The sequence below is a fragment of the Bartonella sp. B10 genome, from assembly GCF_053794435.1.
On the sequence record NZ_CP200030.1, the window covers coordinates 230,685 to 288,355 of the forward strand.

46 protein-coding genes, 1 tRNA gene and 4 pseudogenes (2 of these 51 cut by a window edge) are annotated in these 57,671 nt (G+C 37.1%); 15 read left to right on the forward strand and 36 right to left on the reverse strand.

Going from position 1 to position 57,671, the window contains the following annotated elements; all coding sequences use genetic code 11:
* From lepB to rpoZ, 6 genes are all read right to left on the reverse strand, one after another.
* On the reverse strand, positions 1–661 hold the 5' portion of the coding sequence (gene lepB / locus V3565_RS01015; RefSeq protein WP_455478487.1) for a signal peptidase I. 140 nt of this gene lie to the left of the window's left edge; the window shows 661 of its 801 coding nt (coding positions 1–661); it begins with the start codon at positions 659–661; its stop codon lies beyond the left edge, outside the window.
* Positions 662–744: 83 nt separating this feature from the next.
* The gene (gene acpS, locus V3565_RS01020; protein WP_455478488.1) at positions 745–1,146 is read right to left on the reverse strand and encodes a holo-ACP synthase; all 402 of its coding nucleotides are present in this window, start codon (positions 1,144–1,146) and stop codon (positions 745–747) included.
* A 6-nt stretch (positions 1,147–1,152) separates the two neighbouring features.
* Positions 1,153–1,746 carry a DUF2062 domain-containing protein gene (locus tag V3565_RS01025; RefSeq protein WP_455478489.1) on the reverse strand — a complete coding sequence of 198 codons (594 nt, stop codon included), beginning with the start codon at positions 1,744–1,746 and terminating at the stop codon, positions 1,153–1,155.
* 100 nt (positions 1,747–1,846) lie between these two features.
* The gene (gene pyrE, locus V3565_RS01030; protein ID WP_455478490.1) at positions 1,847–2,425 is read right to left on the reverse strand and encodes an orotate phosphoribosyltransferase; all 579 of its coding nucleotides are present in this window, start codon (positions 2,423–2,425) and stop codon (positions 1,847–1,849) included.
* Positions 2,426–2,441: 16 nt separating this feature from the next.
* Positions 2,442–4,670, reverse strand: coding sequence for a RelA/SpoT family protein (locus V3565_RS01035; RefSeq protein WP_455478491.1), 2,229 nt, complete (start codon positions 4,668–4,670; stop codon positions 2,442–2,444).
* 122 nt (positions 4,671–4,792) lie between these two features.
* Positions 4,793–5,191 (reverse strand): DNA-directed RNA polymerase subunit omega, encoded by a 399-nt coding sequence (gene rpoZ, locus V3565_RS01040; protein WP_455478492.1) that lies wholly within the window; start codon positions 5,189–5,191, stop codon positions 4,793–4,795.
* Positions 5,192–5,757: 566 nt separating this feature from the next.
* Between rpoZ and V3565_RS01045 the strand changes: the two genes are divergently transcribed.
* The gene (locus V3565_RS01045; protein WP_455478493.1) at positions 5,758–6,426 is read left to right on the forward strand and encodes a uracil-DNA glycosylase; all 669 of its coding nucleotides are present in this window, start codon (positions 5,758–5,760) and stop codon (positions 6,424–6,426) included.
* A gap of 46 nt (positions 6,427–6,472) precedes the next feature.
* Here V3565_RS01045 and smpB read toward each other — a convergent pair whose 3' ends face one another.
* Entirely contained in the window at positions 6,473–6,949 is a 477-nt protein-coding gene (gene smpB / locus V3565_RS01050; RefSeq protein ID WP_455478494.1) for an SsrA-binding protein SmpB, read from the reverse strand.
* Between the two features lie 9 nt (positions 6,950–6,958).
* Complete coding sequence (gene dapA, locus V3565_RS01055) at positions 6,959–7,843, reverse strand: 4-hydroxy-tetrahydrodipicolinate synthase (protein ID WP_455478495.1); 885 nt, start codon at positions 7,841–7,843, stop codon at positions 6,959–6,961.
* Between the two features lie 249 nt (positions 7,844–8,092).
* On the opposite strand from dapA, the gene V3565_RS01060 reads away from it, so the two are divergent.
* Positions 8,093–10,198 carry a lytic transglycosylase domain-containing protein gene (locus tag V3565_RS01060; RefSeq protein WP_455478496.1) on the forward strand — a complete coding sequence of 702 codons (2,106 nt, stop codon included), beginning with the start codon at positions 8,093–8,095 and terminating at the stop codon, positions 10,196–10,198.
* Between the two features lie 84 nt (positions 10,199–10,282).
* On the opposite strand, the gene V3565_RS01065 is transcribed toward V3565_RS01060, so the two are convergent.
* Positions 10,283–11,068, reverse strand: a complete 786-nt coding sequence (locus V3565_RS01065) for an energy transducer TonB family protein (protein WP_455478497.1) — start codon at positions 11,066–11,068, stop codon at positions 10,283–10,285.
* 254 nt (positions 11,069–11,322) lie between these two features.
* Between V3565_RS01065 and V3565_RS01070 the strand changes: the two are divergent.
* From V3565_RS01070 to V3565_RS01110, 9 genes and pseudogenes are all read left to right on the forward strand, one after another.
* A pseudogene (locus tag V3565_RS01070) lies at positions 11,323–13,508 on the forward strand (TonB-dependent hemoglobin/transferrin/lactoferrin family receptor).
* A 223-nt stretch (positions 13,509–13,731) separates the two neighbouring features.
* Entirely contained in the window at positions 13,732–14,775 is a 1,044-nt protein-coding gene (locus tag V3565_RS01075; RefSeq protein ID WP_455478498.1) for a hemin-degrading factor, read from the forward strand.
* A 17-nt stretch (positions 14,776–14,792) separates the two neighbouring features.
* Positions 14,793–15,695 (forward strand): heme/hemin ABC transporter substrate-binding protein, encoded by a 903-nt coding sequence (locus V3565_RS01080; protein WP_455478499.1) that lies wholly within the window; start codon positions 14,793–14,795, stop codon positions 15,693–15,695.
* Positions 15,696–15,718: 23 nt separating this feature from the next.
* Positions 15,719–16,810, forward strand: coding sequence for a FecCD family ABC transporter permease (locus V3565_RS01085; protein WP_455478500.1), 1,092 nt, complete (start codon positions 15,719–15,721; stop codon positions 16,808–16,810).
* Positions 16,807–17,607, forward strand: a complete 801-nt coding sequence (locus V3565_RS01090) for a heme ABC transporter ATP-binding protein (RefSeq protein WP_455478501.1) — start codon at positions 16,807–16,809, stop codon at positions 17,605–17,607. The genes V3565_RS01085 and V3565_RS01090 overlap by 4 nt, the downstream gene beginning before the upstream one ends.
* Positions 17,608–18,311: 704 nt before the next feature.
* Positions 18,312–19,064: a transporter substrate-binding domain-containing protein gene (locus V3565_RS01095; RefSeq protein WP_455478502.1), complete on the forward strand. Its 753-nt coding sequence runs from the start codon at positions 18,312–18,314 to the stop codon at positions 19,062–19,064.
* A 78-nt stretch (positions 19,065–19,142) separates the two neighbouring features.
* On the forward strand, positions 19,143–19,862 hold the full coding sequence (locus tag V3565_RS01100; RefSeq protein WP_455478503.1) for an ABC transporter permease: 720 nt from the start codon (positions 19,143–19,145) through the stop codon (positions 19,860–19,862).
* Positions 19,862–20,569, forward strand: a complete 708-nt coding sequence (locus V3565_RS01105; protein ID WP_455478894.1) for an ABC transporter permease — start codon at positions 19,862–19,864, stop codon at positions 20,567–20,569. Before V3565_RS01100 ends, V3565_RS01105 begins: the two co-directional genes overlap by 1 nt.
* Positions 20,570–20,648: 79 nt before the next feature.
* Entirely contained in the window at positions 20,649–21,422 is a 774-nt protein-coding gene (locus tag V3565_RS01110) for an amino acid ABC transporter ATP-binding protein (RefSeq protein ID WP_455478504.1), read from the forward strand.
* On the opposite strand, the gene lpxB is transcribed toward V3565_RS01110, so the two are convergent.
* From lpxB to V3565_RS01175, 13 genes and pseudogenes are all read right to left on the reverse strand, one after another.
* A complete protein-coding gene (lpxB, locus tag V3565_RS01115; protein ID WP_455478505.1) occupies positions 21,423–22,610 on the reverse strand; it encodes a lipid-A-disaccharide synthase in 1,188 nt (395 codons plus the stop codon).
* Entirely contained in the window at positions 22,603–23,475 is an 873-nt protein-coding gene (locus V3565_RS01120; protein WP_455478506.1) for an LpxI family protein, read from the reverse strand. Before V3565_RS01120 ends, lpxB begins: the two co-directional genes overlap by 8 nt.
* Before the next feature lie 2 nt (positions 23,476–23,477).
* Complete coding sequence (gene lpxA / locus V3565_RS01125; RefSeq protein ID WP_455478507.1) at positions 23,478–24,302, reverse strand: acyl-ACP--UDP-N-acetylglucosamine O-acyltransferase; 825 nt, start codon at positions 24,300–24,302, stop codon at positions 23,478–23,480.
* Between the two features lie 28 nt (positions 24,303–24,330).
* Positions 24,331–24,792 carry a 3-hydroxyacyl-ACP dehydratase FabZ gene (fabZ, locus tag V3565_RS01130; RefSeq protein ID WP_455478508.1) on the reverse strand — a complete coding sequence of 154 codons (462 nt, stop codon included), beginning with the start codon at positions 24,790–24,792 and terminating at the stop codon, positions 24,331–24,333.
* 1 nt (position 24,793) lies between these two features.
* Positions 24,794–25,840 carry a UDP-3-O-(3-hydroxymyristoyl)glucosamine N-acyltransferase gene (gene lpxD / locus V3565_RS01135; RefSeq protein ID WP_455478509.1) on the reverse strand — a complete coding sequence of 349 codons (1,047 nt, stop codon included), beginning with the start codon at positions 25,838–25,840 and terminating at the stop codon, positions 24,794–24,796.
* A 67-nt stretch (positions 25,841–25,907) separates the two neighbouring features.
* Positions 25,908–28,309 (reverse strand): annotated as a pseudogene (bamA, locus tag V3565_RS01140) (outer membrane protein assembly factor BamA).
* Positions 28,310–28,513: 204 nt separating this feature from the next.
* Positions 28,514–29,661, reverse strand: a pseudogene (rseP, locus tag V3565_RS01145) (RIP metalloprotease RseP).
* 15 nt (positions 29,662–29,676) lie between these two features.
* The gene (locus V3565_RS01150; protein ID WP_455478510.1) at positions 29,677–30,492 is read right to left on the reverse strand and encodes a phosphatidate cytidylyltransferase; all 816 of its coding nucleotides are present in this window, start codon (positions 30,490–30,492) and stop codon (positions 29,677–29,679) included.
* Between the two features lie 619 nt (positions 30,493–31,111).
* Positions 31,112–31,672 carry a ribosome recycling factor gene (frr, locus tag V3565_RS01155; protein ID WP_455478511.1) on the reverse strand — a complete coding sequence of 187 codons (561 nt, stop codon included), beginning with the start codon at positions 31,670–31,672 and terminating at the stop codon, positions 31,112–31,114.
* Between the two features lie 37 nt (positions 31,673–31,709).
* The gene (pyrH, locus tag V3565_RS01160) at positions 31,710–32,429 is read right to left on the reverse strand and encodes a UMP kinase (RefSeq protein WP_455478512.1); all 720 of its coding nucleotides are present in this window, start codon (positions 32,427–32,429) and stop codon (positions 31,710–31,712) included.
* 156 nt (positions 32,430–32,585) lie between these two features.
* Positions 32,586–33,509 (reverse strand): translation elongation factor Ts, encoded by a 924-nt coding sequence (gene tsf / locus V3565_RS01165; RefSeq protein WP_455478513.1) that lies wholly within the window; start codon positions 33,507–33,509, stop codon positions 32,586–32,588.
* Positions 33,510–33,633: 124 nt separating this feature from the next.
* Positions 33,634–34,407 carry a 30S ribosomal protein S2 gene (rpsB, locus tag V3565_RS01170; RefSeq protein ID WP_455478514.1) on the reverse strand — a complete coding sequence of 258 codons (774 nt, stop codon included), beginning with the start codon at positions 34,405–34,407 and terminating at the stop codon, positions 33,634–33,636.
* A gap of 154 nt (positions 34,408–34,561) precedes the next feature.
* Positions 34,562–35,389, reverse strand: coding sequence for a cell envelope integrity EipB family protein (locus V3565_RS01175; protein WP_455478515.1), 828 nt, complete (start codon positions 35,387–35,389; stop codon positions 34,562–34,564).
* Between the two features lie 154 nt (positions 35,390–35,543).
* Between V3565_RS01175 and V3565_RS01180 the strand changes: the two genes are divergently transcribed.
* Both V3565_RS01180 and V3565_RS01185 read left to right on the forward strand, forming a co-directional pair.
* Positions 35,544–36,005, forward strand: a complete 462-nt coding sequence (locus V3565_RS01180) for a RidA family protein (protein ID WP_455478516.1) — start codon at positions 35,544–35,546, stop codon at positions 36,003–36,005.
* A 140-nt stretch (positions 36,006–36,145) separates the two neighbouring features.
* A complete protein-coding gene (locus tag V3565_RS01185; RefSeq protein ID WP_455478517.1) occupies positions 36,146–36,568 on the forward strand; it encodes an HIT family protein in 423 nt (140 codons plus the stop codon).
* A gap of 13 nt (positions 36,569–36,581) precedes the next feature.
* Here the strand turns inward: V3565_RS01185 and clpA are convergent, their stop codons facing one another.
* Positions 36,582–38,933, reverse strand: coding sequence for an ATP-dependent Clp protease ATP-binding subunit ClpA (gene clpA, locus V3565_RS01190; protein WP_455478518.1), 2,352 nt, complete (start codon positions 38,931–38,933; stop codon positions 36,582–36,584).
* A 13-nt stretch (positions 38,934–38,946) separates the two neighbouring features.
* Positions 38,947–39,315 (reverse strand): annotated as a pseudogene (gene clpS, locus V3565_RS01195) (ATP-dependent Clp protease adapter ClpS).
* 245 nt (positions 39,316–39,560) lie between these two features.
* On the opposite strand from clpS, the gene V3565_RS01200 reads away from it, so the two are divergent.
* Both V3565_RS01200 and V3565_RS01205 read left to right on the forward strand, forming a co-directional pair.
* The gene (locus V3565_RS01200; protein ID WP_455478519.1) at positions 39,561–40,913 is read left to right on the forward strand and encodes a D-alanyl-D-alanine carboxypeptidase; all 1,353 of its coding nucleotides are present in this window, start codon (positions 39,561–39,563) and stop codon (positions 40,911–40,913) included.
* 32 nt (positions 40,914–40,945) lie between these two features.
* Positions 40,946–41,224, forward strand: a complete 279-nt coding sequence (locus tag V3565_RS01205; protein WP_455478520.1) for a hypothetical protein — start codon at positions 40,946–40,948, stop codon at positions 41,222–41,224.
* Between the two features lie 406 nt (positions 41,225–41,630).
* On the opposite strand, the gene V3565_RS01210 is transcribed toward V3565_RS01205, so the two are convergent.
* The 12 genes from V3565_RS01210 to tuf form a co-directional block, all read right to left on the reverse strand.
* Positions 41,631–43,025: an L-serine ammonia-lyase gene (locus V3565_RS01210; protein WP_455478521.1), complete on the reverse strand. Its 1,395-nt coding sequence runs from the start codon at positions 43,023–43,025 to the stop codon at positions 41,631–41,633.
* Between the two features lie 360 nt (positions 43,026–43,385).
* Positions 43,386–44,066: a nitroreductase gene (locus tag V3565_RS01215; RefSeq protein WP_455478522.1), complete on the reverse strand. Its 681-nt coding sequence runs from the start codon at positions 44,064–44,066 to the stop codon at positions 43,386–43,388.
* Between the two features lie 740 nt (positions 44,067–44,806).
* The gene (rpoC, locus tag V3565_RS01220; RefSeq protein ID WP_455478523.1) at positions 44,807–49,018 is read right to left on the reverse strand and encodes a DNA-directed RNA polymerase subunit beta'; all 4,212 of its coding nucleotides are present in this window, start codon (positions 49,016–49,018) and stop codon (positions 44,807–44,809) included.
* Between the two features lie 176 nt (positions 49,019–49,194).
* Positions 49,195–53,343 (reverse strand): DNA-directed RNA polymerase subunit beta, encoded by a 4,149-nt coding sequence (rpoB, locus tag V3565_RS01225; RefSeq protein ID WP_455478524.1) that lies wholly within the window; start codon positions 53,341–53,343, stop codon positions 49,195–49,197.
* Positions 53,344–53,627: 284 nt separating this feature from the next.
* Positions 53,628–53,999: a 50S ribosomal protein L7/L12 gene (gene rplL / locus V3565_RS01230; protein ID WP_455478525.1), complete on the reverse strand. Its 372-nt coding sequence runs from the start codon at positions 53,997–53,999 to the stop codon at positions 53,628–53,630.
* A 103-nt stretch (positions 54,000–54,102) separates the two neighbouring features.
* Positions 54,103–54,621 (reverse strand): 50S ribosomal protein L10, encoded by a 519-nt coding sequence (rplJ, locus tag V3565_RS01235; RefSeq protein WP_455478526.1) that lies wholly within the window; start codon positions 54,619–54,621, stop codon positions 54,103–54,105.
* 365 nt (positions 54,622–54,986) lie between these two features.
* Positions 54,987–55,685 (reverse strand): 50S ribosomal protein L1, encoded by a 699-nt coding sequence (rplA, locus tag V3565_RS01240; protein WP_455478527.1) that lies wholly within the window; start codon positions 55,683–55,685, stop codon positions 54,987–54,989.
* A gap of 4 nt (positions 55,686–55,689) precedes the next feature.
* Positions 55,690–56,118: a 50S ribosomal protein L11 gene (gene rplK / locus V3565_RS01245; protein ID WP_455478528.1), complete on the reverse strand. Its 429-nt coding sequence runs from the start codon at positions 56,116–56,118 to the stop codon at positions 55,690–55,692.
* Positions 56,119–56,271: 153 nt separating this feature from the next.
* Positions 56,272–56,802, reverse strand: a complete 531-nt coding sequence (gene nusG, locus V3565_RS01250) for a transcription termination/antitermination protein NusG (protein WP_455478895.1) — start codon at positions 56,800–56,802, stop codon at positions 56,272–56,274.
* Between the two features lie 20 nt (positions 56,803–56,822).
* Positions 56,823–57,035 (reverse strand): preprotein translocase subunit SecE, encoded by a 213-nt coding sequence (secE, locus tag V3565_RS01255; RefSeq protein WP_455478529.1) that lies wholly within the window; start codon positions 57,033–57,035, stop codon positions 56,823–56,825.
* A gap of 193 nt (positions 57,036–57,228) precedes the next feature.
* A tRNA-Trp gene (locus V3565_RS01260) sits at positions 57,229–57,304 on the reverse strand.
* A 44-nt stretch (positions 57,305–57,348) separates the two neighbouring features.
* A protein-coding gene (gene tuf, locus V3565_RS01265; protein WP_455478221.1) for an elongation factor Tu crosses the window boundary here: on the reverse strand, positions 57,349–57,671 show its final stretch. 853 nt of this gene lie beyond the right edge of the window; the window shows 323 of its 1,176 coding nt (coding positions 854–1,176); its start codon lies off the right edge, out of view — the gene reads right to left on this strand; the stop codon is at positions 57,349–57,351.

The window sequence follows — 57,671 nt, forward strand, 5'->3', positions numbered from 1 at the left end:
TAGAGAAAAAAATCAAACTTGCTCGACCAATAAGATTTTCTTCCGGAACATATCCAACATCCAAACGACTATCATCTGAATTATCACGGTTATCACCCATCACAAAATAGTGCCCTTGAGGAACTTCGAAAACCTGTGTTTCATCAACTTGTGGAAAAAAACCTATGTCGAGTGTGTCATAACTGACACCGTTAGGCATTGTCTCACGATAAACATCAACAGGATAATTAAACTCTGTGACATCAAAATCGTTAATCTGTCCCATAAAATGACGTGGAACAGCTTTATCATTGATATAAAGGACACTTTGACGAACTTGTATACGATCACCAGGAAGCCCAACGACACGTTTTATATAATCAATATCAGGATTACTTGGTAAACGAAAAACAATGACATCTCCACGCTGAGGTTGAGATTTCCAAATACGTCCCGAAAAGATAGGAGGAGAAAAGGGCATGGAATAATGAGAATACCCATACGCATACTTAGAAACAAAAAGATAATCTCCCACGAGCAAAGTAGGACGCATGGAACCAGAAGGAATGCTAAAAGGCTGGAACAAAAGTGTACGAATAAGTCCAGCCAAAAGCAGAGCTTGTATCAAAACAAAAATAAATTCAATAATTGCGTTTTTTTTCTTTTTCTCTTTCTGAATCATAACAAATCTACCTTCTCATCACAAATACAACTTATTTTTTTATTACAATGTTCAAATATCAAAAGCATAACCTCCAACAATACTTACCCACGCGGAAATACTTCAATAATAACAAATGCTTGAGCCCAAGGAAAATCATCCGTTATGCTAAGATGAATAACAGCGTTATGATCAGAGGGTAATAATTCTTGTAATCGCATTTGCGCCCGATTTGTTAATTCCATAATTGGTTTTCCAGATGGCAAATTGATAACCCCCATGTCTTTCCAACTGATACCGAAAGCGACTCCTGTCCCTAAAGCTTTAGCACATGCTTCCTTAGCAGCAAATCTTTTTGCATAAGAAGCACTTTTTTTGATCGTATTCTCGGATGTGTTCCGTTCAATATCTGTAAAAACACGTTGAACAAAACGATCACTATGACGAATCAATATTCTTTCAATGCGTCTTATATCAACAAGATCACTTCCAAGACCAACGATCATAAAACACTACCTAGAATCTTTTTGATACAAACGCTTTTTTTTCATAATCTCTTGATATCGCTTTCGTTGAAAACGGGCTATTGCCCTGTAAACGCCTATATAGGATAAGCCACCGAAAATAAAACCTAAAAATACACCACCTAAAATCATCGGCCTCATGATTGAATTCCATGTCCCCTTAAAAAGAAGGGAAATATTCGAAGGAGTTAAACCATCAAATAAAGTACGAATTTGAGAAAGAGACATCTCGTTCACATCGCTAAATAGCGATAAAAAGAAATAACCTATTTTATAATCAGCTATAATAATAAAAAAAAATGTAAGTGGATTAGAAATAACAGTTCCAATAATTGCTGCTGCAAAATTTCCACGCAAAATCCAAGACAGAAGTATTGCTAAAATAATATGTATTCCAAAAAGAGGTGAGCAAGCCAAGAAAATACCGATAGCAAAACCCAATGCTACCTTATGTGGGGTTGCTGATATACGCAAAATACGTTTACGCATATAGCAAAATGAGCGAGAAAATGAACGACGTGGCCATAACCAAAGTCGAATGCGCTTTACAAAATTCGTTGATTCTCGATGATAAAAAAGCATATCATTCTCAGTATATATCTCGTAAAATTAAAAATAATTCGTATAGTTTAAATTAATCGAAATAGTTTTTTCGCACAAAAATAAAAAAATATAAAGACAATTAAATATTTCGACTTCCTGGCTTAACTGCTGGAAGCATAGCAAGATCAGCTGGTAATGCATCACTGGCATAAGATGCTATCTCATATTCAGCAAGTGCAATCAGAGGAACTCCGACATCAACTTTACCACCAGAACGATCAAGAATACACGCACTCGCCACCACGTCTACCTCTTCCGCAGCCAAAGCCTCAACTGTTTCACGAATAGACAAACCTGTTGTCACAATATCTTCAACAATCACAATTCGAGAACCTTTCTTAATTTCAAAACGACGCAATTGAAATATACCGTTAACACGCTCTACCCAAAGAGAAGGAATACCAAGGTGACGTGAAGTTTCATATGATGGAATAAGGCCACCGATAGCGGGACCAACCACATAATCAATCCTTCCTTCAACATGCCTCTTGATTTTTTCAGCCAACCCACAACACAACTTTTCCGTCAAATCAGCATGCATGAATACTTTTGCCTTCTGCATATAAGTGGCACTATGACGACCTGATGTTAAAATGAAATGCCCTTCCAGAATAGCATCTGCTTGTTTAAAAATATTAATCACATCTTGTGTATTCATTATGAACTCTCTCGTTTTATCCATGAATTCGACGCACTGTACTAACCGAACTTGCTTCTTTTAATTGGGAAAAAATACGATTTAAATGTTTTAAATCCCAAACTTCCAAATCAATCATGAGTTCTACAAAATCTGTTGCAGTACGGATAAAAGATAAATTTTGAATATTAGCATCATTCGCAGAAATAATTTGAGTAATTTCAGCTAAAGAACCAGGACTATTAACAGCCAAAACATCAATCCGAGCAGGAAAACGCTCATTCATTTGAGCATCAATATCCCAGCGAACATCAATCCACCTTTCTGGCTGATCATCATACGCCATTAAAGCCGAAGATTGTATCGGATAAATAGTGATCCCTGCACCTGGTTGCATAATACCAACAATCCGATCTCCTGGTACAGCTCCTTCAGGAGAAAAGCGCACCGGAATATCTCCTTTCGTACCCCGAATAGGTAGTGCCCTGCATTGATGCTTCTTCTCTAAGGTGGTACCATTTTCATTTTCTGGGACTTTAAAAATCATACCCTGAGCATTTTCAATGTTAAACCAACCTTCTTCTCCAGGCTTAAAAGATGACTTTTGTATTACACGGTGATCTTGATAATCAGGATAAACTGCTTTAACTACATCAGAAGAAGGTAGCTCACCACGCCCAACAGCTGCCAACACGTCTTCCACATCTTTGTGCGCTAAACGTGGCAAAACTTGTTTAAGGATGTCTTTTGAAAATTGTTTTTCCATATATTCGAAAGAACGCTCGAGAATACGATATCCTAAACCTGAGTATTGCTTACGTACTGCTGCTCGAGTTGCTCGACGAATAGCTGAACGTGCTTTTCCAGTTACAACAAAAAATTCCCACGCTGCTGGTGGAATTTGAGCTTGTGAACGTATAATATCAACTTCATCACCATTTTTCAATTTGGTCATTAAAGGCATAATGCGACCGTTAATTTTTACTCCTACACAAGAATCTCCTATATCAGTATGAACTGCGTAAGCAAAATCAATGGGTGTGGCACCTTTTGGAAACGCAATCAATCGACCTTTTGGAGTAAAACAGAAAACCTGATCTTGAAAAAGCTCAAGCTTCGTATGTTCTAAAAATTCTTCAGGATTATCTCCATCTGATAAAGATTGTATCGTTTGGCGTAACCACGCGTAGGCATTAGTTTCACTTGATAACTTTGAAGCAGAATAATTGGAACCACGTTCTTTATAGATGGAATGTGCAGCAACACCATACTCAGCAATTTCATCCATAGCAGCAGTTCTAATTTGCAACTCAACGCGCTGCCTCGAAGGACCTACAATTGTTGTATGAATAGAACGGTAATCATTTTGCTTTGGTATAGAAATATAATCTTTAAAACGCCCAGGCACCATCGGCCAAGTAGTATGGATAACACCAAGAGCACGATAACAATCATTGACTGTTTCAACAATCACGCGAAATCCAAAAATATCTGACAGTTGTTCAAAAGACAACGCTTTGCTTTCCATTTTACGAAAAACCGAATAAGATTTTTTTTGACGACTTTTAACATCAGCTTTAATACCATTTTTGAGAAAAAGCTTTGTTAATTCATTTTCAATCGTAGATAATAAATCACGATTACGTTTTGATAATTCGGAAAGTTGATTAGTAATGGTATGATAACCATCCGGATTTAAATGAAAAAAAGAAAGATCTTCTAATTCTTCACGCATATCCTGCATACCCATACGCCCAGCAAGCGGCGCATAAATATCCATTGTCTCTTCAGCAATTCTCCGACGCTTATCATCACGCATAACACCAAGAGTGCGCATATTATGAAGACGATCCGCAAGTTTTACTAAAAGAACACGAACATCATCAGAAATAGCAATAAGAAGCTTCCGAAGATTCTCTGCCTGTACTGCTTTCTTTGATACAAGATCAAGCTTATTAAGTTTTGTAAGACCTTCTACTAACTTACCGATTTCAGATCCAAAAAGCTGATCAATCTCTGCACGCGTAGCGCTTGTATCCTCAATCGTATCATGCAAAAGAGCGACAGCGATTGTTGCTTCATCCAACCGCATATCCGTTAAAATAGCTGCTACTTCTAAAGGATGAGAAAAATACAGATCACCTGAGGCACGCTTCTGATGACCATGCTTTTGCATCGCATAATCATAAGCCTTATTCAACAGAACCTCATCTACGTCAGATTTATACCGTTGAACACGGCCAACAAGATCACACTGACGCATCATACAAATACGCGCCCCTTACACTTTCACAACATGACCATTATTATACAAAAACACTCCATCACTGCAAAGGACAAAAAAAGAACCGAAACTCATACAACACACATTAATTCTCATGCTGTGAATCAATAATCATCACTCTTTTCTGGAACAACCAAACCCTCAATACCTGCTAAAAGATCTTCTTCTGACATATCATCAAATGAACACCCCTCTTCTTCTGAAGATGCACTAAAAACACCATCAGCCTCACCTGAATGAGAAATAAACTCACTCGCCACTTCTGGTTCATCCACCTCCACGTGTTTTTGCAAAGAATGAATAAGGTCCTCTTTTAAATCAGCAGATGACAGCGTTTCTTCTGCTATCTCACGTAAAGCAACAACAGGATTCTTATCATTATCACGATCAATTGTGATCTGTGCACCCTGTGAAATCTGACGTGCCCTATGCCCAGCCAAAAGCACTAGCTCAAAGCGGTTGTCAACTTTATCAATACAATCTTCTACAGTTACGCGGGCCATTTGCGCCCCTTTCTTAAAGATTAAAAACTCAATAATGGACGTTCATTATATACAATAATTCGAATAAAACACAAGAAAAACAACATAATCTTTAATATTTTTTGCTAAAGAAATTTATTTGATAAAATTCTTAGAAGATTCACAAAAAGGCATATAACCTATTCAAAATTAATTATTAAAGACTACTTGACTATTAAAGCAGTTTAAAAACTTTAGTAACATTAGAGATACGCTCATTGACAACTACTGCTGTTTAGGGAAAATGGATCCTTTAAGGTTATACCAAGTACTCAAATTTATTAACATTTTCTGAAACAACATATTCATTAAAAATAAAAAAATTTATCTTATCGAACTCTGTATTAACTAACATATTATTTGTTAAAATAAGTCACCAAACAATTTCCTATCTTTATAAAAATAATCGATAATGATTTTATGTTAATATGTCATGAAAAACCCTTCTATATTGATTACAAGGTTGTTTATAAAAACATGATAGGCCATAAGTTTTGCATAAATGACTCAATGAGATTTTTCATAACGAATAATTAATAATTGCCAATATGAATAGCCAATTAAAATCGCTTTGCCCAGAACCTCCACAAAATTGCAATTTATGCCCTCGCTTACATAAATTTATAGCCGATTGGCGTGTAAAAGAACCAAGTTGGCATAATGCGCCAGTAAGTCCATTTTTTCCTTATAAAGGTGCTGCGACAACACGCCTTCTTATTGTCGGACTTGCTCCCGGATTACGTGGAGCAAACCGAACTGGACGACCATTTACTGGTGATTATGCAGGACAATTACTTTATTCTACTTTAAAAAAATTCGGCTTTGCACAAGGTACTTTCGAAGAAAAAGCAGATGACAATCTTAAACTTGTTGATGCAGCAATTGTTAACTCAGTTCGTTGTGTCCCACCAGAAAATAAACCCACTGGTGCTGAAATAAATACCTGCCGATATTTCTTTTCACCTCTTTTAACAAATCTTCCAAAACTTAAAGCCGTTATCACTCTTGGCACCATTGCTCACCACTCGACTTTACGTGCTTTAAATTCAAAAATTTCAGCGCACCCTTTTGGACACGGGAAAATAAGTAACATTGGAAAACTGCGCATCTTTTCAAGTTATCACTGCTCACGTTATAATACTAACACCGGACGTTTGACGAATGCTATGTTCCATCAAGTTTTTCAAGCAGCAAAAACACATTTAGATCAATGCTGAAATTATCAGAAATTATACAAAAAATATATATAAACCAATCATTTGGTCATCCATATTTTTTTAAAAGCCTCGCTTTCTCACGTCCCCAATCACGTTTTTTTTCTGTTTCACGTTTATCATAAAGTTTTTTTCCACGCGCTAGAGCAATCTCTAATTTAGCACATCCTCGTTCATTAAAATAAAGTTTAAGCGGAACAAGCGTCATTCCTTCACGAGAAGTTGCATTAAAAAAACGCACCATTTCACGTTTTGAAATCAATAGCTTACGCAAACGACGAGATTCATGATTAAAACGATTAGCCTGCGTATATTCAGGAATATAACTGTTAACTAACCACAACTCCCCATTCTCAAAGCTAGCATAACTTTCAGCAATATTAGCATGATTAGAACGTAAAGACTTCACTTCTGTTCCCTGAAGTACAAGACCGGCTTCCAGATTATCAAGAATTTCGAAATTGAAACGAGCTTTACGATTATCAGCAATTATTCTTCGTATAGGCGCGTTCTTTTTTTTATTCATGGCGACATATCATTCTTTAAGAAGACCAGCATATTTCAAAGCCGCATCAATACTCCTTTTCGTAGTATCCAACAACGGAACGATAGGTGAACGAACAGTATCGCCACACAACTTCAACTTTGCAGCTGCATATTTAATACCTGCGGGATTCGGCTCAATGAACACAGCACGATTGAGAGGCATCAAGCGGTCATTTAATTCCAGTGCTATTTTATAATCACCACGGTAACAAGCAGCATGAAGCTCTGCACAAAGTTTCGGAGCAACATTAGATGAGACTGAAATACATCCCACTCCCCCACATGCATTAAAACCTAATGCTGTACAATCATCACCAGAAAGTTGTAAAAAATCCTTACCACATTTTTCACGTTGTTCACTAACACGCTCAATCCTGCTTGTTGCATCCTTAACACCAATAATATTTTTAAAGTCTCGACAAAGATCTTTCATAGTTTCTATATCCATATCGATAACAGAACGCCCAGGGATATTATAAATTATAATAGGGATAGAAATAGATTTCGCAACAGAAGAAAAATGCGTGTATAAACCACGCTGGTTAGGTTTGTTATAATAAGGAGTCACAACTAAAACTGCATCTGCACCCGTTTTTTCTGCATGCTGTGCAAACTCTATAGCCTCACTTGTGCTATTTGACCCTGACCCAGCCACAACAGGAACACGTTTTGCAACCTGCTCAACACATAATTCTATAATTTTCTTATGTTCTTCATGGCTTAATGTTGCTGATTCACCAGTTGTTCCAACAGGGACTACACCATTAATACCTTGTGTGATCTGCCACTCGACAAAATTGCAAAACGCTTCTTCATCAACAACACCATTTTTATCAAACGGCGTGATAAGCGCAGTTAAAGCTCCCTTGAGCATGATAACCTCCCTGTAATGTTATCTTTATTAAAAATAATGGCCTTTACAAATTATCAACAAAAAGCATAATCTTGCTCCACCATCGAAGCAAGATGAATTTCACAAAATTATCCACAAGGCCAGTATACATCTTTTTTGATTCTAAATACCTCATCTAAACTATCAATCATACATTAACCCGTTTTTCATGCTTTTATTTTAAAATTCTAAGGTCTCAAGTTCAAAGTGAAGCCTTAAGGTTTTTCCTATATGCATGTATCTTACGTTCCCATTTCTGCACTAACTTTTACTTTATTTATCCAAGTAGCAACAATTTTATTTTCAAATGCATTTGCACAAACAATCTTGTTGCACGAAAAAATACCAATCCCTTTGTCTCGCCCTACAACATTTGCCACACAAGAAAAATTTAAAAAGCTGATAAAACAGATTTACCCAATAAATGATAATATTTCTACAACCAGCAATACTACCACGCTTCATCAACTTAAATCTGGCCTAGACACACTCTCAAACAATAACATTGCAAAAACAATAACTATCCGTAATTCAATGGAACAAAATAATCTTGATCGTCAGATTTTGACATGGGCGATTGGCATCTCAAATTGTACCAATGTACCAAGTTCTGAAATATTCAATGCGATCAACGACCTCAAAGGATGGCCAGGTATAACTACCATGAGACACAATGCTGAACGCGCTTTCGTCAATGAAGCAAATTCCGCACATGTGATCATTGAAAAATTTGCTCATCACTCTCCTCTTACGGCACAAGGTATGGCTGCACTAGCTAAAGCTTTTATCACAACTGGACAAACCACCCGTGCACGAAACATAATAGCTCCATGGTGGTATAAAGTGAAGCTTAATGTAAAAGAAGAAGAACTTATTCTAAAAAATGCAAGTGCTGCATTAAAGCCTATTGATCATCTGAAACGGATGCAATTTATGCTGTATGCACAGCAAATTGAATCAGCCAAACGAGTCGCAAAATTAGCCCATGCTCAATCTCTTTTTGATGTTTTTGTTGCTGTAGAAAAAAATGATCCTAGAGCTGCACAAAAATTACAAGTTATTGATCGCTCATGGAAACAAGATCCTCTTTTACAATTTGCTCAAATTCGCTATTTACGACGAACAGGGCAATACAGCGCAGCAACAGCGCTCATGATGAAAACACCGAGAGATACATCAAGTCTTCTCAATTCTGATGCATGGTGGATAGAACGACGTGCACTCTCTCGTGAAATGCTTGATTTAAACAAGCCTAAAATGGCTTATCAGCTCGTTGCAAGCCACACCGGTACATTATCTTCGTTAGCAGTCGATGCTGAATTTCATGCAGGATGGTACGCACTACGATTTCTTAATGACCCCAAATTGGCAATGTACCATTTTTCACGGATTCTGAAGTTATCTTCTAAACCTCTTTCAATATCCCGTGGATACTATTGGATGGGACGATCAGCAGAAATTTTAGGTGAACATAACAATGCCCAGAATTATTTTCATCGCGCTGCTTATTTTGGTGCTACTTATTATGGTCAATTAGCAGCTTCACGGCTTAACAAAAAACAACTTAAATTCTTCTTTCCAAAACCAACAAACGCAGAGCGACAACGTTTTAGCGCGCGAAAAGCCACTAAAGCAATACAACGGCTTGAAGCAGCTGGCTATAGTAATTTTGCTAAATTTTTTTATAAAGAGCTTAGTGAAACAATAGAAAGTCCAGGTGAATTAGCCCTTCTCGCTGTTATGGCAGAAAAAAATGGAGACTATTATACCAGCCTTAAAATTGGAAAAACTGCAGTTTTTCGAGGTAAAAATGTTGGTGCACTTTCCCATCCTATCGGTGCTATTCCAGCGTCCACAAACATTTCTACAATAGACAAAGCACTTGTCTATGCCATTGCACGCCAAGAAAGCGAATTTAATCCAACAGCTGTATCAACAGCAGGCGCGCGAGGCATCCTGCAATTGCTTCCTACAACAGCAAAAGAACTTGCAAACAAATATTCAATCACGTGGTCTCCTCAAAAATTTCATAATGATGCCGGTTACAATATTACATTAGGTGCTTATTTTTTAAGTGAACAGTTGGAACGTTTTAACGGATCTTATATATTAACTCTTATTAGTTACAATGCAGGTTCTCGCCGAGTTGAAGAATGGATAAAACGTTACGGTGATCCTCGGAGACAGTCTCTTGATAAAGTCATAGATTGGATTGAACGAATCCCTTATGCAGAAACACGTAATTACGTTATGCGGGTCATGGAAAATTACGAAGTTTACAAATCTAGACTTATCGGAACAACAGATATAAAAAATGACCTTATTTCTGGAAGATAGAAACAGTAAGATTTACCTTGCAGAAAAAGACTCTTTACTCTTCTTTTCCATTCGTAACACGACAGCGCCAAGAAAACTATAAAATTAGCTAAATATCAAAGATACTCTTATAATCTTGTCTACCTGTGATTGTGGTGGTGGTGGAAAAGTACCCACTCTTTGAAGTGCTGCCATAGCTAAGCGATCAAGTCCCTGATCCCCCGCAGAACGTGCAACACGGCTGGAAAAAATGTTCCCCTTTTTGTGTACTCTAAATTCTAATTGCACCGTTCCTTTTGTATGACTTGTACGCTGGCTTACAACATAATTTTTTTGCTTTTCTAATTGTGCTTGTACTTTTTCTAACCATTCTGCCAATAACGCACTTTCAAGTGTTGCTGCATTACCATTATGGCTAACGATAGACGAAGGTATCACTTCTGTATCAAGCTGCTTCACGATAATCTTTTGTTGTGGTACCTGTTTTTTTACAAATTCTTTATGCTCTATTCCAGATGGCAGGGATTTTTTCAAAGGCTTAGGTACAATAAAATCATCCTTTTCTACAGTATTCTGAAAATCTTCTGGTTGTACTTGATCAACTGATTCTGATGCCTTCGTTTTTTGTTCTAAAAAATCAGACTGCAATGCTTCTTGATCCGTGTTGATATATGATAAATCTGTATCAGAATTCAGCAACTCTGTACGCATATCCGGATCTACAACCTCTTGAGCAAAAGTAAGCATAATCACCGGCGCAAGCATACCGTTATTGCCCACACCAGTATTTCGAAAATAAAACTGCGCCCCTAATGCCGCATGCAAAAAGCAAGCACCAATAAATGCTCCAACCCAAAGAGTTGATAATCGCCTAGTATTTGCAAAATTCATAGTTTTTTCCGCCACTACCTTAAGCTAAGTATTTTGTATTCAAGTCTATTAAAACAAGCAATTTCAAAATTGCAACTTTTTTCTTGACTGATTTTATCATGTTTAATATTGTCCTTCCATAATTTTGTATTGATATCAAATCATTTTTACTTGGCTATAATTTGCTAAATTTGTGATCGGCGAAGTGGATGTTTTTGAACATACAATTTCAAGTTAAGAGGGGAGTATTCTGAAGAAAAAGGTTATGATGTGTTATGCGAATAAGACGAAAAAATATCTATAAAAGCTGTATAATTTTAAGTATGTTATCAGTTTGTATCCCCTCATTTGTTTTCGCAACAAGCAACAATAAAGGTGTTGTAACTGAGCTTAAGCCAATTGTTATTAAAGGAAAAAAGGCAACTGATTTAAATTCAGTAACCATTTTAACTGATCGAAAAACCGCTAAAGATATTTATGAAAAGCAAATAAGTGATGCTAACGATATTAATCGTCTTGATCCATCAGTAGCTTACAACCCTAAAAATAGCAGTTTTATGATTCGTGGTTTAGATGCAAATCGTGTTCTTACAACGATGGATGGTATTGTTGTTCCATGGTTTGATGATATAGTGCGTGGAAAAGGTGGAAATACAACGTTTGATTTTGGTTCTCTTTCCACACTAGATATTATTCAAGGATCAGATTCTAGTCTTTATGGGTCAGGGGCACTAGGAGGTATTGTCGCTTTACGCACTCTTGATCCTGAAAACATTATCACCGAAGGAAAGAGTTGGGGTAGTCTTCTAAAGGGTGGTTATAATTCTGTTGATAATAGTTGGCGAGTAGATCAAGCTGTTGCGGTACGTGCTCAACAAACGTTCTTTCTCTTTCAAGGATCCCTTATGAAAGGACATGAGCGTAAAAATATGGGCACAATAGATGGTTATAGTGAACGTACCCGTAAAAACCCTTCTACTTTTGATCAAAAGAATTTGCTTTTTAAAATTCATCAGTATGTTAATGACAACCATAGGCTTGGTTTTACAGCGGAACGCTTCAGTCATGAGAGAAATACTCATTCTTTGAATGCATCTTCAAGCTACACCCCAGGTTCCGTTTATGATCAAGAAAATAAGTACCGTAAACGTTTTTCTCTTTCTTACGATTATAGTGGTGATGGTCAGGCTATTTTAGATACGTTTCATGGACAGCTATATTGGCAAAAGCAGTTAAATAATCATATTCTGAATGCTCATCGTATCAGACCACCACAAGGTGATTATTTAAGAGACAATCTTTTATTTGACACAAATTATGGTTTTAATGCCAATGCTATCAAAAAAGTGGATATTGGCACCGTTAGTCATAAATTATCGTTTGCTACTAACATTCTGTCATCTAAGTTTCATCATTACATGTTAGGTAAGGACAATTGTCATTTAGCTGAAAATGCACGTGGATGTGCTTTTTTACCCGCAAATCGATCAGAGTCACCAGATACAAATAGTCATGGTTTTGGTTTTGTTTTTGAAAATGAAATGGGATTTTCTCATAACAGTTTTCGTATAACGCCTGGAGTACGTTATGATTGGTATAAACATACTCCTCAAAAAACGCCTTCTTACGAAAAAGCGCTAGGTCCTGATAAGTATCCTCCAATTAGAAGTGGTTCACATTTTTCTCCTAAGTTACGTATGGAATTGGATACTTATGATCAAGTTACTTTCTATGCCCAATGGGCGCAGGCTTTTCGTGCACCGCGTGTTTCTGAACTTTATCTTTCCTACACAAAGCCTTCTCTTTATTATGTGAAGGGAAGTTCTGACCTTAAGTCAGAAACAAGTAATGGATATGATATAGGAATAAAATATGGAGATAAAATTTTTGGTGGGTCTGTCAATGCCTTTGTTAACCAATATAAGAATTTTATAGACACTATCGATAAAGGTCCGTCAGAAGAATTCAAGTTTGCGCGTCAGCATTATATTAATCGTTCACGTGTGCGTATTTTGGGTGTTGAAACAAAAGCACATTTGATTCTTGATAGTGGCTTTCGCAGCAATTTTTCTCTTGCCTATTCTAAAGGAAAAGATCTCGATAAAGACACACCTATTGAATCAATTCCAGCTTTAAAAACCGTTATTGGATTAGGATATGCAAAAGAATCTTGGGGGCAGATATTATTCTCACTTCATCTGCATCTCTTAAACGTGAAAAAGCTAAACAACCAGAGTATCAAGAAATTCCAAGATACAATGTTGTTGATGTATTAGGTTGGTGGAAACCTTTCGGTGAAAAAGGGCCTATTGTAAGAGCTGGTGTTTACAATATTTTGAATACAAAATACTGGAACGTATCAGATTTTCCTTCCAGTTCTTCTCGAGGTACCCTTCCATCGAAAGATTATTACAGTCAACCTGGTCGTAATTTTAAAGTATCGTTTGTGCAAAAATTTTAGTTACTAAAGAATAAATTGTTTAGTTTCTATTATTAAATTATTTTAAACAACAAAAACTTGAAGTGAAATATTGAATAGTTATTACTTTATGAGTTTTTGTTGTTTTTTATTTATAGCGTAGGTCAATTTTATAGTTAATTTGACTAGTTATTAGAAATAGTTGAACAAATTACTTAAAGTTTATCAAACAGATTTGCTTTCGTAGATAATATAGGAAAAATACATGTTATATACAGCTGAAACGATACTTAATCTGCATGCAGAAAAAAAAGAGATGAGTAATCGTGATTTTGCAGCTTCTATTGGTATATCTGAGGCAGAGCTCATAGCAGCCTATTGTACAATTGGGAAAGCAAAAAGACTGCGCGCTGATGTAACTGTTCTCTTAGAAAACGCCTCTAAGCTTGGAACAGTTATGGTGCTAACAAGGAATAAACACGCTGTTCACGAAATAACAGGACGTTTTGAGAAAATTGTTCAAAGCAAGTCCATCCCAATTACGCTCGGTGAAATTGATCTACGTATTTTTCCAAAACAATGGAAATTTGGTTTCCAATATGATGTGGTCATTCACGAAAAGCCCATGAAGAGTTTACAATTCTTTAGTCAATGTGGCTCTGCAATCTTTAAGGTCTATTCTAAAGATTCAACAAATATGGACGAATGGAACAAACTGGTTGAAAAGTTGCTTGATGATAATCAATCACACGTTCTTGATATTCAACCTGCTATTACTTCAATCCAATGTAAACTAGAAAAATTGGATGTTGAACAGTTCCGTGATCATTGGAGACAAATGACTGATGTGCATCAACTTCGTAGTATTATTTCAAAATTTAAGATTAATCGGCATGATGCTGTAAAATATGCTGGGAGTGAATTTGCTAATGAGGTAAAAACAGAAGCTGTTGAAATTATACTCAATAAAGTTGGACAAAAAGAAATACCAATTATGTGTTTTGTTGGTAACGAGGGGTGTGTCCAAATTTTTAGTGGGAAAGTAAAAAACATCAAACACATTGGACCTTGGCTTAATGTTCTTGATCCAAAATTTCATCTGCATTTGTTTGTTTCTGAGATCAGTAATGTATGGCATGTTCGCAAACCTACACGCGATGGTTATGTCAGTTCACTTGAAGTTTTTGATAAAAATGATGAGATGATTATTCAATTTTTTAGCATGCGAAAAGAAGGTAAACAAGAATGTGAAAATTGGCGTTCTTTATTGAATAGTTTGCCCCCAAATCAAGAAACAGAAATAGTTTAGAAAGGCAAAATTGTACAATGTGTGCACTTCTCTTGCATAGATTTTCGATCCCTTTTTTTGTTTGTGCATTTCTCTCTCTTACCTACTTTTCTAAACCAGTGATAGCTGAGCCTACAAATTACTTTCCTGAAAATGCACGAATCGTTTCTATTGGTGGAGCACTTACAGAAATTGTTTATGCATTAGGAGCTCAAGATCGACTTGTTGCCCGTGATAGTACAAGCATCTACCCACAAGAAGCACTGAAACTTCCTGTGCTTGGATATATGCGTGCTCTTTCGCCAGAAGGTGTTTTATCATTAGCACCAGAGGGTATATTGCTTGTTGAAGGAAGTGGTCCTCCTTCAACAATTGATATTCTAAAAAAAACATCAATACCTATCGTGATCGTACCAGAAAATTACTCTCGCGAAAGCGTAATAGAAAAAATTCGCCTTGTTGGTAAAGCTATTAATAGAGAAATGCAAGCAGCTGCCTTAATTGAAAAAGTAAACCGTGATTTTATGGATAATGATGCAATTTTGGCAAAAATACAGAAACCAAAGCGTGTTCTTTTTGTTTTATCCGTGCAAAATGGGCGCGTTATGGCATCTGGAACTGGTACAGCTGCTGATGGTATCATAAAGCTTTCAGGAGGCATTAATGCTATTTCTGATTATAAAGGATACAAACTTTTAAATAATGAAGCATTATTAAAATCAGATCCTGATGTTATTTTACTTATCAAACATAGTGGTCGATCTTCTAACATTGATAAAATTTTATCTATACCAGCAATTCAAGCAACAACTGCAGCAAAAAATCGTGCCATTAAACAGATGGATGCTATGTATCTTTTAGGATTTGGTCCGCGTACTGCGAATGCATCAAAAGATCTTATTAATCTCCTCTATGGTGTAAGCGAAAACGATAAAAGCTGATAAAAATAGCAGACAGTAGATTCATGTTACATACATTTGAAACAAAAAAAGATAAAAAAACAAACCGTACACACTTAGGAAAAATTTTATTATTAATCTTAGTAATATTTCTCATATTTAGTGTTTTTGGTGGAATCTTAAATGGTGCATCAGATGCTTCTTTTACTGATCTCCTTCATGTAGTACTGACACAAAATTTCTCCACGAGCAGTAAAACTCGTGATTATCTTATATTTGTTGATATAAGGCTTCCTCGTGTAATTTTGGGATTGTTAGTTGGAGCAGCTTTAGCTGTTTCTGGTGTTCTCATGCAGGGTCTTTTCCGTAATCCTCTTGCAGATCCTGGAATTGTTGGTGTGTCTGCAGGTGCAGGTCTTGGAGCAATTTTAGCAATTGTTCTTGGAATTGCCTTTCCATTTTCATTCGTTCCTTTTCTACTACCTTACATAGAACCTTACAAAGTTATAATAGGTGCCTTTTTTGGTGGACTTTTATCAACAATTATCCTTTATTCAATAGCAACACGTCGTAATTGCACCTCTATCGCAACGATGCTTCTCGCAGGTATTGCTCTAGGTGCTTTGAGTGGTGCTGTTATTGGAACATTAATTTTTGTCGCAAATGACCAACAATTACGTGATATTACGTTTTGGAATCTTGGCTCTCTTGCGGGAGCAACATGGTTAAAAGTCTGGCTTGTTTTACCTTTCATTTGCGTTGGTCTTCTTTTTTCTCCTTTCTTATCACGAGCACTTAATGCTCTTTCTCTTGGAGAATCTGTTGCTATTCATATTGGTTTCCATATCCAACGGGTTAAAAATATTGCTATTTTTCTTGTTGCCCTCATGTGTGGCAGTGCTGTTGCTGTCAGTGGTGGTATCGGTTTTATAGGTATTGTTGTTCCACATATTTTACGTCAGCTGATAGGTCCAGATCACCGCTATCTTATTCCCTGCTCCGCTCTCTTAGGAGCATCATTACTTATTTTTGCCGATACGTTTGCTCGTCTAATTGTCGCACCTGCAGAATTGCCAATCGGAATCGTTACAGCACTCTTTGGTGCTCCTTTTTTCCTTTGGATCCTAATATGCAAACGGGAGAAACATTTTTCATGATAAAAGCAATTGATATCTGTGTTCAACACGGAAAAAAACAGATTCTAAGCCATGTAAATCTTGAAGCAAAAAGTGGTGATCTTACCGTCATTATTGGTCCCAATGGATCAGGAAAAAGTACTTTTGTTAAAGCTCTGAGTGGAGAAATTCCATATCGTGGAAAAATGACTTTAAATGGTTATGACGTTATCCAAACAAAAGCTTATAAAATGGCAACGATGCGTGCAGTACTCCCACAATCAACAACTTTAGTATTTCCGTTTTTAGTCCATGAAGTAGTAGAGCTTGGTATCTCTGCTAATCGATTTACTACAGAAAAAACTGAATTACGATATCTTCCTCAAAAAGCTTTGGAACAAGTTGGTCTTGCCGATTATAGTGATCAATATTACCATCAATTATCAGGTGGAGAACAAGCCAGAGTACAATTTGCCCGTGTACTTTGCCAAATTTGGGAACCTGTTTGTAATAAAATCCCTCGTTGGATGATATTAGATGAGCCTATCGCTAATCTCGATATCCAACACCAACTTATTGTTATGAATATTGCTAGAAATTTTGCTAACTGTGGTGGTGGGGTTCTTGCTGTTCTTCATGATCTAAATCTTGCTGCATATTATGCAGATAAAATGATACTGCTAAAACAGGGAGAAGTTTATTGTGAAGGAAGTGCCTCAACTGTTTTAACAACACAAAACCTGCGCAATGCTTATCATTGTTCCTTAACCGTTTCTGAATTGCCTAAAGCAAATGTCCCTTTTGTACTTCCTCAAACAGGCATATATCCAATGAAATAGCGTATTTTATGCTGATTTGCTTCTCTTAATAATATAAATCATGCATATGAGGTCTAAATCATCCTTCTGAACCTCAACAAACTCTTTGCTTTCGTGTTAATCGGTGCCTCCATAACTTTGTAACAATACTTTTTAAAATTATAATTTTCAATTGCTTATTAAATTTTCTTTAAAGGGCTTTTAACAAGAGAATTATCAGACTTATAAAGATAAGAATAGTATCAGATATCTCCTCAACACTACATATTTACAACCTTACAAAACTAACATCAATGCAAAATTTTATCTTTCCTGAACACTTATCATTACAAACCGTACATACAACTGATCTTGCTACAAAAGTCAGAATAATCTTTAAGATAATTTTAATTTATCGCAAAATAAATTCTAAACAGCTATTTTTTCTATTACCTAAACCATCTGCAGCAATTAACAATAGACTGGTTAGAAATGAAACGTTCACTTGTGATAAAAGTAGAAAGAAACTAATAAAAAATAACATAGGAGTATAAGAGAAAAAATAATAAAATCAATGACTAAGAGTTATTTCCTCTAAAAATAACTTATTGACTTTACTGTTTTTTATTTTGCTCATAATAGCAGAACACTAAACAATAATAAATTTACATTGCTACCAGAAAGACTTACAGATTATAAAAATAAAATGATCTAATATTTTCCCGCTTATCCAACAGGAGAACATAATGAAACTATTAGCAGTAGCCATCATAACAAGCGCAACAATATTCATACAATTGGCAAGTGCTAAAACACTAAAAATTGCGAGTGAAGGCTCCTATCCTCCATTTAGTTATATTGACTCAAATAACAAACTCCATGGTTTTGATATTGATATATCTTACGCACTTTGTAAAAAAATGAATGTTAAATGTACGATAATCACTCAAGATTTCGATGGGATTATATTAGGTCTTCTCTCAAAAAAATATGATGCTATTGTTGCTTCTCTTGCTCCTACACAAGAACGGTTACAGAAAATAGACTTCACAGATGCCTACTACAGCACTTCTCTAGCTGTAATTGTTACAAAAAATTCAGGAATTGAAGAAATATCAGCAAAAGCCTTTAAAGGTAAGAATCTTGGTGTACAATCAAATACAACACAAGCTGCATATGCAGAAGATCATTATGCCTCGAAAGAAGTAAATATCAAACTTTATCCTACAGCAATAGAGGTCAGTCGTGATCTTTTAAGTCATAGACTTGATGTAATTATCTTTGATAAATTGCAAGCATTAAGCTGGCTAGAAAATGAAGGCAAAAACTGCTGTAAACTTCTTGGAACCCTTCAAGGAACAAAATTTCCCATTGCAATTGGTATACGTCAAAACAATAACGATCTGAGAAATAAATTTAATGAAGCAATAAGAGAAATCCGTGCAGACGGAACCTATGATCAAATTATGAGAAAATATTTTACATTTGATATTTATTAAATATCAATATGAACTAAAATTGAACAAATTATTTCTTTCTAGACAACCATTACCTAAATCTTTCTGAGGAGTATTAAAATGACTGAAAATTTAGCATTGCTATCATTTAGCAATGGTGGATGGGGTGTGGTTATACTTTCTAGTGCTGGAATAACATTATCATTGGCTTTGTGCTGTGGAATCTTGGGATTTCCTTTGGGTCTTTTAAGCGCAGTAATGATTCGATCTGATATCAAGACAGCCAGAACCATCGCAGCTCTCTTTTCATCTATATTCCGTAGCTTGCCAGAGCTTTTGACTTTGTTTTTAGTTTACTATGGTTTACAAAATGTTATTCAAACCATTTTTGATTATTTTAATATTGAAATAGTATTCAGTATAAACGCTTTTGTTGCTGGTGTTCTTGCCCTCAGTATGGTTCTTGCTGCCTTTTCTTGTGAAATTTGGCTTGGAGCATTTAACATTTTTGATAAAGGCCAATACGAAGCAGCTAAAACTTTAGGACTTTCACGCTCAACTACATTTTTTCGTGTTGTCTTTCCTCAGCTTATCCGAAACGCTTTACCAGGACTTTCTAACAATTGGCTTACCTTGCTTAAAGATACATCCCTTGTTTCAACCATTTCACTTGTTGATCTTATGCGGCAAACTAATTTAGCAGTCGCAGCGACCAGTAAACCTATGTTATTCTATCTCGTAGCATGCTCGCTCTATCTATTATTTTCTGCGTTTTTTTCTACAATTCTACGCCATTTGGAAATACGTACTCGAGCAGGATATAAAGAGGTATCAGTATGATGATACCTGAATGGCTTCATTTCCTCTTCAACCCTGTCCTCTTAAACCGTTATGGATCAAAATTTATTGACGGGTTTATTGTTACTTTTGAGCTTGTTTTTATTTCTTGTTCTATTGGCTTTTTTCTTGGCATACTTGTTGCGTTTGCACGTTTATCAAAAAACAAATTTTTACAGTATATTGCGCATGCCTATGTTTATTTTTTTCGTGGATCTCCCTTATTGGCTCAATTATTCCTTTTTTATTACGGACTTGGATCAATGAGTGACTTTTGGAAACAGGTTGGTCTCTGGTGGTTTTTCCAAAATGCATGGTATTGTTGTCTTTTTATTTTTGCACTTAATTCCGCTGCTTATCAGGCTGAAATTTTTAGAGGAAGTTTTTTGTCAGTAGCAACCGGACAACGCGAAGCATCAAAAGCCTTAGGATTAAGTAACTCTATAACATTTTTTAGAGTTATTTTTCCACAAGCAATGATTGTAGCTATACGCCCATTAGGGAATGAATTTATATTAATGATAAAATCCAGCGCTATCGCATCACTTGTCACTGTTTATGATCTAATGGGAGTTGCTAAGCTAACTTATTCACGCACATTCGATTTTCAAGTCTATATTTGGGCTGCTCTCATTTATCTTCTTATTGTCGAAACCATTCATCGTTTTGTTGTTATTGTAGAACGTAGACTAACTCAATATTTACAATAAACAAAAAAGATTGCAGAAGCCTTTACTAAACTAAAATATTAAATTAATCGGTTCATTCATCAATGAGAGAATACAAAAGATGAATTTTAAAAATAATAATCCTGTTTGTACCGATAAGGTTCCCGTTATCTCTATCCGCAATTTAAATAAATGGTATGGAAATTTTCAAGTATTGCATAATATTAATTTAGACGTAAAGATCGGTGAACGTATCGTTATTTGTGGACCTTCTGGATCAGGAAAATCAACTTTAATTCGTTGCATTAATCAATTAGAACAAGCGCAAGAAGGTTCAATTTGCATCCATAATATGGATATTTATACTGCCCCTATAAACCAGCAAAAGACTATTTTACGCAAAATAGGTATGGTTTTTCAGCATTTTAATTTGTTTCCTCACATGACAGTTATACAAAATTGTATTTTAGCGCCTATGACTGTTCAGAAACTTTCTAAACAACAAGCAAAAGAACGAGCAATTCGTTATCTTACGCATGTTGGCATTGAAAAACATTGTGAAAAATATCCCTTACAACTCTCTGGTGGACAGCAACAACGTGTTGCGATTGCACGTGCACTTTGTATGGAACCTGAAGTAATGCTTTTTGATGAGCCAACATCAGCTCTTGATCCAGAAAGTGTAAGAGAAGTTTTGGAGGTTATGATTCAATTAGCAAATACAGGAATAACAATGCTATGTGTTACTCATGAAATGGGTTTTGCTCGCAAAGTTTCAAAAAGAATAATCTTTTTAGAAAATGGAAAAATCATTGAAGATACAGAATCTAATAAATTTTTTACCAATCCTGAAAGCAAACGTGCTCGTGATTTTCTTGCTAAAATTAAACATTAATTATTGACATGGTTTTAAGTGCCTCACTTTCTTGAGAAGAGTAATAATTGTTTGAGCGGCAACTTCCCCTGATGGTGCTTTGGTCTTCATTTTCTGTTTAATTATCTCAAAAGCATCAAGTTGTGCCTGTCGTAATAAAGAATTTTGCAATAACTGCTCTATCTGCCGTGCTAATAGACCCGGACGTAAAAATTCATTAAAATACTCTGGAATAATAGGCTTATCAGAAATAATATTTGGAAGAGCAGCACTCCATAACGTTAATTTTGGAAAAATTAATAATTTAGAAAAATAATCAAGTTTATAACAAAGAACCATTGGAATTTCTGCTAATGCCAATTCAAGTGAGACTGTCCCTAGCGCTGCAAGTGCAACATCAGCATCCACAAAAGCACGCCATTTTGCATCTTCACCAACAACAACTTCCACTTTGTTTTCCCAATTTTTTAAAAAATAATGAATTTTATCCGTTAAACACGGCAACGTTGGTAAAATAATACGTAAATTAGGAATGCGTTCTGTAAGAATTTTTACTGTTTCTCCAAAAATAGGCATTAGGTCGCGAATCTCCGAATTGCGAGATCCTGGCAAAATAACCAATGTAGGCAATAACGCTTGTTTTCCACATAAACGTTTTTTTTCTGATTGAACTGTCAAGAGTGGAGGATAAGTTAAAAGACGATGTCCTACATAGGTGGTAGCAGGACCTTCCAAATCCTTCATTATCTTTTCTTCAAAAGGAAAAATTGATAAAACATGATCAACAAATTTGCACATAGCTTTAGCGCGCCTCGGCCTCCATGCCCAAACAGTTGGTGCAACGTATTTAATTATAGGAATAGAAGGAGCTAAAATACGTACCTTTTTTGCAACACGATGTGTAAAATCAGGGCTGTCGATGATAATTAAACAATTTGGTTTCTCTTGTGCAATAAATTTGGACAAGTTATGAATATGCATCAGCAATAATGGAAATTTCTTTAATGCAGCCCCGATACCTATTAAAGCAATATCACTAGAATCAAAAATACTTTTTAATCCTAATTCTTTTAAATGCCTCCCACCAACACCAACTAAATGAATATTGCATCCTGTTTGTTGCGATAAACAAGAAATCAAGTCTGCTCCAAGAAAATCAGCAGATTCTTCACCTGCAATAATAGCAATTTTCAAAACACAATTATTCATGATCCAACATTTCAAACGTTTCTATAAACACAGAATACTTGTTGGCTTTTTCTATTGTTTCTTTAACTGATAATATAAGACTTTGATTTGCCTCTACCGCAACACCAGACAACCCACTCTTTGCAACATTCATTACTGTCGTAGGACCAATTGATGGTAAATCAACTCTGTGATCTTGTTGTGGTTTTGCACATTTAACAAGAACACCACCTCTAGGTGGAATTTGCTTTCTTTCTCGCATTTCATAAACTCGCCATAGCATATTATCAGTTCCCTCTGCACCCTCCACTGCAACCACCCTCCCATTTACAGCTATAGCTGCTTGTCCAATATCCAACTGCCCTAAAAGCTTTGCAGCTTCTGCCGCTAGCAAAATATCATTTTTCTCTTTTCTGGTAGCACGCTGCAATGTAAAATCAAATGCTATTGGAGCTAAAAGATCCGGTACTATCTCATGAACACCAACAATACAAAAACCGTGCGATTCGAGGATCCTTATAAAAACTTTCAATAAAGCATCATCCCCACCCATTAAAGCTCCAAATAACCTAGGTAACGCCAAAAAAGTTTTCCAATCTAGTCGTAATTGTGTAAGAATCGGTCGTTTTTTCACACCACCTGCTAAAATAACGTTACAAATTGCAGCTTTTTTTAAAATTTTAATAAGCTTTGCTAGCTCTACAATTGATAATTCACAATGTTCATAGTGACAAAGACCTTTATCTGCTTCATCCTTCAAAAGTACAAGAAAAGGAGCTTGTCCATGTTCTTCAAGTGCACGAGCAACAATGATAGGTAGAACACCATTTCCAGCTATGATAGCAGTCCTGCCGGAAAGAAAATTTCTGGCACTATAGACAGACATTTTTAATCCTTATTTTCTTTTAGTCTGTCATCTTCAAATTTAGGTGTGCAATAAAAACGTTTTCCTTCTTCCTTAATAAAAGCAATTACGTCCAAAACAGGCTGAGAAGTGGGATAAAAACAAGTAACATCATTTACACGTTCTTTAAACGGTTTGCTGCGATCAAAAAGCATCACAACTGCATGACGTAAGGCATGAATATCTTTACGCTCAAGCCCTGCACGCTTCATACCAATAATGTTCAATCCCGCAAGTTTTGCCTGCACGCCAACGGCCATGCCATAGGGAATCAAGTCACCTACTAACGCAGATACACCACCAATAAATGCATGATGACCAATACGAACAAATTGATGAACAGCAGAACCACCACCAATAATAACGTAATCGCCAACAGTAACATGGCCAGCAATCATCGCATTATTTGCAAATACGACATAATTTCCTACACAGCAATCATGGGCAACATGTGCGTAACAAAAAAATTGACAATTATCACCAACAATCGTCATTCCTAAGCTCGAATCAGATCCCCTGTGCATCGTTACACCTTCACGAATCGTACAATTTTTGCCAATAGAAAGAGTGGTAGAACCTCCCTTATGTTTATTATTTTGTGGCTCTGTACCCAAAATAGCATGCGAAAACACTTTACTATTTGCTCCCAAAGTTGTCTTCCCCGTTATCACAACATGACTCATTAAAATGCATCCATCACCAATAACAGCTTCAGAATCGACATGACAAAACGGCCCGATTAGCACATTATCACCAAGCTGTGCTCCCTTCTCTACGAGAGAAGTTGGATGGATTTTTACACCGGACATTTTAAAATTCCTATTATATCGTTTATTCTCATCCTACAATCATCGCAGCAATTTCTGCCTCAGCAACGCGTACACTTCCTACCTCTGCAACACACGAAAAACGCCTCACATCAGACCGCTTTTTTAAGAGGTGAACACGAATTTTTAGCTGATCACCAGGTACGACAGGTTTACGAAATTTTGCATTATCAACAGTCATAAGATAAACTAGATTTGCTTTCTTATTACCTAATCTTAAAAGTGAAATCGCTCCCGCTGTTTGAGCCATGGCTTCTAAAACCAAAACTCCAGGCATTACTGGTTTTGTAGGAAAATGTCCTGTAAAATGCGGCTCATTAATCGTAACATTTTTAATACCAACAGCTTGTCGTTCACCATCAATTTCAATTATGCGATCAATCAATAAAAATGGATACCGATGCGGTAATAATGATAATAATTTTTCAATATCTATGGCCTCTAAACTTTGAGTTTTATCAGCACTTATCATATTAGCACTTCTCCCTTTTACCCTTACCAATATTACGCAGAGCCGCCACTTCACGAAACCACTGTTTAAATGGCCGTGCCGGAATACCTCCCCATTTTTCACCATCTGGAATATCATTCATAACACCACTACCAGCAGCAATCTGAACATATTTACCTATTATGATATGATCCGCAACTCCAACACTTCCACCCAGCTGAGACATATCCCCCACAGACGTACTCCCAGCTATGCCACATTGAGCAGCAATAAGACAACAGCGACCAATCTTCACGTTGTGAGCAATTTGTACTAAATTATCAATTTTACTACCTTCACCAATAATAGTATCCTCAAATGTTCCACGATCAATCGTAGTATTTGCACCAATTTCTACACCATCTTGGATAATAACACGACCAAGCTGTGGTATTTTTTCAACTCCACTGATACCACAAATATAACCAAAACCATCTTGCCCAATACAAGCACCAGGGTAGATATGAACTCTATCACCAACTAAAGAATATTGAATCGTCACTCTCGGAGCAATATAACATTCACACCCAATACGACAATTTTCTCCTATAACAGCAGTTGATGAAATCAGAGTCCCAGAACCAATCTCAACATTTTTACCAATAACAGCCCCTGCTTCAATACACACATCATGAGACAATTTAACACTCGGATGGATGTGCGCATATGGCGAAACCTCCTTCCGTCCAAACCAAGGCATCGGCTTAACAGAATCAGGAAATAAGATGCGACCAATCTGAGCAAAATCACGCTGTGGTGTAGATGTTACCAAAATTGCCATAGATTCCGGAACATGAAAAACAATTTCATTTGTACAAAATACAGCAACAGCAGAACTTTTTGATAAAGCATCCGAAAATTTTCGATGCTCAATGAAAACAAGAGACCCCTTCTCAGCCCTTTCTACTGAAGAAAGAGTATTAATCACTGTATTAGAAAACTCTGGATTAAGAAGTCTTGCACCCGTTAACTCCGCAACATTAGCAACCGTTAATCGCCGAGACGGCGTAAAAAAAAATGTATCCGCCATCAAAACACTTTCTCTCTTAGCGCTCAACCCATTCTTTTCACTTTTTTCCTTACGACGAAAACTAAAATCAGAACTTGGTTACAATACCAAAGTGAACGTTCTGTACGCAATCGCCTTCCTTCTTATTCATTGGCCAAGCATAGTCAACACGCAGAGGACCAAATGGCGATTCCCACATCAAACTAACACCTGCAGACGCACGCCAACCATCTTTAATACCTGTAACAGGCGCTTCACCTTGGAAAACAGGCTTATAATTGTTGCCATAAAGTGTTGCAACATCTGCAAATAAAGCACCACGTAATCCCAAACCTTCAGGCACTACAGGTATAGGAAACTGCACTTCAGCAGTTGCCTTCGCATAGCTCATACCTCCTAAGAAATATGCTTCACCTTTATTAGAAATTTGACGAGGACCTACTCCATTGTACTTAAAGCCACGAAGCATATCATAGTCTACTTTAAACATATCGAAGATACGAACACCATCTCCCTCTTTACCTATTTCATGGATATAACCACCACCTAAAGAAAGCAAACCGACAATATCCAGACGGTCATAAAGCGTCTTGTACATTTTAGCTTTAGCAGTTGTCTTCAAAAATTTCGCAGTTCCACCAAGTCCTGCATATTCTTGAAGAACACGCATATATAACCCATCATGTGGATTCCGCATATTATCAATAGAATTATAGGTTAGACCATAACTAATTGAAGAACGCTTCCAAGGACTATGCTTTGCTGCTTGAACAATTGCACCAGAATACTTCGCATATAACCCTCTCAGAACATCTTCATTATTTAAGTCATAATCCTCACCAAAATTATATTCTTCCTGCACGTAAGAATAAGACAAATTAGCAGATAATTGATCATTAATTGGCATAGAGAATCGAAGTGTCCCCCCGCTTTCCATACATCATATGCTTTATCAGCCCTATAAGTATTACGGAAAATATCAATACCAGCAGACAAACGATAACCAAGGAAATAGGGATCAACAAATGATAAATTATAATTACGAGACTTTTCTTGTCCAGCTCCTAAACTTAAACGAGTATACTGACCACGCCCTCCAAGATTATTTTCAGTAACAGACACCTCAAGTGATACACCAGGGCTCGTACCACCTGTCGTATATCCTCCTGACAAAGAAAGATCCCCGGTTGAAGATTCTACTACATCTATCACTAAGACAACCTGATCAGACTGCCCTGTTGGAACCATTGAAATATTAACAGATTTAAAAAACCCTAAATTCTCCAACCGACGTTTCGCACGCTGCACTAAAGTCTGATTATAAGCATCCCCCTCATTTAAATCAATCTCACGACGAATAACATAGTCACGCGTCTTTTCATTCCCACGTATTTCAATACGCTGAACATAAGCTTGGGGACCCTGCTCAATGTTGTACACAATTGAAATTGTGTTATTTGCCAAATCACGATTACCCCGTGGTTCAACTTTAACAAAAGCATACCCAGAATTAGCAACACTATTATTGACAATTACAACAGACTTCTCAATATTTTCCGCACTATAAACATCACCTGAACGAGTTTTAAGCAACCTTTTTACAGACTGAACATCAACACCATCGATATCGCTCCTGACCTGAACATCACCAATCGTATAACGCCCCCCCTCATCAAGAACAAACTCAATTTTATATGCATTATTCTCTTTATCAAAAATCGCTTTGGATGAAATAACTCGAAAATCCGCATAACCATAATTATAATAGAAACGACGCAAAGCTTCTTCATCTGCAGCCAAACGCTTTTCACTATAAATATCTCCACCCGTTAACAAAGAAAATAATCCTGAGGGCTTCGTTGAAATTACTTCACGTAAACGCCGACTTCCAAAAGCATTATTCCCTTTAAAAGTGATGTCAGTAATCTTTTCTTTTCGACCCTCAACAATATTAAAAACTACATTAACGCGTCCTTTTCCTAAATTAATAGTTTTGACTGTAACAGTAGCGTTATTACGACCAACAGACCTATAAGCTTCACGGATTACATTCACGGCATCCAAAAGTTTTGCAGAATTAAAAGGCTCATTTGATTTTAAAGAAATAAACTGTTTAAGATTAGAATCTTTAAGAGATTTATTCCCTTGAAATAACACCTGATTAACCACCTCGTATTCTTTAACTAATACGACTAACCTATCGCCTACTTTATTTATTTTAACATCATAAAATAAACCTAATTTAAAAAGACGTTTTACTGCAACATCGATATCACCGCTAGAAAAATTACTTCCAGCCTTAATATTCATATTATCTTTAATTGTCTGATCACTTACAAACTTATTCCCGCGAATCTCAATAGAATTGACAACAGATGCTTGTACTTCTTCAATCATTGTAATTGACATAAAAGCTGCTGACGGAACAACCGCAATCATACCTAATACCAACATGGATGCTGTACTTAAAAACCTTGAATTCGTAGTCATTGAACTTTTTTACCTTATCTCGTTCCCTGGACATAATTTCCCTGAACATAAATAACTGCCACTGTATTACAGAAAAACTTTACACCCTTTAAATTACCAATTACAATCGTATGATGCTACAATATTTTGCAAATATGGTAAATGAACTTTAACCCATACCTCCCCCACTATTACCCAATTTCAAAAATGTTTTCCATAATTTAATTATTTAAACCAACAAAAATAATCATTAAAGAACACAAAAATCATAAATAAGAAGACAACTAATAAACCTAAGAAAAAAATAATTTCCCGAACTTTATCCGAAACTGGCTTACCCATAAAAGCTTCAATAACGTAAAACAAAAAGTGCCCACCATCAAGCGGTGGAATTGGAAGAAGATTAATAAGCCCAATACCAATCGAAAAAAAAGCCATAAAATTCAACAAAGAAATAAAACCATTTTCACTAACTTGCCAAGCAATTTTAACTGTTTTAGAAGGACCACTTAGTCGACAATAATCTTCTTTTCCACTTATCAAACGACCAACAAAAAAAACTTTTTGTGTTACAACAGATATTGTACGCTCTGCTGCTTCTCTTATAGCTTCCACAAAATTATAATGAATATGTTTTTTATAAGCTGGATCCAAATGTGTAGGCTTATCTGGATTAACAGGTACTCCCACACCTATCATTCCACTCCGAACCCTATTCCCAAATCTATCATCACGCTCAACAACGGTCGGTATGATCACTGTCGTAAATATATGCCCCATACGTTCCATTTTAAATTCTATGGGATCTCCTCCATGGAAAGCAACATACGTTACTAAATCTTCAAAACTACTAACTTGTTTACCATCCATCTCAACAAAACGATCACCCAACACCAAACCGGCCTGAACGGCAGGAAAATCTTTTACTAAAGAACCAACAACAGGTTCGATGGATACGCGCCCATAAGTAAAGAAAAAAAATGTTAAAATAACAACCGTTAAAAGAGCATTGAATAAAGGACCAGCAAAAACAGTTATAGCTTTTTTCCATGCATAAGCACTGGAAAATGAATCGTCAATAACCGAAAAAGGTTGAGACGATGGCAAATCTATTCTATTTTGATCCTCAACAAATTTTACATACCCCCCAAAGGAATCAGAGATAACCGCCACTGTGTGTTGTGTTTATCCGTAAAACTCACTATTTGTGGTCCAAATCCAATAGAAAAAATTGATGCCTTAATACCACACCATCGCCCAACTAAATAGTGCCCAGACTCGTGGACAAAAATGATAACTACCACCACACAAAGAACACTAAAACCTCTCAGAAATAAATCGCCTACCGCAATCATATGATTTAAAAATTCCAAGATATCCTCTCCAAGTTAAACCATACAAAAAAAATTAAAAGGTGTATCCACATCAGATATAAATGAACCAATTAAATAAAGAAAAAAAGCAGCTCCTACTAACCCATCCATACGATCCATAAATCCACCGTGTCCAGGCAAAAAAGAACTAGAATCTTTAACAGAAAACTGTCTTTTAAACCACGATTGCCCCAAATCACTCATTTGTGACACAATTGATAAAATGAGTGCAAGAAATGGTATAAAACAATTTTCTAAATCCGTATCAAAAACCAAAAAAGCAATCAACGTACCACCGGTTACCCCAGCAACCGTACCACCAACAGCCCCTGACCATGTTTTATTAGGAGAAAATCGTGGCGATAATTTTGGCCCTCCAAACGTACGTCCACTAAAATACCCGGCAATATCTGTTCCCCAAACTACTGTAAATAAAAATATAACAACCCAAAATCCTAACGTTTCATGACCGCGCAAAAAAGATAGCGCCACAACTGGAAAAGATGCATACAAAAAACCGGAAAAAACCCAACCAGCATTTTTAATAGAACCAACAGCTAACAATGCCGCTAAAATTACTAAAATACTAAAGATTAATAAAGAAGATACATCCAATACCAAAAAGAAGCCAAAAACAGAATAAAAAATGCCTGCTAATATTTTTTGTGTAATATTCCATTTTTCCTTAGTAATATTAATCCATTCATAAAGAATAAAACCACCTATTATCCATACGAATACAAAAAATACCTCCCCCCCAACCCATGTTAAACATAAAGCAACGATGCCAAAAACAAAAGCCGTTAAAATACGAGAAACAAGATTAGACAAAACAATACCCAAACAAAAAAACAAACTCAAAAACAAAGTACACAAAAAACCTGCTAAGAGGAATTTCTGTACCTACACATATGAACATATTTTTTACGAATTACCATAAATGATTTAATATATTAAGATAGTTCTTACAAAACCAATAATTAGTTACAGTAAAATTATGAGACAATTCTTTAAAGTTAATCTAAAAACATACTTTTGATCTACTATATAACACAAAAAAATCAGTAAGATGTTGTTTTCTGTCCGTAATAGTGTTAAGCTTAAATTCAATTTTAACCGTAAATTAAGATTTTTTTTTGCAAAATTGCCAGTATTTTTCCTAAAAATTATAACACTGCAAGAAAAACAGCTAACCGACCCTTTCGTTAAATGTTGCATAACTACAGGCAACAGCAAAACTAAGACATCATCCCTTCTTATTTGTATTACCCCCCCCTATCAGGGTACTCAATATAAAGTACTTAATCAAAAACTAATTTTATCTACATGGACCACAACATGATAGAATACACCTGTTATCTGATCATAACCCACAACATACTATCATCATAATATATGATAACAGCTATCAAACAATAAATATTATATCTTCTTTTAATAACACAATAAATTAAACATGGATGATCTCAGATTCTTTTACAGCTAAAAGCTTGTCAATATCTGCAATAGTTTCATCTGTGAGTTTTTGAACTTTCTCAGATAAACTATGAGCCTCATCTTTCCCAATTTCGCCTTCTTTTTCTAATTTCTTTAAATTATCCATACCATCTCTACGAACATGACGAGCAGCAACACGAGCTTGCTCAGCATATTGGTGCGCAATTTTTACAAGTTCTTTACGACGTTCCTCATTCAATTCAGGTAAAGGAATACGCAAATTCATGCCATCAGTGATGGGATTTAAACCAAGACTAGAGTCGCGGATAGAACGCTCTATTGCACTTATCATTGTTTTATCCCATACAGAAACTAAAAGCATCCGTGGCTCTGGAACAGAAATATTCGCAACCTGATTTATATGCACAACAGAACCATAAGCTTCAACCGTCAAAGGCTCTAATAAGCTAACAGATGCCCGACCAGTCCTCAAACCACTTAACTCATGTTTAAAAGCAGAAATAGCACCATCCATGCGACGTTTTAGATCATTCATAATCGATATGACACTCATATTTTGGTCTCCTGTAATTACGCCTTAACACTTATCTTCATTTCGATACTATTGTAAACTTTCCAGTTCCATTCAATACCTTAGCCAAACCACCCTTTTCATGAATGGAGTACACAATGATCGGTACATTATTTTCGCATGCTAAAGTGACCGCTGTTGTATCCATAACGGATAATCCGCGCTGCAAAATCTCGACATGCGTCAATTGATCAAAACGCTTAGCAAGAGGATCTATCTTCGGATCTGCAGAATAAATACCATCCACTTGTGTTCCTTTTAGTAAAACATCTGCACCAATTTCTGCAGCACGTAGAGTAGCAGCAGAATCAGTAGTAAAAAATGGATTACCAGTACCGCCCGCAAAAATAACAACTTTTCCTTGATTCATATAACCTATAGCTTTACGCTGTGAAAAACTTTCACAAATTTGCGGCATAGCAATCGCAGATAACACAACCGTTTCAACCCCTAATTTCGTTAACGACGTTCTCAATGCCAAAGAATTAATGGCCGTAGCAAGCATACCCATATGATCACCAGTCACTCGACCTCCACCATGCGAAGCAACAGCAACTCCACGAAAAATATTACCTCCACCGATAACAATGGCGACTTCTACACCCATCGCTCGCACTTCATTAATATCAGCAGCAATACGATCTGTAACTGAAACATCAATTCCAAAGCTTTGCCCTCCCATAAGAGCCTCACCAGAAACTTTTAAGAGAATACGTTTATACTGAAGTGCTAATGTCATTGATAATCTCCCAAAAAGTATATTCACTTTTTGTTTCTGATAACACTAAGGGCACCACTTTGTCACGTGACGCCCTTTAAATTTAATATTTTTATACCAACAATCTTTAACCAGTGATAGAATTTTGGATTCCTTACCAGAAGCTCACAAAAATAGTTAACCTTTTACAGCAGCAGCGACCTCTGCAGCAAAATCAGACTCTTCCTTTTTCAGACCCTCACCAAGTTCAAAACGAACAAAACTTGTAATTTTCGCTGATGCACCAATAGATTTCTCAGCATCCCTTAAAGCTTCTTCAACAGTAATATCAGGATTCATAACAAAATTCTGAGACAACAAAACAACTTCTTCGTAAAATTTGCGCATACGCCCCTCAACCATTTTTTCAATGATATTTTCAGGCTTCCCAGATTGACGTGCTTGATCTGAAAAAATCGCTTTTTCACGCTCAATAGAGTTAACATCCATATCCTCTACCGTTAGAGCTAAAGGATTGGTCGCTGCAATGTGCATCGCAACTTGTCGACCAAAAGCAGCAGCATTTTCTTTATTTCCTGTAGTCTCTATAGCAACCAAAACACCAAGCTTGCCAAATCCCTCTGCTACACTATTGTGCATATAAGTCGCAATCACACCATCTTTAACAGATAATTTAGCAGAACGACGAAATGTTATATTCTCACCAATTGTACCAATTGCATCTTTAAGTGTCTCCTCTACAGTCTTCTCAGAACCAGGATAAAAAGACGAAGTAACAGACTCAACACCACCCTGAGCATCCAGAGCAGCCACCGCTACATTACGTACAATATCCTGAAATACACTGTTGCGCGCAACAAAGTCTGTTTCAGAATTAACCTCAACTAAAACTGCACTAGAATCTTTTGATAAAATCCCTATTAATCCTTCTACTGTCATGCGACCAGCTTTTTTATCTGCTTTAGCTATCCCTTTTTTACGAAGCCAATCAACCGCAGCTTCCATATCACCATCAGTATCTGCTAGCGCTGCTTTACAATCCATCATACCAGCACCTGACAATTCTCTAAGTTTTTTTACTTGTGCAGCAGTAATAATCATGTTTGCCTCTTTATTCCGTGACGGTAAAAACATGCACCAAGAAAAATCTTTGCACACCTAAAACCGTTCTTCAAAAAAATAATTAGCCTCAATAGGCATTTTTAAATATTATTCAGATTTGATATTATTCAGAAGCTGAAGCTATACTTTCCAAAACTGGTTCAACAGGCGCATCAATTTGAGCACCTAAATCAATACCCATAGCACCCTGCTGACGAGCGATACCGTCAAGAGCTGCACGAGCAACAAGATCACAATAAAAAGAAATTGCACGAGAAGCATCATCATTACCTGGGATTGGATAATCAACACTATCAGGATCACAGTTGGTATCAATAATAGCAATAACTGGAATACCCAAACGCTTTGCCTCTTGAATAGCAATATTTTCTTTATTTGTATCTATGACAAATATAAGATCCGGAACAGATCCCATATCCTTAATACCGCCGAGCGCACGATTAAGCTTTTCACGATCACGTTCAAGATTCAAACGCTCTTTTTTGGTAAAACCTTGTGCCTCATTAGCAAGAATTTTATCAAGTTTTCGCAAACGATGTATCGAATGAGAAATCGTTTTCCAGTTTGTCAACATACCACCAAGCCAACGCGAATTAACATAATACTGTGCAGAACGACTCGATGCATCGGCAACAATTTCAGAAGCTTGCCTCTTAGTACCAACAAACAAAATACGACCACCACGTGCAACTGTATCTGAAACCAACTTAAGCGCTTGATGTAAAAGTGGAACAGTCTGAGAAAGATCAATGATATGAATATTATTACGCTGCCCATAAATATAAGGAGCCATCTTTGGATTCCATCGATGAGTCTGATGACCAAAGTGTACACCCGCTTCTAAAAGCTGATGCATAGTAAAATCTGGTAGTGCCATAATTTATCCTTTCCGGTTTAGCCTCCGCGGAAAAAGTAGGAAAACCTACTACCGGTGGATGTTTGCTAAATCATACAACCAACACCCAAACTCCGCGTGTGGAATTAGGAAGAACATACTAATATTTCATTCTTTTTCAAGTCATTTTCTGCAATTATTTAATATTGCATTGATTAAGATCTTTTCCTACACTTAGGAATTCAAGACTATTTAGTTTGGCACGCACCGCAAAAGTCCCATAATCAACATGAAGATTGCGCATAACACCGTTCTCATGCAACCAAAAACTGGTGCGATAAACAGGTAAACCATCCTTATTTTCTGCATCATCAAAATAAGAAATCGTAACAGGCCAATACCCACCTTTATCTAATTTTTCTATTTTTTTCACTTCAGGATCGAATATTTCTGTCTTTTTTTCTCCAATAAGCACACTCTCTTTTATAACTTTGTCTGCTTTATTTGTTCCATCAAACACAGAAGCATGGTAAAAACGACGGCCTTCTTTTGCATAACGAATAATATTCTTCAACTGTAGAATCGGAAACTCAGCCATTGCAAGCTTATATTCTTTTTCTTGTGGCTTTTTTAATTTAACTACAACACCATCTTTAGTACGTTCAGCAACTCCCTCAGCATTATGCACAATATCTTGTCCAACTTGATCTGTAACATTAAAATGAAACGTACGACTATCACCTGTCTCATAACTCGTCGTCTGTTGATCACTTAGACGAACCGGCATATCCTCAATATAAATACGGCTTATAAAACGGAAACGCGTAGTGTAACCTTGGCATACCGAGCCAGTAAGTTCATAAACCATTCTCCCAGACATCCCCAAAATCGACATTTCATTAGAAACGCTATCAAGCTGAAAATCGTAAATAGCTCGATGAGGAGCAACAAAAACAGACTCCTCAGCTTTTACTGGACTCACAAGAGAAAAACATAGGATTATTATAAATAGTGATTTGATCATTCCCAATTCTCGATTCCCTTTTGCCGCATACCATCATATAGCAATGCAAGAAAGGTAATATCTTAATTAATCACACATTTCCTTAAATTAAAAAATAGTTTATGCGAGTATTTTATGCAAATATGCAGTATAGAACAACCATGGAGTTTAAATTATGGCAAACTCAATTGAAAATCATCTACAAAAACTTGGCATAACTCTTCCTAAAGCAACACAACCAATTGCAAACTACGTGGCAACATCATACAGTGGTAACCAACTATTTATCTCTGGACAACTTCCTATTTTTGATGGAAAACCAGTTGCAATTGGTAAAGTTGGTGCGACGGTTAGCATTGAGCAAGCCAAAAAATCAGCCGAAGCATGTGCGATCAATATCCTTGCACAAATACAGGAAACTCTTGGTGATTTAAATAAAATAAAGCGAGTAGTAAAAATCACTGTTTTTGTTGCTACAGATCCTAATTTTACCAATATCCCTCTCGTTGCCAATGGAGCTTCTGATCTACTGATCAAGATCCTGGGTGAAGCTGGAAGGCATGCCCGTTCTGCTATTGGTGTAGCTTCTCTCCCTATGGATGTTCCAGTAGAAATTGAAGCCATCATAGAAATCTAAATTCCTCATAAACATCGAGAATTATAAATCTACAAAAAATAAAAGATGTAAAAAACTTTGATTAACATTCTCAAACTCTCGTATTATTCTTTTTCGAAATTAGAATTCTAAACTAAAACCAGTAATAAGGAAATACTTATATGAAACAAGCCTACGATAATAATAATATTTTTGCTAAATTGATTCGTAATGAAATCCCGTCTGTTCGTGTTTATGAAGACGATGACGTTATTGCATTCATGGATATCATGCCACAAGCACCCGGACATACGCTAGTTATTCCCCGAAAAGGCTCCAGAAACTTGCTGGATGCAGATACAGAAACACTGGTTCCAGTTATTAAAGCTGTCCAAAAAATTGCCAATGCCGTCAAAGAAGCTTTTCAAGCAGATGGTATAACAATTATGCAATTTAATGAAGCAGCTAGTCAGCAAACTGTTTACCATCTCCATTTTCACATTATACCACGTATGGATGGGATAGAACTGACACCTCACAACAATGTTGTAACACCTACAGAAATACTTGAAGAAAATGCAAAAAAAATTCGAGCTGCTCTTTAAAATGAAACCGCCATTAAGTTGCAGAACTTTTTCTCCCAACACGCCTTTTTGCAAGATCTGTAGCTTTACCGCCCTTCAGGCAAATAGATCTGTCAGAAGATGAAATTTGCAACTGCAAACCCTCTTTTCCCCCATTTGGCTTGTGTGTTAGTATACGAACTGTGCCACCGTTACGCAACTTTCCAAATAAAATTTCATCAGCTAATGGCTTCTTGATGCATTCTCGTATAATACGCCTCAATGGACGTGCACCCATCTGAGGATCATATCCTTTATTTGTAAGCCAAGCCATTGCAGAAGTGCTTAATTCAAAACTGATCCTTTGATCAACCAACTGAGCTTCAAGTTGAAAAATAAACTTTTGCATAATCTGACTGATAGTTAAATGAGATAAAGGTGCAAACGGAATGACAGCATCTAATCGATTACGAAATTCTGGTGTAAACAATCGATTGATTGCTTCTATATCATCACCCGTACGATATACTTTACCAAACCCAATAGCTGATTTTGCCATATCTGAAGCACCAGCATTTGTTGTCATGATCAAAATAATATTACGGAAATCAATTTTCTTTCCATTATGATCTGTTAATTTTCCATAATCCATAACCTGTAATAAAATATTAAATAAGTCAGGATGCGCCTTCTCGATTTCATCTAGCAATAAAACTGCATGAGGTTTTTGATCAACTGCATCAGTTAAAAGGCCTCCTTGATCAAATCCTATGTAACCTGGAGGAGCTCCTATTAAGCGAGCAACTGTGTGCTTTTCCATGTATTCTGACATATCAAAACGCAGTAATTCAATTCCTAAAGAAGATGCAAGTTGTTTTGCAACTTCAGTTTTCCCGACACCTGTTGGTCCTGAAAACAAATAACTGCCTATTGGTTTTTCTGATTCACGCAATCCTGCTCGCGCCAATTTAATTGACGATACCAATGATAAAATTGCTTGGTCTTGTCCATAAACGACACGCTTGAGTTCTTTTTCAAGATTGCTCAGTACTTTCTGATCATTGGCAGAAACTGTTTTTGGCGGAATTCTTGCCATAATCGCAACAGTAGCTTCAATTTCTTTAACGCCTATACTTTTTTTTCGCTGTTTTTTTGGCAAAAGCATCTGCGCTGCGCCGCTTTCATCAATAACATCAATTGCTTTGTCAGGTAACCGGCGATCAACCATATAACGCGAAGATAACTCAACAGATGCTTTCATCGCATCATCGGTATATTTTATCTTATGAAAATCTTCAAAATAAGGTTTTAATCCTTGCAAAATTTTAATTGCATCAGCAACAGAAGGCTCGTTGACATCAATCTTCTGGAAACGACGCTCTAAAGCTCGATCCTGTTCAAAAATTTTGCGATATTCTCTATAAGTTGTTGAACCAATACATCGAATACTCCCTGAAGATAATGCCGGTTTTAAAAGATTTGCTGCATCCATATTCCCCCCAGATGTAGCTCCTGCTCCGATCAACGTATGAATTTCATCAATAAATAAAACAACACTTGAATACTGTTCAAGTTCTTTAATAATCTGCTTTAGACGTTCTTCAAAATCACCACGATAGCGTGTACCAGCAACAAGGAACCCCATATCAAGAGAAAATATCGTCGTATTTAATAAAACTTCAGGTACTTGCTCATCAACAATACGCTTAGCTAAGCCCTCAATTATAGCTGTTTTTCCAACACCTGGATCACCCACTAAAAGCGGATTATTTTTTGACCTGCGACATAAAACCTGTATCATTCGTGAAATTTCTATGTCACGGCCAATCAATAAATCAATTTTTCCATTACGTGCTTTACAATTTAAATCAACACAATAAGCAGCAAGGGCACTTGTTACTTTTTCACTAGAATCTGAAATTTGCTGATCCAACTGTTCTTCAAGATCTTCAAGTAACATAGACAATCCATCATCACGTGAAATACCATGCGACACAAAACGTACAGCATCATAGCGTGTCATACCCATTTCTTGCAAAAAATATACTGCATAACTTTCACGTTCAGAAAAAATTGCAATGAGAACATTTGCCCCTGATACTTCATCCTTTCCAGCTGATTGAGCATGTATCACTGCACGCTGGATAACACGCTGAAAAAATGCTGCCGGTTTTGTATCCTCTGCAGCTCTAACCTGTATATCTAATTCTGACTGAATATAGTTTGTTAAGCGCTTTCTCAATTCTTCTAAATCCACCCGACAAGCCTGAATGACCGAGCTTGCATCAACATCATCTAGCAATGCAAGCAAAAGATGCTCTAATGTCGCATATTCATGCTGCGCTTGAGTAGCAATTGTTAAGGCACGGTGCAAAACTTCTTCAAGACTAGGCGTAAAAGATGGCATAAATCCCTCACTTTCATTCCATTATACATTGCAACGGATGTTCATTTTTACGTGCACACTCCATAACTTGAACAACTTTCATTTCAGCCACTTCATAAGTACAAACCCCGCATTCTCTTACCCCTCTCTGATGAACATTTAACATGATATGCGTTGCTTCTTCAAAACTCTTTTTAAAAATTTTTTTTAAAACAAAAACAACAAAATCCATGAGTGTATAATCGTCATTAAGTAAAAAAACACGGTATAGTTTAGGATTTTTAAATTTTGATCAAGCCTTAGGTGTTATAATAGTATCACAATACCCACTGCTTTCCAAATTATTGCCCTTTTCATTGTGCATAATGCGGGACATAAGATTTATCATTAATTTTTGTACCATAATCATTTCCCGTACAGTGCACATTTTTACTAATCTTAAATTCTTTATAATCATTGCAAAAGTTTATACAGAAAGTAAAGAAGGCTTTAGTTTATAGTTAGATTTAAGTAAAATATAGCGATATGCAAAATAATTTCTGTAAATAAATTGGTAACACCATTCATTTAAACTACACTAAAGTGCTGCAAGAAGAAGAACCATGATACTGAAGTTTTCAAAGTAAATGAAAAAATAGGATACTGCAAGTGTATATTAACTGCCAAAAAATTTTACATTGCTACAAAAAGATAGCAATTGCTATTGTTGTTTTAGCTTTTTCTGACTCTTGGGCATTGGCTACTCCTCAAGAAGCCTATCCCGATAAATATGCCGCCATCGTTGTAGATGCAAATACAGGGAAAACTTTATTTCAAGCAAATGCAACATTAAAACGTTATCCTGCTTCTTTAACAAAAATGATGACGTTGTATATGTTCTTTGAGGCTATGCATACGCGTCGTGTAACACCAAATACACCAATACTCATTTCAAATTACGCAGCATCGCGTCCACCAACAAAAATCGGACTTAAAGCTGGTCAAACAATTTCTGCAGAAGAAGCAGCTAAAGCACTCATCACAAAATCAGCAAATGATGTTGCCACTGCTGTTGCTGAATATCTTGGTGGTAGTGAAAAAAAATTTGCTCAAATGATGACAGTTAAAGCCCGCAAACTTGGCATGATAAATACTCATTTTGCAAATGCTTCAGGACTCCCAAATGTACAAAATTATTCTACGGCACAAGATATAGCCACTTTATCATTAGCTCTGCGTAAACATTTTCCACAACAATACAAATTATTCAAAACAAAAAGTTTTACTTTCCGAGGACAAACAATTAACAGTCATAATCAGTTAGTCAAAACAATGAAAGGCGTCGATGGAATTAAAACAGGTTACACACAAATGTCAGGTTCTAATCTAGCAACATCGATGCATCTTGGAGGACGCTCGGTTGTCGCTGTGGTTATGGGGGGTAAATCATCTACTGCGCGCGATAACCATATGGCCAGCTTGTTGAATAAATATTTACCAAAAGCAAGCAGAACGAAAAATGATGAATATTTAGTAGCTTCTGTACGCCGTAATTTGCCTATAAATGCAAATATTCCTGTACCAACAGTTAAAGCTGGTACAAATGATTTCAATGATGAAGTTGCTACTATGCTGATAGCACTTGCAAAGCAACCTAAAAATTCCAATACAACAGTAGCTGCCATAAGCAATATTATTGTACCAACGCCGAATCCTCAAAAGTCTTTACCCGTTGAAATTGATAGGAGAATTGTTGCTGCTTCCTTGTTTACAAATACTGGATGGGCTATTCAAATTGGATCTCTTCCGGATAAAGAACAAGCAAAAACTTTACTCTTAAAAGCAAAAAATACAGCTTTTTCAACTCTAAAACACGTATCTTCGCATATGCAACTTTTTGAAAAAAGTGGACATCGCTATTACCGTGCTAGATTTATAGGCTTTCAATCAAAAAAATCTGCATTCAAAGCATGTTCTACTTTAAAGAAAGCAAATTTTAACTGCTATATTGTAGCTTATTAAAAATTTTTGAATTCTATGTTAAGGATAGTCCAATGAAACATAATGCTGTTTCTTCATCCCATGAAAAAGAAAAGTTATTTAAGCAATCATCTTTTCTCTCATTGCATTCTCTTCATAATACTGTGATAAAATTTGCAAGCCTAAAGCATGCGCCCTATATGCTGAACACACAATCTCTTATTAACCTTCTCATTTGCCAAACAGCTCGAAATCGCCGTATAGCTATACCTCCTGTCCGCATTCATTTACGTGTTGCAAGCCAAACCGGAAACGTACCTATTAAAATCCGTCTGGGTGCAACAAATATCTAATTTCATAGATAATTGTACACAAGCCATTTGTTAATGAAAACATCTATGTGTTACTTACAATCTTTCAGCTTTTAGAAAATACATTTCTTTTACATTTACAAAAATCATGTGGAAGATTTCTATTTAACCATCTCAGCACACATTCCCATATTTTAGACTGAGTTATACCTAAAAACCAAAAGAAACATCAAATGTGATTATCATTGTTCAATTTAATGCAAAAAATCATCTTTTGATACATTCTCTGCACATCTACAATATACTTAAACAACACAAACATTATTGTGATACAAACACAAGTTGAGTTATTTTTTACATTCATGTTTTTAACATAAAAAATAATTCTAAAATACGCCATCCCATCGCTGAATAATTAAACTTATACAGTCAAATATCATCGCTCCCTTTAACAAACTGTTACATTAGTCGCAAGACCAGCTTTGCTGGTTTCTTTGTAGCGTTCGCTCATATCATATCCTGTCTGACGCATTGTTTCTACACAAGCATCAAGAGAAACAAAATGCTTTCCACTATTATACAAAGCAAGAGAAGAAGCTGTCACTGCCTTAATAGCACCCATTGCATTACGTTCAATACATGGTATTTGCACCAAACCTGCAACCGGATCACATGTCATTCCTAAATGATGCTCAAGAGCGATCTCAGCAGCATTTTCAATTTGGGTGGGTGTACCACCCAATGCTGCTGTCAATCCCGCAGCGGCCATCGAAGATGCAACCCCAACTTCACCCTGACAACCAACTTCTGCACCAGAAATAGAAGCATTATGTTTAATGATACCACCAATAGCTGCTGCTGTTAATAAAAAATTGTGTATCCCTCCTCGATCTGAACCATCATTAAATTGAAGATAATAACGTAAAACAGCAGGTATAACACCAGAAGCACCATTTGTTGGTGCGGTCACAACACGGCCACCAGCCGCATTCTCCTCATTCACCGCTATAGCATAAACAGAAAGCCAATCATTTACTAAAAATGGATAATTAGAATTTTTCTTTTGATTTTCCAAGAGCTTATCATACATTTTTTTAGCACGCCTCGGAACACGTAACCCTCCAGGCAATTCACCTTCTTGTGAAAGTCCTCTATTAATACAAGCTGTCATAACTGAAAAAATTTCATCAAGCTTAGTATCAAGAGTAACCCGCTCCATTTTTGTTTCTTCATTTATGCGCTTCATTTCAGAAATTGAAAGACCAGATTTTTCCGCCATTGATAACATTTTATTTGCAGTATCGAACGGATACGGCACATCAGATACTTCTAATTGTTTATTACCATTCATACGACTGAATTCATCTTCAGTTACAACAAAACCACCACCAATAGAATAATAGACCTGTCGTAAAAGAACATTCCCATCAGAATCAAGCCCTTCAAAGGCAAGTCCATTAGCATGCTTAGGTAAAGATATTTGTTCAAAAATAAGATCACTATGCAAATCAAACTGATAAGCGGGATGGCCTTCCGGTTGCACTTTTTTTTCGCGTCTAACTTTTTCTAACAGTGGCTCTATACAGTCGGGATCAATGGTAGAGGCTTCTTTTCCCAAAAGTCCTAACATAATAGCTCTATCTGTAGCATGACCAACACCCGTGGATGATAATGAACCATAAAGATAGACACGTATGCGAAAAACTTTAACATGAAATGAACAAGAAAAATCGCGTGCGGCTATCTCCTGCAAAAACATATTAGCAGCAGCCATCGGTCCCATCGTATGCGAACTAGAAGGGCCAATACCAATTTTAAAAAGTTCAAAGACGGATAAAAACACAAATTTCCCCTTAAAGTAAAACACAAAATTTGCGTACAGAGCTCTTTATCACTTTTGTTTAATAAAAAATCAAATCAAGAGATAAGCTAAAAAAATGATAGCAATAAACACAAATATTGCACGCCTTGCCACTATCCAACACTTTTTTTCTACAGCACTTTCCATAATTAACCTTTGAAAAATTGATAATTATCCTCAAAAAATTACTTTTTAAAATTTGCTAAGCGTAGTGAAAGAAATATTAACACACAATACTAAAATTAGATAAAAATGGAAATTCCCGACCAAAATATTTTTTTACAACGACTCAAATCTTAAAAATTTTATAGCTAATTAGATCAAAACACTCTGTAGATATGATTAGTTAATAAAACATACAAAATTTTCAATTGGCTCACGTTCAGTCTCAAAATTATTTTCAGGTGCACTGATATCGCGATAGCCAAGAGCCATACCACAGATAATACGCCGATCAGAAGGTACTGATAGAAGCGCGTGAATTTGTTTATGATAATCAGCAAAAGCGGCCTGGGGACACGTATCCAGTCCAAATCCACGTGCTGCTAACATAACAGTTTGCATAAATATACCCAAATCAAGCCAACTACCCATTTCCATATCTCTATCTATTGTGAACAAAAGACCCACAGGAGCACCAAAAAATGAAAAATTCTTTGCTTTTTGGTACAACATCTTTTCTTGCTCCCCCTTTTTAATTCCAAGACTCTTATAAAGATCTAAACCAATTTTTTTGCGACGAGAAAGATAAGGCTCGCGCCACTGACGCGGGTAATAACGACACTCACGTTCTCCATCTACACCTGACAATGCCAATTGTGAGAGCTCATCTCCTACTTTCTGTAACGCTTTTCCCGTTAAAACAATCACTTGCCAAGGTTGAAGGTTGGTTCCAGATGGTGAACGCGATGCAAATTGCAAGATTTCTGTAATCGTTTCCAGTGCAACTTGCTGATTAGTAAAAGCTCGAATTGATTTCCGTGACAAAATAGATTGAAAAACATCAATAGAAGTATTCAACATCGTTTTTACTTTCTTTTTGTCGCATAATGAATGTGAGTGCCATTATTTTCTAATACTAATAAAAGCAATGCATTAAAAAAATCCTACAACCATAACCATTTGAATGAAAAGAAATTATTGAAAATCACTGTGTCAATTCATTACTAGTGATAGTATTTTTTTAATTACATCGTTATAAGAAATACGCATATATTTGTAAAATTCTACCTAGTATCTTTCTCACTACTTTTTTCCTTTTAAAGCATAAGAAAATACATCATTTTGCCTATCATATAAATATTGCACAAAAAAAATCAATTATCTTCTGGATTACTGTAAATGATCTTTTTATCATTCCGTATAATGCTTCTTTGATTTTTATAGAAGACATTAATCAAAACAAATTGTTACGAATATATCCAAAAGCACAAAATTTTGCGTTTTCAGATAAGCTGTCTTTTTCTTTATACAATATAGCCAACCATACCTATGTTACATATCTTTCAACTCAAAATGTAAAAGAAAAAACCCTTACTTAACCACACAAATGAAAAATTTTGTAATTAAAAAATACTAACATTGTAAAGCAAGCACCACAACCATAACACAATGAACTCTGAAAACGCTTAAAACAACAATTTTTTTAGAATTTTTATAACTATATCCATAAGAAAAACGTGCTATTGTGTATTTCAAGAATTAAAAGGCGATCCAAATTTAATGTTTGGATGCCTTTGTATTATTTTTAGCATACACCCAAATTATTCAGCGACTATATCAGCTGTCATATGTGTTAACATAGCTTTAGCTGCCTCATTATCGCTCGACTTTTTACGCTCATCCACGATTAAATTATCACGAACCGCAGCAATGCGACGAATCTGAGCAATCGTACCACCTGTACCAGCAGGAATGAGACGACCAACAATAACATTTTCTTTAAGCCCCTGTAGAGTATCAATTTTTCCAGAAACTGCTGCCTCAGTAAGCACTCGAGTTGTTTCCTGAAATGATGCTGCAGAAATAAAAGATGGCGTTTGAAGAGACGCTTTGGTGATTCCAAGAAGTATAGGACTGCCGGATGCAGGCCTTTTTCCTTCTGCAATCAAATTATCATTTATTTCATCTAGTTCAATACGATCAACATTGTCTCCTGGAATATAACCAGAATCTCCAGATTCAGTAATTTCAACCTTCTGCAACATCTGACGAACAATCACTTCAATATGCTTGTCATTAATTAAAACACCTTGCAAACGATAAACTTCTTGAATTTCATTGACAAGATAAGACGCCAAAGCCTCAACGCCCTTAATAGCCAAGATATCATGAGGTGCTGGATTGCCATCTAGAATATAATCTCCTTTTTCAATTTGGTCACCTTCTTGAAAGTGAAACAACTTACCCTTTGGAATCAAATATTCTACTGGCTCAAAATTTTCATCATGTGGCTCAATTATAATACGACGTTTGTTCTTATAACCACGGCCAAAGCGAATTGTACCACTGACTTCGGCAATGATTGCATGATCCTTTGGACGCCGTGCTTCAAAAAGCTCAGCTACACGTGGCAAACCACCCGTAATGTCTTTCGTCTTAGCACTCTCCATTGGCAAACGTGCAATAACATCACCAGCTTTCACATAAGAACCAGGCTCAACAGAAAGAATGGTTTCCACTGACATCATATAACGTGCCTCACCACCCTTATATAATTTTGCAATAGCCTCACCCTTCTTATCTGCATATATAATAATCGCAGGTTTCAGTTCAGCACCACGCGGATTAGCACGCCAATCAATCACCAAACGCTTCGTGATACCCGTAGATTCATCAGCTGTTTCAGTAACTGATAAACCATCAATCATATCTTCAAAGCCTACATAACCATCAACCTCAGTCAAAATCGGACGTGTGTAAGGATCCCATTCAGCTATACGCTGTCCACATTTAACAACATCGCCATCATCAACAAAAATATGCGAACCATAGCTGACACGATGCGCAACACGCTCTTTTCCAGTTTCATCTTTTATCAGGATAGCCACATTGCGCCCCATAACCACCAAATGACCTTCAGAATTACGAACAACATTGCGGTTACGAATCTCCACTATACCTTCATAAGATGCTTCTAAATGAGATGAATCGACAACCTGCGCCGTTCCTCCTAAGTGAAAAGTACGCATAGTGAGCTGTGTCCCCGGCTCACCAATCGACTGAGCAGCAATCACACCAACTGCTTCACCTTGATTAACTGGCGTCCCACGCGCTAAATCACGACCATAACACTTTGCACAAACACCAAGGCGCGTTTCACATGTTAAAGCAGAACGAATCTGAACAGACTGAATTCCTGCTTCCTCAATTTTAGCAACATCAATTTCCTCAATCATTGCACCACCTTCGAGGATAACTTCCCCAGAAACTGGATGCAAAACATCAACAAGCGCTGTACGACCAAGAATTCTCTGACCAAGTGATGCAACAATTTGTCCTGCATCAACAATGGGCTGCATAGTAAGACCTTTTGCAGTACCACAATCAACTGCTGAAATAATAGCATCCTGAGCAACATCAACAAGACGCCGCGTTAGATAACCAGAGTTTGCGGTTTTCAATGCAGTATCAGCAAGTCCTTTACGTGCACCATGGGTTGAATTGAAGTACTCATTAACATTTAAACCTTCCTTAAAGTTTGAAATAATTGGTGTTTCAATAATTTCACCCGATGGTTTTGCCATTAATCCCCGCATACCGGCCAACTGCTTCATTTGATTAGCAGAACCACGCGCACCAGAATGTGACATCATATAGATTGAATTCATCTGCCGCTGACGACCCGTTTTAGGATCAAATTCTATAGCTTGAAGACGCTTCATCATTTCATCCGCAACGCGATCAGTACATTTACCCCAAGCATCTACAACTTTATTGTATTTTTCACCCTGCGTAATTAAACCATCATTATATTGCTGTTCATATTCTTTAGCTAACGCTTCTGTTTCAGCAACTAAACGCGACTTACTATCAGGAATAACCATATCATCCTTACCGAATGAAATCCCAGCACGACAAGCATGAGAAAAACCAAGCTGCATAATACGATCACAAAAAATCACTGTTTCTTTCTGTCCACAATGCCGATAAACTTGATCAATCATCTTAGAAATGTTTTTTTTAGTCATTTCCTGATTAACAATATCAAATGAAATATTTGGATTTTTTGGCAAAAGCTCACCAATAATCAAACGACCAGGCGTTGTATCATAAAGCTTAGCAACTTCTTTTCCATCATTTCCAATATTCTTAAAACGACCCTTAATCTTCGTATGAAGAGTTACAACCTTGTTTTCTAAGGCATGTTGTAACTCACCTATATCAGAAAAAGCCATCCCTTCACCGGGTTCTTTTTCAGAAACAATCGAAAGATAATAAAGACCAAGAACCATATCTTGTGAAGGCACAATAATCGGTGCACCATTAGCTGGATGAAGAATATTGTTTGTCGACATCATCAAAACACGCGCCTCAAGCTGTGCCTCAAGAGAGAGAGGAACATGAACCGCCATCTGATCACCATCAAAATCTGCATTAAAAGCAGTACATACTAACGGATGAAGTTGAATCGCTTTCCCCTCAATTAAGATAGGTTCAAAAGCTTGAATACCTAAACGGTGCAAAGTTGGCGCACGATTCAATAAAACAGGATGCTCACGAATAACTTCATCTAAGATATCCCATACTTCTGGATGCTCCTTTTCAACAAGCTTCTTTGCCTGCTTTACAGTCGATGAATAACCTTTCGCATCAAGCCGCGCATAAATGAACGGCTTAAACAGCTCCAGAGCCATTTTTTTAGGAAGACCACACTGATGTAATTTTAACTCAGGCCCCGTAACGATAACAGAACGACCTGAATAATCCACACGCTTCCCAAGCAAATTTTGACGAAACCGACCTTGCTTACCCTTTAACATATCTGAAAGTGACTTCAGCGGACGCTTGTTAGCTCCAGTAATAACACGTCCACGACGACCATTATCAAACAACGCATCAACAGCTTCCTGTACCATACGTTTTTCATTACGCACAATAATCCCAGGAGCACGCAATTCAATCAATCGTTTCAAGCGATTATTACGATTTATAACACGCCGATAAAGATCATTCAAATCTGATGTTGCAAAGCGCCCCCCATCAAGTGGAACCAATGGACGTAAATCTGGCGGAATAACTGGGATCGTCTTCATAATCATCCATTCCGGTTTATTGCCAGATTCAAGAAAATTTTCAACAATCTTGAGTCGTTTAATCAACTTTTTCTGTTTTAACTCCGAAGTTGTTCCATCCAACTCAATACGCAAATCATTCGCAATCTTTTCCAATTCCATACCAGCAAGAAGCTCATAAATAGCTTCAGCACCAATCATGGCTGTAAATTGATCTTCTCCAAATTCATCAACAGCCATCATATACTCTTCTTCAGAAAGAAGTTGATGAAGCTTAAGAGACGTCAGTCCTGGTTCTGTTACAATGTAATTCTCAAAATAGAGAACCCGTTCAATGTCCTTTAAAGTCAAATCTAAAAGAGTAGAAATACGCCCTGGTAAAGACTTAAGAAACCAAATATGAGCAACTGGTGCAGCAAGCTCAATGTGCCCCATACGCTCACGACGCACACGAGAAAGAGTAACCTCTACACCACATTTTTCACATATGATGCCCTTGTATTTCATACGCTTATATTTGCCACATAAGCATTCATAATCTTTAATTGGACCAAATATACGCGCACAAAAAAGACCATCACGCTCTGGCTTAAAAGTCCTATAATTAATAGTCTCAGGCTTTTTAATCTCGCCATACGACCAAGACAGAATCTTCTCAGGACTCGCAATTGAGATACGAATAGAGTCAAATGTCTGCGCTGGCGCCTGAGAATTGAAAAGATTCATGACCTCGTGGTTCATGCTGTTCTCCTTCACAGATTCTTAAAACCTGTTGTAATAGCTTTTAATTTTATCACAGACTTTATTAAAACCTGTTTCCACTTTTTAAACTATTCTAATACTATCTTAATAAAAATTTCTTCATCAAGCCTCTCAGAATAATCTGAGAGAACTATTTTTGGTGCGCTCTTGAATTATCACTCTGTGGTATCAGATAGAGCACGCCGTGCAATAAGCTCGCGTGCATCATCAAGCTCTACATTAAGAGCGAGTGAACGCATTTCTTTCACTAACACATTAAAACTCTCAGGTATACCTGCTTCAAATGTATCATCTCCACGCACAATGGCTTCATAAACTTTTGTGCGACCAGCCACATCATCTGATTTAACTGTCAGCATTTCCTGCAAAGTATACGCAGCACCGTAAGCTTCAAGTGCCCAAACTTCCATTTCACCAAAACGCTGACCACCAAATTGAGCCTTACCACCCAACGGCTGCTGAGTAACAAGAGAATAAGGACCAATTGAACGTGCATGAATTTTATCATCAACAAGGTGGTGTAATTTAAGCATATAGATGTAACCAACCGTCACTGGACGATCAAACGGTTCTCCAGTACGACCATCATAAAGCGTAACCTGACCGGAACTATCCAAACCTGCATCTTCAAGCATCAAATTAATATCAGCCTCATGTGCTCCATCAAAAATAGGTGTTGCAATCGAAACACCTTTTTTCATCTGCAACGCTAATTTATAAAGGCTTTCATTATCATACTTACGCACTGGCTCATTACGATCATTATCAGGAATGAAATTCTCAATACGCTGACGCAAAGGAAGTATATCTCCAGTCTCTTGATAAAACTCTACTAAATCCCCGATCTTCTTGCCCATACCCGCACACGCCCAACCGAGATGTGTCTCAAGAATCTGACCAACATTCATTCGACTAGGAACACCAAGCGGATTCAATACGATATCAGCATGAGTTCCATCCTCAAGAAACGGCATATCTTCTACAGGTAAAATACGAGACACAACCCCCTTATTACCATGACGTCCTGCCATTTTATCTCCTGGTTGAATTTTTCGCTTCACAGCAACAAAAACCTTTACCATTTTCATGACACCAGGAGGCATTTCATCGCCTCTTTGAACTTTTTCAACTTTGTCCATAAAGCGACGTTGCAATGCTTCTTTTGATTCATCATACTGCTTGCGCAAAGCCTCAACTGCATCCTGAAGCTTTTCATCTTCAACAGAAAACTGCCACCACTGTGAACGTGGATAATGCCCCATAACTACACTATCAAGCTTTTTACCTTTTACAAACCCCTTTGGACCATCTATTGCAAATTTACCTGCTAACATATCTGCAAGACGCGCATAGACGCTACGATCAAGAATTGACTGCTCATCATCACGATCTTTAGCTAAACGTTCAATTTCTTCACGCTCAATTGCCATAGCACGTTCATCTTTCTCCACACCATGACGATTAAAAACACGAACTTCAACAACAGTCCCAAAAGTCCCAGGCGGCATTCGCATAGAAGTATCACGAACATCTGAAGCCTTTTCCCCAAAAATTGCGCGTAAAAGCTTCTCTTCTGGTGTCATCGGACTTTCACCCTTTGGTGTAATTTTACCAACCAAAATATCACCAGGCTGAACATCAGCACCAATGTAAATAATACCTGCCTCATCTAGATTCCGTAATGCTTCTTCCGCAACATTAGGAATATCACGAGTGATTTCCTCTGGACCGAGCTTTGTATCGCGCGCAGCAACTTCGAATTCTTCAATATGAATTGAAGTAAAAACATCATCGGCAACAATACGCTCAGATAATAGAATGGAATCTTCGTAGTTGTATCCATTCCAAGGCATAAATGCTACGAGAACATTCCGCCCAAGAGCTAAATCACCAAGATCCGTAGATGGACCATCCGCAATGATATCACCCTTCTCTATCCGATCACCAACATGGACAAGAGGGCGCTGATTAATACAAGTTGACTGATTAGAACGCTGAAATTTTTGTAAACGATAAATGTCAACACCAGACTTTGAAGGATTTAAATCTTCTGTTGCACGAATAACAATACGTGTTGCATCAACTTGGTCAACAATACCACTACGTTTTGCACTAATAGCAGCTCCTGAATCGCGAGCAACTATTGATTCCATACCTGTTCCAACAAATGGTGCTTCAGTGCGTACAAGAGGAACTGCCTGACGTTGCATATTCGATCCCATCAACGCACGATTCGCATCATCATTCTCTAAAAATGGAATAAGAGCAGCAGCTACTGAAACCAACTGCTTCGGTGAAACATCCATTAAATCAACGTAATCGCGCGGCGCCATCAAAACCTCACCTGAGTGACGACAAACAACAAACTCCTCTGTAAAACGTCCTTCAGAATCTAACAAAGAATTGGCCTGAGCTACATAATGCTTAGACTCTTCCATAGCAGAAAGATAAATAACCTCTGTTGTAACTTTTCCATCAACAATCTTTCGATATGGACTCTCAATAAAACCATACTTGTTCACTCGCGCAAACGTCGCTAAAGAATTAATCAAACCAATATTAGGACCTTCTGGTGTTTCAATAGGACAAATACGACCATAATGCGTAGGATGTACGTCACGCACCTCAAATCCAGCACGCTCTCGAGTTAAACCGCCAGGACCTAAAGCAGAAAGACGACGCTTATGAGTAATTTCTGACAGCGGATTAGTTTGATCCATAAATTGAGACAACTGAGAAGATCCAAAAAATTCACGAACTGCCGCAGCAGCAGGCTTGGCGTTAATCAAATCTTGTGGCATAACCGTATCAATTTCAACTGACGACATGCGTTCTTTTATGGAACGCTCCATACGAAGTAAGCCGATACGATACTGATTTTCCATCAATTCCCCAACCGACCGAACACGACGATTACCAAGATTATCAATATCATCAATTTCACCACGACCATCACGCAGCTCAACCAACATCTTAATAACACCAAGAATATCCTCTTGACGTAAAACACGAATCGTATCTGAACAATCAAGATCCATACGCAAATTCATCTTAACACGCCCAACTGCTGAAAGATCGTAACGCTCTGGATCAAAAAATAACGAATGGAACATAGCCTCTGCTGTATCCATTGTTGGTGGCTCACCTGGACGCATTACTCGATAAATATCAAACAACGCATCCTGCCGACTCTCATTTTTATCCACTTTTAAAGTATTGCGAATATATGCTCCAATATTCATATGATCAATATCAAGAATATTGATTTGATTAGCATTAACATCAGATAAAATTTTTAATGTCTTTTCGTCAATTTCATCACCCGCTTCAAGGTAAATCTCACCTGTCTGATAATTGACTATATCTTCAGCTAGATAAGATCCCAATAAATCATCTTCACTAACTTTAACAGCCTTTAAACCATTTTCTGCTAAAGATTTTGCGATACGAGCTGTTAACTTCTTACCAGCCTCAGCAATTACTTCACCACTGTCAGCATCAACAAGATCAGAAACAAGCTTTATTCCCTTAAAACGATCTATGGAATAAGGAACACGCCACCCATTTTTATCCCGTTCATAAGAAACTTTATTATAAAAAGTAGACAAGATATCTGATGCATCCATACCCAATGCCATCAAAAGACTTGTTACAGGAATCTTACGCCGCCTATCAATACGAGCATAAATAATATCTTTAGCATCAAACTCAATATCAAGCCAAGAGCCGCGATACGGAATAATGCGAGCCGCAAAAAGAAACTTTCCCGACGAATGAGACTTCCCTTTATCATGATCAAAAAAAACACCTGGAGAACGATGCATTTGTGAAACAATAACACGCTCAGTACCATTAATAATAAAAGTACCATTTGCCGTCATCAAAGGCATGTCACCCATATAAACGCCCTGCTCTTTGATATCCTTTATATCCTTTGAGCCAGTATCCTCATCAACATCAAAGACAATTAGGCGCAAAATTACCTTCAATGGTGCAGCATAAGTCAAATCACGCTGACGGCACTCTTCAACATCAAATTTGGGTAAATCAAACTCATAACCAACAAATTCGAGTATGGCTGTACCTGAAAAATCTGAAATAGGAAATACTGATTTAAAAACAGCTTGCAAGCCTTCATCTGGACGCCCACCTTTCGGTTCCTCAATCATAAGAAACTGATCGTATGACGCTTTTTGAACCTCAATAAGATTCGGCATCTCCGCTACTTCAGGAATCTTACCAAAAAACTTGCGCACGCGCTTACGACCATTGAATTGGGACGTCATCGCTAGGGTCTGAGCCATCGTCGCTCCTCGATCTTTACTCTTCAAGGTAAACTAAACCTTGAAAGCTCTACGTCATTAACCTGCACATGCAGACCATCTCATTTGATGCCCGATAACGAGCATCACCGACTTACTCCACCAAAATATGCCAACTTATTTATTCGACTATATAATGATGGATACCACAAATGGAACCCATTCCTGCCAGCTATTAAACTACTTCAAAAAAAGGCTCCACCAAATACCTTCCTCCCTTTCAGAAGGAAGAAAATTGGCGAACGCAAACGCCCGCCGATAAAAATTTATTTAAGCTCAACTTTAGCACCAGCAGCCTCAAGCTGAGACTTAATTTTTTCTGCCTCATCCTTAGAAGCACCCTCTTTAACAGGCTTAGGCGCTCCCTCAACAAGATCTTTAGCCTCTTTAAGACCAAGACCAGTAAGAGCACGAACTTCCTTAATAACGTTAATTTTTTGAGCACCACCCTCAACAAGAATAACATCAAATTCTGTTTTTTCTTCAGCAACCGGAGCAGCAGCACCAGCTACAGCAGCAACCGCTACAGGAGCAGCAGCCGATACCCCCCATTTCTCCTCAAGCAACTTTGAAAGCTCCGCAGCCTCCAAAAGAGTTAGGTTAGAAAGATCTTCTACGATCTTAGCTAAATCAGCCATTTTAAAATTCCTTTAATTTAAAAATTTGAACCATTGTTTAGAACTTATTCAAAAAAATAAAAAAAGCACAAACACCTTTTCATAAATCTGAATAAAAACAGCCTTAAGCCGCTTCACCTTCTCGAGCATACGCACCAATAACACGAGCAACCTGACCAGCAGGGGCACTAACAACCTGAGCAATACGAGATGCAGGGGTAGAAATCATACCCACAAGCTTCGCCCGTAACTCATTTAATGAAGGCAATGAAGCCAAAGACTTCACAGCATCCACACTCAAATTTGTTGCACCCATAGAACCGCCAAGTATAATAAATTTATCATTGGTTTTCGCAAAATTAACAGCAACTTTTGGCGCTGTAATTGGATCTTCTGAATAAGCAATAAGCGTCTGCCCAGAAAACAAATCCATTATCGCTTCAGACTCCGTGCCCTGAAGAGCAATTTTAGCAAGACGGTTTTTTGCGACTTTAACGGCACCACCAGCTTCACTCATCTTTGAACGAAGATCGTTCATCTGCGAAACCGTTAGACCGGAATAATGTGCAACAACAACAGAACCAGACTCCTTAAAAGTCTCGTTAAGCCATGTAACAAATTCGCGTTTTTCCGTTCTATTCACTGTCTCTCTCCATTTAACAAGTTTGTGAAACAACAAACCTGTCGATTACCTTTGATAACACAAAAAATATTTATGCTATCGACGAGGATCCTGTCCCCTTATCACGCCCAGCGATCAAAGGTAACCTTGGCTCAAACCTCTAAAAGTCTTTCAACTCTATAGTTCTTACCCTAGTCTCATGCAGGCTTCCTTTTGATTAAGATACTAATGCATCACCCACAATCTCGGACAGGATATTCCGGAATTCCTTCCGGCACAACCTAAGCTTGATAAAACTTAGACATCTAAATGCCGACAAAAATCAACACCTTAAACAAAATCTCTACATTTACGCACCTCAAACAAAGCCATAAATTCACACATATCTATTCCGACCGAATAGTCGCAGGATCAACTTTAACTCCAACACCCATTGTCGAAGAAACCGCAACACGCTTAATATATTCTCCTTTTGCTCCCTGCGGCTTAGCCCTCACAACAGCCTGAGCAAAAGCTTTAATATTTTCTACTATTTTTTCAACCCCAAAGGAAGCCTTACCGATACCAGCATGCACAATACCAGCTTTCTCAACCCGAAACTCAACAGCACCACCCTTAGAAGCTTTTACAGCACCGACAACATCAACTGTTACAGTACCCACTTTCGGATTTGGCATTAAACTTCGTGGACCAAGAACTTTACCAAGACGACCAACAAGAGGCATCATATCAGGCGTCGCAATACAGCGATCAAAATTAATTACCCCATTATTAACGCTTTCGAACAAATCTTCAGCCCCGACAATATCTGCACCAGCAGCCCTAGCTTCTTCAGCCTTATCTCCACGAGCAAAAACGGCAACACGAATATTCCGCCCTGTCCCATTAGGTAAATGAGCAACACCCCGAACCATCTGATCCGCATGACGAGGATCAACACCTAAATTCATTGAAATTTCAATCGTTTCATCAAATTTAGCAATTGCACGCTCTTTAACCATAGACACAGCATCTGCTAAAGCGTAAAGTCTATTAAAATCAATATTCTTGCGAATATTTTTTATTCTTTTTGCTACTTTTCCCATAATTCTAACCCACTACTTCTAAACCCATAGAGCGAGCAGAACCTTCAATCATACGCATCGCCGCTTCAATGTCATTCGCATTAAGATCTTTCATTTTTATTTCTGCAATTGAATAAATCTTATCACGAGAAATATTCCCCACAGATACTTTACCAGGCTCCTTTGAACCAGACTTCAAATTCGCTTCTTTCTTCAAGAAAAAAGATACAGGAGGTGTTTTTAAAGAAAATGTGAAAGACTTATCCTGATAATAAGTAATAACCACCGGTATCGGCGCCCCCTTCTCCATTTCCTGTGTAGCAGCATTAAATGCCTTACAGAATTCCATAATATTAATACCACGCTGACCAAGAGCAGGACCAATCGGTGGAGACGGAGTAGCAGCCCCTGCAGGAACCTGCAATTTTAGCTGACCTATACTTTTTTTTGCCATAATAATCTGCCTTCAATTTATAATCGATAAACTGACAATCATTTTTCTTACTAGAAAAAAACGCAGCCCCGTGGTCAGGATCATCAAGCCGACAAAAGCTAAAATCACCTCCCACTAATTACTTAAAGTGATTAAAACCACCCCAAGCCAAAATCAGATTTTTTCAACCTGACCAAATTCCAAATCAACAGGCGTAGGACGCCCAAAAATCAATACCTCAACCTTAAGGCGAGAACGCTCTTCCTCAACCTCCTGAACAATACCATTGAATGAGACAAATGGCCCATCAGCAACACGAACCTGCTCACCAACCTCAAACAATACAGAAGACTTCGGAGAATCAACACCTTCCTGAACCTGCTTAAGAATTTGTTCTGCCTCCCGATCAGAAATAGGAACAGGACGCGAATCTGAACCTAAAAAACCTGTTACCTTAGGAGTATTTTTAATGAGATGATAAACCTCATCCGTTAACTCAGCACAAACAAGAACATAGCCAGGAAAAAACTTTCTCTCAGTATCAACCCTACGACCACGACGCACCTCAACAACACGCTCAGTCGGAACAAAAATTTTGTCAAAAAGATGATCAAGACCTTTTTGCTTCGCTTCTTTACTAATAGCCTCAGCTACCTTCTTTTCAAAATTAGAATATGCTTGAACAATATACCAACGAGCAGCCACAATCATACTTCCTTGTACTATCAACTAAAAAGATACTTCAGGAGATCAATACCTCGCCATACACCAAAATGCATAACCTGATCTACAACAAAAAAGAAAGCTGAAGCCAATGCTGTCATAAATAACACCATGACAGTAGAAATCACCGTTTCACGACGCGTAGGCCACTTTACTTTAGATGTCTCCGTATAAACTTGCTTAAAAAAGGCAATTGGATTGGTTTTAGACGCCATCAGTCACACTATATTCTTTCTAAATTTACCGCGATTCATATAATAAAACGAACGAGAGAAACCAATTTTTAGCTTTATAAAGCTTTTTGACTCTCTTTAATACCGATTCATACAAAAAAAACAAGCCCTATACAAAAAAAAGCGAAGAAGGCAGAAAAACCCACCTTCTCATTAACAAAAATCACACACCCCTTGGCAGGGGCAGCAGGGCTCGAACCCGCGACCTGCGGTTTTGGAGACCGCCGCTCTACCAACTGAGCTATACCCCTAATCTTCAAAAAAAAAACACCTTACAGCATAATCCAATAATTATTCACTCAATTATCTTAGAAACGATACCTGCACCTACAGTACGACCGCCCTCACGAATAGCAAAACGAAGCTTCTCTTCCATTGCAATCGGAACAATTAAGGAAACATCCATAGCAACATTATCTCCTGGCATAACCATTTCAGTACCTTCTGGAAGTATAACAATTCCAGTCACATCTGTTGTACGAAAATAAAATTGAGGGCGATAATTCGTAAAAAATGGAGTATGACGACCACCTTCATCTTTTGTCAAAATGTAAGCCTCTGCTTTAAACCTAGTATGAGGAGTAACTGAACCAGGCTTCGCTAAAACTTGACCACGCT

Coding starts and splice junctions, on each gene's coding strand:
- rpsB (WP_455478514.1), bottom strand. CDS start 34,407: ATGGCACTACCAGATTTTACTATGCATCAGCTTTTAGAAGCGGGTGTA.
- rplL (WP_455478525.1), bottom strand. CDS start 53,999: ATGGCTGATTTAGCTAAGATCGTAGAAGATCTTTCTAACCTAACTCTT.
- V3565_RS01120 (WP_455478506.1), bottom strand. CDS start 23,475: ATGTCTGTCTATAGTGCCAGAAATTTTCTTTCCGGCAGGACTGCTATC.
- lpxD (WP_455478509.1), bottom strand. CDS start 25,840: ATGGCGGATACATTTTTTTTTACGCCGTCTCGGCGATTAACGGTTGCT.
- rpoZ (WP_455478492.1), bottom strand. CDS start 5,191: ATGGCCCGCGTAACTGTAGAAGATTGTATTGATAAAGTTGACAACCGC.
- V3565_RS01180 (WP_455478516.1), top strand. CDS start 35,544: ATGGCAAACTCAATTGAAAATCATCTACAAAAACTTGGCATAACTCTT.
- rplA (WP_455478527.1), bottom strand. CDS start 55,685: ATGGGAAAAGTAGCAAAAAGAATAAAAAATATTCGCAAGAATATTGAT.
- acpS (WP_455478488.1), bottom strand. CDS start 1,146: ATGATCGTTGGTCTTGGAAGTGATCTTGTTGATATAAGACGCATTGAA.
- rpoB (WP_455478524.1), bottom strand. CDS start 53,343: ATGGCTCAGACCCTAGCGATGACGTCCCAATTCAATGGTCGTAAGCGC.
- pyrH (WP_455478512.1), bottom strand. CDS start 32,429: ATGACATTAGCACTTCAGTATAAACGTATTCTCTTAAAAGTTTCTGGT.
- lpxA (WP_455478507.1), bottom strand. CDS start 24,302: ATGTCCGGTGTAAAAATCCATCCAACTTCTCTCGTAGAGAAGGGAGCA.
- V3565_RS01105 (WP_455478894.1), top strand. CDS start 19,862: ATGATACCTGAATGGCTTCATTTCCTCTTCAACCCTGTCCTCTTAAAC.
- V3565_RS01110 (WP_455478504.1), top strand. CDS start 20,649: ATGAATTTTAAAAATAATAATCCTGTTTGTACCGATAAGGTTCCCGTT.
- rplK (WP_455478528.1), bottom strand. CDS start 56,118: ATGGCAAAAAAAAGTATAGGTCAGCTAAAATTGCAGGTTCCTGCAGGG.
- V3565_RS01095 (WP_455478502.1), top strand. CDS start 18,312: ATGAAACTATTAGCAGTAGCCATCATAACAAGCGCAACAATATTCATA.
- V3565_RS01075 (WP_455478498.1), top strand. CDS start 13,732: ATGTTATATACAGCTGAAACGATACTTAATCTGCATGCAGAAAAAAAA.
- secE (WP_455478529.1), bottom strand. CDS start 57,035: ATGGCGTCTAAAACCAATCCAATTGCCTTTTTTAAGCAAGTTTATACG.
- V3565_RS01035 (WP_455478491.1), bottom strand. CDS start 4,670: ATGATGCGTCAGTGTGATCTTGTTGGCCGTGTTCAACGGTATAAATCT.
- fabZ (WP_455478508.1), bottom strand. CDS start 24,792: ATGATAAGTGCTGATAAAACTCAAAGTTTAGAGGCCATAGATATTGAA.
- V3565_RS01025 (WP_455478489.1), bottom strand. CDS start 1,746: ATGCTTTTTTATCATCGAGAATCAACGAATTTTGTAAAGCGCATTCGA.
- frr (WP_455478511.1), bottom strand. CDS start 31,672: ATGAGTGTCATATCGATTATGAATGATCTAAAACGTCGCATGGATGGT.
- rpoC (WP_455478523.1), bottom strand. CDS start 49,018: ATGAACCACGAGGTCATGAATCTTTTCAATTCTCAGGCGCCAGCGCAG.
- V3565_RS01090 (WP_455478501.1), top strand. CDS start 16,807: ATGATAAAAGCAATTGATATCTGTGTTCAACACGGAAAAAAACAGATT.
- tsf (WP_455478513.1), bottom strand. CDS start 33,509: ATGATTATTACTGCTGCACAAGTAAAAAAACTTAGAGAATTGTCAGGT.
- clpA (WP_455478518.1), bottom strand. CDS start 38,933: ATGCCATCTTTTACGCCTAGTCTTGAAGAAGTTTTGCACCGTGCCTTA.
- V3565_RS01065 (WP_455478497.1), bottom strand. CDS start 11,068: ATGAATTTTGCAAATACTAGGCGATTATCAACTCTTTGGGTTGGAGCA.
- V3565_RS01060 (WP_455478496.1), top strand. CDS start 8,093: ATGCATGTATCTTACGTTCCCATTTCTGCACTAACTTTTACTTTATTT.
- V3565_RS01100 (WP_455478503.1), top strand. CDS start 19,143: ATGACTGAAAATTTAGCATTGCTATCATTTAGCAATGGTGGATGGGGT.
- V3565_RS01205 (WP_455478520.1), top strand. CDS start 40,946: ATGAAACATAATGCTGTTTCTTCATCCCATGAAAAAGAAAAGTTATTT.
- V3565_RS01045 (WP_455478493.1), top strand. CDS start 5,758: ATGAATAGCCAATTAAAATCGCTTTGCCCAGAACCTCCACAAAATTGC.
- V3565_RS01185 (WP_455478517.1), top strand. CDS start 36,146: ATGAAACAAGCCTACGATAATAATAATATTTTTGCTAAATTGATTCGT.
- dapA (WP_455478495.1), bottom strand. CDS start 7,843: ATGCTCAAGGGAGCTTTAACTGCGCTTATCACGCCGTTTGATAAAAAT.
- V3565_RS01080 (WP_455478499.1), top strand. CDS start 14,793: ATGTGTGCACTTCTCTTGCATAGATTTTCGATCCCTTTTTTTGTTTGT.
- V3565_RS01085 (WP_455478500.1), top strand. CDS start 15,719: ATGTTACATACATTTGAAACAAAAAAAGATAAAAAAACAAACCGTACA.
- pyrE (WP_455478490.1), bottom strand. CDS start 2,425: ATGAATACACAAGATGTGATTAATATTTTTAAACAAGCAGATGCTATT.
- V3565_RS01215 (WP_455478522.1), bottom strand. CDS start 44,066: ATGTTGAATACTTCTATTGATGTTTTTCAATCTATTTTGTCACGGAAA.
- lpxB (WP_455478505.1), bottom strand. CDS start 22,610: ATGAATAATTGTGTTTTGAAAATTGCTATTATTGCAGGTGAAGAATCT.
- V3565_RS01175 (WP_455478515.1), bottom strand. CDS start 35,389: ATGATCAAATCACTATTTATAATAATCCTATGTTTTTCTCTTGTGAGT.
- smpB (WP_455478494.1), bottom strand. CDS start 6,949: ATGAATAAAAAAAAGAACGCGCCTATACGAAGAATAATTGCTGATAAT.